Genomic DNA, 56,234 nt, shown 5'->3' on the forward strand with positions numbered 1-56,234 from the left:
GGTGCAGCGGGACCTGAGCTCCGTCGGCGGCGCGTCGGACGGCTGGGTGTCCGACGGCGTGATCCAGGAGATCGACATCGAGACCGGCGAGGTCCTGTTCGACTGGCGCAGCCTCGACCACGTCGACCTGACCGAGTCGCAGCTCCCCGTGGAGGGCCAGGGCACGAAGGACCATCCCTACGACTACATCCACCTGAACTCGATCGGGCTGGACGACGACGGTGACCTGCTCGTCTCGGCGCGCAACACGTGGGCGATCTACAAGATCGCGAAGTCCGACGGCTCCCTGCGGTGGACACTCGGCGGGAAGAACACCGACTTCCGCCTCGGCAAGGGCGTCGAGTTCGCCTGGCAGCACGACGCGCGCAGGCAGCCCGACGGCACGCTGTCGCTGTTCGACAACGCCTCGTCGCCCCCGCAGGCCAACCGTTCGCGCGGCTTGGTCCTCGAACTCGACGAGGACGCGATGACCGCGACCGTCGACCGCGAGTACGTGCACCCCGCGGGGCTGCTCTGCGACAACCAGGGCAACCTGCAGCTGCTCGACGACGGGCGCGCGATCGTCGGCTGGGGATGTCAGCCCTACACCTCGGAGTTCGACGCCGACGGTGAGTGGCTCACCGACTGGCGGTCCCCGGAGTTCGTGCAGTCCTACCGGGCCTACCTGGGCGACTGGGTCGGCAGGCCGGACGACAAGCCGGCGCTGGCGGTGCGGAAGAACGCGGCCCGCGGGGTGCTGGTCTACGCGAGCTGGAACGGCGCGACCGAGGTGCGTCGCTGGCGGGTCCTGGCGGGTCAGCGTGCCGATGACCTGTCGGAGGAGGTCACGGTGCCGCGGGGCGGGTTCGAGACGGCGATCTCGTGCGACGCGGCGGGTCCGTTCTTCGCCGTCGCGGCGCTGGACAAGCACGGCAACGAGCTCGGCAGGTCCGAACCGATCCGCGGCCGCTGAGCGGAGACAGAAAACGCCCCCAAGGGCACTTTGGTTGCGTTCAGTGCAACCAAGGTGCCCCTGGGGGCGTGTGGCGGGGCGGCCTACTTGCCGAGCCGCTCCACGACGTACTCGATGCACTTCGTCAGCGCGGTGACGTCGTCCGGCTCGATCGCCGGGAACATGCCGACCCGCAGCTGGTTGCGGCCCAGCTTGCGGTACGGCTCGGTGTCGAGGATGCCGTTGGCGCGCAGCACCTTCGCGATGGCGGCCGCGTCGATGTCGTCGTCGAAGTCGACCGTGCCGACGACCTGCGAACGCAGCGACGGGTCCGTCACGTACGGCCTGGTGTACGAGGTCTGCTCGGCCCACTCGTAGAGGCGGCTGGAGGAGTCCTTCGTCCGCGCGGTCGTCCAGTCGAGGCCACCGCCTGCGTTCATCCAGTCGATCTGGTCGGCCAGCGTCAGCAGCGTCGCGACGGCGGGCGTGTTGTAGGTCTGGTCCTTGCGGGAGTTGTCCAGCGCCGTCGGCAGCGACAGGAACTCCGGAACCCACCGGTCGCCCGCGCCGAGCTCCTCGACGCGCTGCACCGCCTTGGGCGACATGAGCGCGATCCACAGGCCACCGTCGGAGGCGAAGCACTTCTGCGGCGCGAAGTAGTAGACGTCGAAGTCCTCGGCCTTCACCGGCAGGCCGCCCGCGCCGGAGGTGGCGTCGATCGCCACGAGCGCGTCGTCGCTGCCCGCCGGGCGATGCACGGGCACCGCGACACCGGTCGAGGTCTCGTTGTGCGCCCAGCCCACCAGGTCGCAGCCCGCCTGGTACGAGATCTCCGGGGCACTACCCGGCTCGCCCTCGACGATGACGGACTTGTCCAGGAACGGGGCCTTGTCCGTGACCTTCGCGAACTTCGACGAGAACTCGCCGTAGGTGAAGTGCTGCGCCCGCTCGCGTACCAGGCCGAACGCGGCCGCGTCCCAGAAGGCCGTCGTACCGCCGTTGCCGAGTACCACCTCGTAGCCGTCGGGCAGGCCGAACAGGTCTGTCAGGCCGGAGCGGACGCGGCCCACGAGGGACTTCACCGGCTTCTGGCGGTGCGACGTGCCGAGCACGTTCGCGCCCTCCTCGGCGAGGTTGGCCAGCTGCTGCGGCCGAACCTTGGAGGGGCCGCACCCGAATCGGCCGTCGGAGGGCTTGAGTTCTGCAGGGATCGTCAAGTCAGCGGCTTCGGTCATGTCGGCAGTGTTTCACGCTCGCCAACCCTCGGGGTCCACTCCGCCGGGTACCGGGGCGTTCGGATCGTAGGGAGTGCGGGTGAAAACAAAGGTCGCAAGGTCGAGGTACGTCGGTGTGCCGTCGCTCACTCGCCCCACGGTGAGGGTTTCTCCGGCGTAGTAGCCGTCAAGTCCGAGCCACCGGTCGTCACCGATCGGACGGAAGCGGGAGGCCCGCCCCGCGCCGTCGGCGGGCGTCAGGTTCAACCAGCCGTCCGGAAGCGCGTACAGGTGATACGGCTTCGGGCCCCAGTGCCACAGGCCGGTGAGTTCCAGCAGCCGCGGCTCGACCGGCGACGGCGTCCACTCGGCGGGCAGCGGGGGCTCGTGGTCGTCGGCGATGGAGATCAGGTCGGCGGTCAGGCCCGCGATGCCGACGCCCGACGTCGTGTTGGCGAACGTGACCGCGCCCGTCTGGGTCGCCGGGTCGATCAGCGTGCAGGCGAGGAACCCCGGCATCGACCCGGTGTGCCCGGCCAGGCGCTTGCCGCCGGCCTGGATGAGCTGGAAACCCAGGCCGTAACCCGCCGTCCAGGGGCCACCGGAGTCGTCGACCGTGGCCGCCTCGCGCATCTCGGCGACGGTGCCCGGGTCGAGTACGTCGCCGGTGCGGCCGCCGGTGAACGCCGTCCAGCGCGCGAGGTCGTCGAGCGTCGACCACAGCTGACCGGCGGGTGCCATCGCGCCCGCGTCGTGGGCCGGTTCGGGAAGCAGGACGTCGGCGAACGGGTGAACGGCGTAGCCCGTGGCTGCGGTGAGGCCGTGCTCACCGGGCATGGGCGCGGTGTGGCGCATGCCGAGCGGTTCGAGGATCTCGGCGCGCACCACGTCGAGCCAGTCGGCGCCGCGGACGGCGGTGACGAGCCTGCCCAGGACGCCGTACCCGACGTTGGAGTAGTGGAACCGGCGGCCGGGGCGGTGTTTCGTCTCGTCGGGCGTCAGGCTCGCCGACAGGTCGGTCCAGCCGCCGCCGGGGCTGCGCTCCCACCATGCGCCCGGCGACTCCGACGTCAGCCCGCTCGTGTGCGACAGCAGCTGGGCGATCGTCGAGCCGCCGAACGTCGTGCCCGGCACGTGCTTGTCCAGCGGGTCGCCGAGGTCGAGCAGGCCCTCGTCGCGCAGGCGCAGCACCGCCGCCGCGACGATCGACTTGGTGATGGAGCCGATGCGGTACTGGGTCGTCCGGTCCGGGCGGGCGCCGTCGACCGTGCCGCGCGCTCCCCACCACGTGATCTCGCCGTCGCGCACGACCGCGGCCGCCAGGGACGGCGCGCGGCCTGCGACCTGTTCGGTGGCGACACGACGGTTCAGGACGAGCTCGGTCGTAGGCAGCATGGCCGAGATCGTAGACAGCCCGAATTGCGGCTGGCGTGCGTACCGGCCGTGTCGCCCCCGGGGGGCACCTTGGTTGCATTGAGTGCCACCAAGGTGCCCCTTGGGGGGCTCCCGCCCGCAGGGCCCGCCACCACTCCTCGAGGGCAGGCCGGCGCGTGGCTGTGTTTAGCGTGCGTCACGAACCGCACCGGTCGGGGCGTGCCTGCGGGCTAGGGTGCCGGGCATGGCGACGCAACGGGTGCGGGTTGACGACGGGGTCGAGCTGGCGGTGCGGGTGCACGAGCCGTCGAGGGAGGCGGTGACCGCCGACGTACGGGTGCCGACCGTGGTGTGCGTGCACGGCTACCCCGACAACGCGTCGCTGTGGGACGGCGTCGTCGCCGAGTTGGCGGGCCGGTTCCGCGTCGTCACCTACGACGTCCGCGGCGCGGGCGCGTCGGATCGGCCGCGCAGCCGGGACGCCTATCTCCTCGACCGGCTCGCCGCCGACCTGGCCGCCGTCGTCGACGCCGTGAGCCCGGACGGCCCCGTGCACCTGCTCGCCCACGACTGGGGCGCGATCCAGACGTGGCACGCCGTCACGGGCGAGTGGCTGCGCAGCCGGATCTCGTCGTTCACGTCGATCTCCGGTCCGTGCCTGGACCACGCGGGGCACTGGTTCCGCGACAACCTCCGCAGGCCCTCGGCCTGGCGCGACCTCGCCCGGCAGGCCGCGCACTCGGCCTACATCGGCTTCTTCCAGCTCCCCGTGGTGCCCGAACTGGCGATCCGCAGCGGCGTGCTGGCACGCGTGCTGCGCCGCACCGACCCCGCCGAACCCGCCCCCGTGAAGGCCGACGCCGTCCACGGGCTGAACCTGTACCGGGCGAACATGCTGCGCAGGCTCGGCGGGCCGGGTGAGCGCCGGGCCGACGTGCCCGTGCAGGTGGTGGCCCCGACCGGGGACGCCTACGTGACGGCCCCGCTGCAGTCGGGTGTCGAACGGTGGGTCGACGACCTGCGGGTGCGCCGGATCTCGGGCGGTCACTGGGTCGCGCGCGCCGAGCCACGGCGCATCGCGCGGGCCGCCGCCGAACTGATCGACCACGTCGAGGGCGGCACGGAGGCGCGGTCGTTGCGCCGCAGCCGGGTCAACCCTCGGCCTGTCGGCCGGTTCGCGGGCCACCTCGTCCTGGTGACGGGCGCCGCCAACGGGATCGGCAGGGCCACGGCGCTGGCCTTCGCCGACGAGGGCGCCGACGTCGTGCTCGCCGATGTCGCGTCGACCACGGAGGTGGCGGGCGAGGTGCGGGCCCGCGGTCGCGAGGCGTTTCCCCGCTCCGTCGACGTCTCCGACGCGGAGGCGATGGCCGAGTTCGCCGCGTCGGTGGTGGCGGAGGTCGGCGTGCCGGACGTCGTGGTCAACAACGCGGGCGTGGGCGTCGCGGGGTCGGTGCTGGACACGTCGGTGGCCGACTGGGCGCACGTCGTCGACGTCAACCTCTGGGGCGTGATCCACGGGAGCAGGCTGTTCGGCGGGCGGCTGGCCGAGCGGGGCGAGGGCGGGCACGTTGTCAACGTCGCGTCGATGGCGGCGTGGTTGCCGAACGCGGTGCTGCCCGCGTACTCGACGACGAAGGCCGCTGTGCTGCACCTGACGGAGTGCCTGCGCGCGGAACTGGCCGCCCACGGTGTCGGGGTGAGCGCGGTGTGTCCCGGGGTCGTGCGGACGTCGATCGCCGCCACCGCGCGGTTCGCCGGGGCAGGCGAGGACGAGCAGGCGGGTCGTAGGGCGCGTTCGGACCGGCTGTTCGCGCGCCGGAACTTCGCGCCGGAGAAGGTGGCGGACGAGGTTCTCCGTGCGGTGGAACGGGACCGGCCGGTCGTGGCGCCGACCGCGGAGGCGAAGGTCACGAACGTGCTGTCGAGGTTCACCCCGGGACTGCTGCGGGCGGCGGCCCGGCGGTCATCGGCGTGACACACGGTGACGCGATGCGGACAGCGCAACGATGTCGCCCGTCCGAACCAGAACTATCGGACAAGCTGTGGCTGCTCGACGGCGATCTGCCGAAATCGGCCCCGAACGCGCCGGGCCTGTGATTACGATGCGTGCATCCGTGTCCGAGATTTTGCCCTGTAGGAGTGATCCATGAGCGGGTACGACGTCGATCCGGAGGAGCTGCGCAGTGCGGCACGCTCGATCGACACCGCGGTGGGGAAGGCGGACGACGTGAAACTCGAGGGCCTCGTCGGCAGTAAGGAGGCCTTCGGTCACGGCGGCGTCGCGACGGCCCTCACCGAGTTCTGCACGACGTGGCAGCTCGCGACGGGGCTGCTGCAGGAGAGCGGACGTGGAGCCGGACAGTCACTCGACGGCGCCGCCGGCACGTACGAGCAGGCCGACGAGCAGAACACGATGCGATCGGTACCCGGCCCCGGGCCGCAGGTACCGCCGATGTGACCGGAGCGGGCTGACATGGCTGAACTGGGGTCGACCGAGGACCCGAAGGAACTCATCCCCGGCAACGCGGAGACCATCAACGGGGCCGCGAACACGCTGCGGGAGCAGGCGAAGAAGTTCTCCGACGTGGCGTCCGACCTGGGCAACGTGCGGATCGACAACTGGTACGGCGCGGCGAGCAGCCGGTTCTGGGACACCTTCTCCGGCGAGAAGCCGAAGTGGGAGAAGGGCGAGGACGCGCTGAAGGCGGCCGCGAGCGCGCTGGATGCCCATGCGCAGAGCGTCTCGCACGCCCAGTCGCAGGCCGCACAGGCGATCGCCAAGTACAACGAGGGTCTGCAGGCCACCTCGACCGCCCAGCAGAGCTACATCGACGAGCACGGCGTCTCGCCCAACGCGCCCGGCGCGACCGAGACGTTCGACGACCCCGGCGAGGCCAAACGGCAGGCCGCCAGGGAGATGCTGGAGCGCGCCAGGGAGCAGCTCAAGACCGCGGGCGACGAGAACGCGAAGGCGATCAAGGAGAAGGGCGGCCACTCGCAGGATGCGCCGGGCTGGTTGACCGGCCCCGCGGACTTCGCCTCGAAGTCGCCGCAGATCAAGGGCAACGTCAACACCGACTCCATGGAGAAGACGCTCATGGAGCGGGCGCGCGAGGACGGCGGGCGCTGGAACGACCGCTTCGACCGGTACAACCAGTACGGCCACCAGTTCGACACGCCCGAACGGCGCGGCCCGAACGTCGACGTGACCGTCGCGCAGTCGAAGGCCTCCTACGACCTGTGGAAGGCGCAGGCGGCAGGGGCGACCGAGCTCGCGGGTGGCGGCACCGCGTCGGGATCGGCGAGCGCGAAACTCGGTGCGGACGCGAGCGCGGGCGTCGGTTTCACGCGCGACGGGCTGAAGGGCACCGCCAAGGCGTCGGTCGGTGCGACCGCGGAAGCCAAGGGGCAGATCAACTACGGTGTCGCGGAGGTCGGTGGCTCCGGCAAGGCGTTCGCGGGCGCGGAGGCGCAGGGGAACGTCGAGGTCGGTGCCGACGGGCTGAAGGCGGGCGCCAGCGCGTTCGCCGGTGCGCGCGCCGAAGGTGAGGTCCACGGCGACGTCGGCGGTGTCGGCGCCGGTGTGAAGGGCGAGGCGTGGGCAGGCGCCGGTGTCGAGGCCGACGTGCAGGTCGGCATGGACGACGGCAAGTTCGTCGTCGGCGGCGAGGTTGGTGCCGCACTCGGCGTGGGTGGCAAGCTGGGCGGCGAAATCACCATCGACCCGGGCAAGGTCACCGACACCGTCGGGCAGGCAAGCGACGCCATCGGGGACTTCGCAGGCGGAGCGGGCGACAAGGTCCGCGACATCGGCGGAGCACTCAACCCGTTCGACTAGCTCACCCGCCCAAACCCGCGGCCGCGCGCTGCGTGAGAAGGAGAACGAATGGCCACGCAACTTCCGGTGCCGCTGGAGCTCGACCTCCCGGAGGGCTGGACGTCGGCGCCGCCGGACGAGGTGGACGCACCCGGTGCGGCGTTCGTCGCCCTGCACCTGCCGTCGTCCGACGGCTTCACGGCCAACATCACCGTCTCCGGGAGTATGCGCACCGGTGACAACGTGCTGGAGGAGACGGCCGAGGAATCGCTCGAGCGGCTGACGAGCGCGACCGCGGGTACGGCGGAAATGCGGCAGCGGCAGGTGCTCGGGTCGGACGACGCGCCCGGCCTGATGCAGCTGGTCGACCTCACCACGACGATCGACAACCAGCCGCTGAAGCTGATCCAGTTCCAGGTGTACCTGCTGCTGCGGGACGTCTCCGACCCGGAGAAGCAGGTCGTCGTCGAGGTCATGCTCACCTGCAAGGAGTCGCAGTTCGACACCGTGCTGCCGGACTTCCAGACCTTCGTGTCCAACATCCGCCCGGCCTGACCACGCCCTGAGCCCGCGCGTTCTGCGCCCGCGCGGGCGAGGCGCTCTTCCGCGTATCCGGCGCCGGTGCGGGTCAGGGGACGGTCGGCCTGCCGAGGTCGGCGGGCAGCAGGCCGGCCACCTCGGTCAGGTACGCCAGTCCGGCATCCACATCGGACTTTCCGAACGGGCCCTTCTGCTCGTACCAGGTCAGCAGCAGGTCGCCCTCGAACCGCAAGGGGAGCCCGCGTGCGTGGACGGCCGCGCGCAGTGTCGGGTTCAGCACCGTCGCGGCGAAGTCCTCGTCACCGCGTGGCCGGACGTCCTTCTTGGTGGGCGTCACCTGAAGGGTCGGCACCTCGCGAGCGAGCCGCACGGTGAACACGCGGTAGTAGCGCGAGTACGTCTTCCGCTCGCCGACCGTCAAGGGCGTCGGCGTGTACAACAGGCACGTGAACTCGCGGCCCGCGACCACGCCGTGGAGCAGGTCCCGGGAGATCCTGTTGCGGGCTGTCTGCGAGAACGGAAAGCCGGTGAAGCGGTCGGCATAGCCGGTTTCCTCGGCCTGGTACGTCCAGCCGCGTTGCCGGGCCAGTTCGGCCAGCTCGGGGCCGGAGTCGTGACGGTACGAGTCGTCCCGCCTCCGGTTGCGCAGCATCAGGAAGACGGCCGAGGCCACGATCGCGGCGAGCACGATGCCGAACAGGATCGGCGCGAGAACATCCATGCCGGCTCCAACATCTCGGTAGGGGACACCGCGCACCTTGCCATCCGCCGCGGTCGGTGGATACGCCCCGCGCCGTACATCGCACCCGCGGGCGCCCGATCGGGGTGGAATGCCCGAATGTCGGTGTCGGAGTGGGCCACGCCGCACGCGTGTTAAGGGTGCGTTTCCGACGGGGTTCCGACGGCGGTCGCGGTGGTAGACACATCTCATGCATCTGAGTCCCCAGGAGCGAGACAAGTTGCTCGTTCACGTCGCGGCCGACGTTGCCCGCCGACGGCTCGAACGCGGGGTGCGGCTCAACCACCCCGAGTCGGTCGCGCTCATCACCGACCACGTGATCGAAGGAGCGCGGGACGGCCGCACGGTCGCCGAGCTGATGTCGTCGGGCCGCGAGGTGCTCACCCGTGACCAGGTGCTCGACGGCGTTCCGGAGATGCTCGACTCGGTCCAGGTCGAGGCGACCTTCCCGGACGGGACGAAGCTCGTCACGGTCCACGACCCGATCGTCTAGGAGGTCCGCGGTGACACCAGGGGAGATCGTCCCGGCAGACGGTGCGGTGGAGCTGAACCCCGGCAGACCGCGCACGACCGTGCGCGTGCGCAACACGGGGGACCGGCCCGTTCAGGTCGGGTCGCATTTCGAGTTCTCGCAGGCCAACAGGGGCCTCGAGTTCGACCGCGGTGCCGCGGAGGGTAAGCGACTCGACGTCCCCGCGGGCACGGCCGTGCGGTTCGAGCCGGGCGTCGACAGGGAGGTCGACCTCGTGCCGCTGGCGGGCGCACGCGTGGTGCCGGGGCTGCAACGGAGGGACGCATGACGGAGCTGAGCCGGGAGCGGTACGCGGAACTGTTCGGCCCGACCGTCGGTGACCGCGTGCGCCTCGCCGACACCGATCTGCTGATCGAGGTCACCGAGGACCGGAGCATGGGCGCGTCCGGCTCGGGTGACGAGGTGATGTTCGGCGGCGGCAAGGTCATCCGTGAGTCGATGGGCCAGGCCGCGGTCACGCGGGCGGAAGGCGCGCCGGACCTCGTCGTCACGGGTGCGGTGATCCTCGACCACTGGGGCGTCGTCAAGGCGGACGTCGGGGTGCGGGACGGTCGGATCGTCGGCATCGGCAAGGCCGGCAACCCGGACACGATGGACGGTGTCGACCCGGCGCTCGTGATCGGACCGTCCACAGAGGTCATCGCGGGAAACGGGCGGATCCTCACGGCGGGCGGCATCGACTGCCACGTGCACTTCGTCTGCCCGCAGCTGACGGAGACGGCGCTGGCTTCCGGACTGACGACCCTCGTCGGCGGTGGCACCGGACCCGCGGAGGGCAGCAAGGCCACGACGGTCACGCCGGGCGCCTGGAATCTCGGCCGCATGCTGCAGGCGATGGACGACCAGCCCGTCAACGTGCTGTTGCTGGGCAAGGGCAACACCGTGCGCGGTGACGCGCTGCGGGAACAGCTCGCCGCGGGTGCGGGCGGGTTCAAACTGCACGAGGACTGGGGCACGACGCCTGCGGCGATCGACGCGTGCCTGACGGTCGCCGACGAGTCGGGCGTGCAGGTGGCCATCCACACGGACACGCTGAACGAGGCGGGGTTCGTAGAGTCGACGATCGACGCCATCGGCGGTCGTTCCATCAACGCGTACCACACCGAGGGCGCGGGCGGCGGTCACGCGCCGGACATCATCACGGTCGCGGGCCTGCCGAACGTGCTGCCGTCGTCGACCAATCCCACGCGGCCGCACACGGTGAACACCGTCGACGAACACCTCGACATGCTCATGGTGTGCCATCACCTCAACCCGTCGGTGCCCGAGGACCTGGCGTTCGCCGAGAGCCGCATCCGGCCCAGCACGATCGCCGCCGAGGACGTGCTCCACGACGTCGGCGCGATCTCGATGATCGGCTCCGACTCGCAGGCCATGGGACGGGTCGGCGAGGTCGTGATCCGTACCTGGCAGAGCGCGCACGTGATGAAACGCTCCCGCGGTGCCATGCCGGGCGACGACGCGGGACCCGGCGCGGACAACCTGCGGGCGCGTCGGTACGTCGCCAAGTACACGATCAACCCGGCGATCGCGCACGGACTGGATCGCGAGATCGGCTCGGTCGAGGTGGGCAAGCTCGCGGACCTCGTGCTGTGGGAGCCGAAGTTCTTCGGCGTCCGCCCGCACGTGGTGCTCAAGGGCGGGTTCATCGCGTGGGCGCAGATGGGCGATGCGAACGCGTCGATCCCGACGCCGCAGCCGCAGTACGCGCGCCCGATGTACGGCGCGTCCGGCGCGGTGGCGGCGGAGTCGAGCCTGCACTTCGTGTCGGCGTCGGCCGACCCCGATCTGGCCGACCGGTGGCGCCTGCGGAGCGATCTCGCGCGGATCTCCGACACCCGCCGGGTGACGAAGGCCGACATGGTGCTCAACGACGCGACGCCGGACATCGACGTCGATCCGGACAGCTTCGCGGTCAGGGTCGACGGGGAACTCGTCGAACCCGCACCGGTGGGCGAACTGCCCATGGCCCAGCGTTACTTCCTGTTCTGAGCGCGGTGTCGACGATGGACTCCTCCGTGACGGGCGCCGGTGCGGTGTCGCTGATCCTGGCCGATTCGCGGTTCCCCGGCGGTGGCCACGTGCACTCCGGCGGTCTCGAGGAAGCCGTCGAGCGCGGGCTCATCCGTGACTCGGCGGATCTGCGGCCGTTCCTGGCAGGCAGGTTGCGCGCGGCGGGCGAGCTCGCCGCGGTGTTCGCCGCGGCCGCCGCGCACGCGGCCGCGCGCGGAGTGACGCCGCGGCACTGGGCCGTGCTGGACGGCGAGCTCGACGCCCGCACGCCCTCGGCCGCGCAGCGGGAGGCCTCGCGCGCGCAGGGCCGCGGCACCGCGCGTGCGGCGAAGGCGGCGTGGCCGTCACCCGTGCTGCGTGAGCTGCTGGCCGAGACGCCGCGTCCGCACCACCCCGTGATCCTCGGCGCGATCACGGGACTGTCCGGCGGGCGGCCCGTCGACGCCGCTTCGGCTGCGGCCTACCTGGCCGTGAGCGGTCCCGCGAGCGCGGCCGTCCGCCTGCTCGGCCTCGACCCGCTCGCGGTGAACGGGATCGTCGCGAACCTGTCCCACGCGCTCGACGCCGTCGCCGCGCGTGGCGCAGCCGTCGCGGGCCACGACCCGCGCGACCTACCCGCACCCGGTGCCCCGGCGCTCGACCTGCTCGCCGAGGCCCACGTGCGGCATCACAAGGAAGAGGTGCGTCTCTTTGCCAGTTGACAGCGACCACGACCACGAACACCACGAGCACGACGGTCACGGCCATGGGCACGGCCACGTGCACCCGGTGAACTTCGACCCGACGGCCGCCGAGCCCGATCCGTTCGAGGCCGCGCCGGAGGCCGGGCGTGCCTACCGCATCGGCATCGGCGGGCCGGTGGGCAGCGGCAAGACCGCGCTGACGGCGGCGCTGTGCCGCGCGCTCGGCGGGGAACTGAACCTCGCCGTGGTCACCAACGACATCTACACCACAGAGGACGCCGACTTCCTCCGCAAGGCGGGTGTGCTCGACCCTTCGCGGATCGAGGCGGTCCAGACCGGTGCGTGTCCGCACACGGCGATCCGCGACGACATCACCGCCAACCTCGACGCGGTCGACGAACTCGAGGAGCGGTTCCCCGGCCTCGACCTGGTGATCATCGAGAGCGGCGGCGACAACCTCACCGCCGTGTTCAGCCGCGGGCTCGTCGACAGCCAGGTGTTCGTCGTCGACGTCGCGGGTGGGGACAAGGTTCCGCGCAAGGGCGGGCCCGGCGTGACGACGGCCGACCTGCTGGTGATCAACAAGGTGGACATCGCCCATCTCGTCGGCGCGGACATGGACGTGATGACCTCGGATGCGCACCGGATGCGCGGCGAACTTCCCGTGATCACGCAGTCGCTCGTGAACACGCCGGACGCCCCTGCGGTGTCCGACTGGGTGCGGTCGCTGCTGCCGGTTGGGGCGGCGTGACGAAGCCGGAGGCGGAGCGGTGCTGACGGCGGGGTGGCTGCCGATGACCGGGTGGCGGGGTCTTCGTCGTCACACCGATCGTGGTGCGCACCCGGTGCCCCGACATGACGGGAACGGACGCGTGGGGAACGGGTGCGAGGGGAACGACGGTCGCGTTGAGTGCGACCAAGGTGCCCTTGGGGGCGTGCGACGGATGACGGAGCGGCCGTGAAGGCGACGGCGGAGCTGGAGGCCGAGTTCGATCCCGCCACGGGGCGCACCGTGCTGCGGCGGCTGCGGTCGATGGCGCCGCTGACGTTGTTGCCGCAGCGCACCGCGGGCGACGTGGCCCTGGTCCACCTGGTGAACTCGGCGACCGCGCCGCTCGGCGGGGACGAGCTCGCGCTGCACGTACGGGTCGGCCCGGGGGCGCACCTGCGGCTGTCCGGCGTGGCGGCCACGCTCGCACTGCCCGGTCAACGCGGCGGGGTGAGCGCGATGGCCGTGCACGCCGAGGTGGCGGCGGACGGCCGGTTCGAGCATCTGCCGGAACCGACGGTCGTCACGGCTCGCGCCCGCCACCACGCGCTGTTGACCGCGGAACTCGACACCGGCGCGTCCCTGCGTACCCGTGAGGTGCTCGTGCTCGGCAGGGACGGCGAACGGCCCGGTGACCTCACGACGGCGATGCACGTCACCCGCGGTGAGACGGCGGTGCTGCGGCAGGAACTGACCATCGGCGACGCGCTGCTCGACGCCAGCCCGGCGTATCTCGCAGGACGGCGGGTACTCGGGACCGAGGTGCTCGTGGGCGGGGACGCCGACACCGTCGCACCCGCGTCGGGGCAGTGGTGGTCGCTGACGCCGTTGCCCACGGGCGGCGGGCTCGCGACGGTGCTGGCCGAGGACGCGGTCACCGCCGAACGGGAGCTTGCCGAAGCGGTGCGTCACGCCGGGTGACCGGCGGCACGCGCCGAGCCCGCGGCCGCTCGCGTGATCGTGTGGCCGTGGCGGTGGTCACCGGCCGGACGGTTTCGCGCGGGTGGCTCCAGGCCCTAACGTCACTTCTCTACGGTGCGGTTCGGTCACGTTCGGGGCACCTTCGAAGGACACGGTCTGCGTTCGCGGGAGGTTGGCATGGCGGAGCTGGACGACATCGGCGGTGCGGCGGTGCGGTTGCCGGACATGCGTGTCTCGTACGAGGCGGAGACGCTCGACGAGGACTCGCTCGCGCCGACCTGGCACGAACAACTGCAACGGTGGCTGGACGTCGCCGTCGACGCGGGGCTGCCGGAACCGAACGCGATGGTCCTCGCGACCGCCGACGCCGACGGGATGCCGTCGTCGCGGACGGTGCTGTGCAAGGGCCTGGACGAGCGCGGCATCGTGTTCTACACGAACTACACCTCGGCCAAGAGCCACGACCTGACGTCGACGCGCTTCGCCTCGGTGACGTTCCCCTGGTATCCGCTGCAGCGGCAGGTGACCGTGCGTGGCGAGGTGGAGAAGGTCAGCGCCGAGGAGACGGCGGCGTACTGGCGCGGCAGGCCGCGCGGTTCGCAGCTCGGGGCGTGGGCCTCGCCCCAGTCGACGCGTGTCGACAGCAGGGAGGCACTGGACAACCACCTGACGGCGGTCGAGCGGCGGTTCGCCGACGTCGACGAGATCCCCGTGCCGCCGCACTGGGGAGGCTGGCGCGTACGTCCGGTGAGTGCCGAGTTCTGGCAGGGCCGCAAGGACCGCCTCCACGACCGCCTGCGCTTCGTCCGCACCGACGACGACTGGCGCGTGCACCGCATCGCCCCCTGACGCCGTGGCGCCCTCGACGTTCGGAGTGAGGGGGAGGTTCGTCGCACTCAGTGCAACCAAAGTGCCCTTGGGGGCGTTTCGGCCGCCCCGAGTCGGTGGTTACGGTCCCTGGCAGGCGGGTTCGACCGGGAGGGTGAGCACTGATGGAAGCGCTGCCCGGGGTGATCGCGGTGATCGTGAGCCTGTTGGCGTGCGGCGTGGCGGTGTTCAAGTCGGCCCAATCGGCAGCAGGCGGCGGCCTGGAACCCAACACCGGAACCGGGATCCGCACCCGCGCGACACAGGCCTCGGTCGAGGCCTGGCGCGCGGGACACGAGGCGGCACTGCCCGCAGCGAGGACGGCGTTGCAGGTCGGCTACGTCGGGGCGGGGCTCGGCGCCCTCGGCCTGGTCGTGCTGCTCGCCACGGACCTGCCGATCCCGCTCGGGATGATCGTGCCCGGGATCTGCCAGGTCGTCCAGCTCGGCCACATCGGCTACGCGGTCTCGGCCGCCAACCGTGCCGCTCGCGCCGTCACGGCTTCCGCGTCCGGCTCGGCCACCGACTCCGCGACCGGCGACGACTGAACGGTCCGCCCGCGCCTGCCCGTGTCGTCGAATCGTGCCGGAGCGGGCTTCCCTCGGAGTGAGCGGCACCATCGGCCACAACTAGTTAGTTGTCGTACGCTAACGAGTTGTGAGTGACCGGACCGACGACAAGCCTCCGACGGCGAGGAAACGCCTCGGTTCGATCGTCATCGACAGGCGCCCGCTGAAGATCCCGGCGTTCCGCAGGCTGTGGGTGTCGTCGCTGGTCACCGCCATCGGCAGTCAGCTGACGGCCGTGGCCGTGCCGAAGCAGGTCTTCGACATCACCGGCTCGTCGGCCTACGTCGGACTGACCGGCGTGTTCGGCCTCGTCCCGCTGCTGATCTTCGGCATCTGGGGCGGCGCGATCGCCGACACCGTCGACCGCCGCAAACTCCTGCTCGTCACCAACACCGGCATTGCCGTGACGGCGTGCCTGCTGTGGGCGCAGGCCTACTTCGACGTCGGCTCCGTGTGGGTCGTGCTCAGCCTGCTCGCCGTCAACCAGGCGTTCTTCGCCGTCAACATGCCCACGCGCAACGCCGTCGTGGCGCGGCTCGTGCCGACGGAGCTGCTGCCGTCCGCGTCGGCGCTCACCGGCACGATGACCACGTTCGGTGCCGTGTTCGGTCCGCTCGCCGCGGGAGCGCTGTTGCCCATCGTCGGGTTGTCCACCCTGTACCTCGTCGACACGGTGGCGCTGTTCGTCGTCGTGTGGGCGGTGTGGCGACTGCCGGTGCTGCCGCCGCAGGACGGCCGGGTGCGCCGCGCGGGGCTGCGCGACATCACCGACGGCTTCCGCTACCTGGGGGCGCAGAAGATCCTGCTCGCCTCGTTCGTCGTCGACATCGTCGCGATGGTCGCCGGCATGCCGCGGGCGTTGTTCCCGGAGATGGCGGAGCGCACGTTCGGCGACCCGGCGGGCGGCGGTCTCGCGCTGGGCTGGCTGTACGCGGCGATCCCGCTCGGCGCGATGCTGTTGTCGCTCATGTCCGGCTGGGCGAGCCGGGTGAGCAGGCACGGCGTGGTGGTCGTCGTGGCGATCGCGGTGTGGGGCCTCGCCATCGCCGGGTTCGGCCTGTCGGAGGCGCTGTGGCTGTCGATCCTGTTCCTGGTGGTCGCCGGGGCGGCCGACATGGCGAGTTCGATCTTCCGCATGGCGATCCTGCAGACCGCGGCGACCGACGAGATGCGCGGCCGGACACAGGGCGTGTTCACGGTCGTCGTCGCGGGCGGGCCGCGCGTGGCCGACCTGACGCACGGCTGGGCCGCCGCGGGGGTGGGCACCGGGGCGGCGGCGACGGGCGGCGGCCTGCTGGTCCTCGTGGGACTGCTCGTCGCGGTGCTGTTGATTCCGGCGTTCTGGCGCTATCGTGCGCCTGTGACCAGCGGGAACGTATCGGACAATTCGTAACCTGATCGATACCTGCCGCGCGTGGTCCGAGGGACGTGCGGCACACTTTCCCGCATGGCGAACGTGGGCGTGACGGACGAGTCCTCGCCGACCGGGCAGCCCCCGCTGAAGCGGGTCCTCGGGTCGAAGCTGCTGCTGTTCTTCGTGGTCGGCGACATCGTCGGCACCGGCATCTACGCCCTCACCGGGCAGGTCGCCGGGCGCGTCGGCGGCGCACTGTGGCTGCCGTTCCTGCTGGCGTTCACCGTCGCCTTCATGACGGCGTTCTCGTACCTGGAGCTCGTGGGCAAGTACCCGCGGGCGGCCGGCGCGGCGCTGTACACCCACAAGGCGTTCAACGTCCGGATGCTGACGTTCCTAGTGGCCTTCGCGGTGATGTGCTCGGGCATCACGTCGGCGTCGTCGGCGGCCGTGGCCTTCGGCGACACGTACCTGGCCGAGTTCGTCGCCGCACCGATGCCGTGGATGGCCATTGCGTTCGTCGTGGTGCTCGCGCTGATCAACTTCCGCGGCGTGCGCGAATCGGTCACGACCAACGTCGTGCTCACGTGCATCGAGATCGCCGGGCTGTTGATCATCATCGGTGTCGGCGTGTGGGCGGTGTTGAACGGCAATGGCGAGGCGAGCAGGCTCACCGAGTTCAACACGCAGGACCAGACCATGCTCGTGGCGATCACGTCCGCGACGTCGCTGGCGTTCTTCTCCATGGTCGGCTTCGAGGACTCGGTGAACATGGCCGAGGAGACGAAGGACCCGGCGCGCGTGTTCCCGAAGGCGATGCTGTGGGGCATGGTCATCGCGGCGACGATCTACATCCTCGTGTCCGTGACGTCGTCGCTGCTGGTGCCCGCCGAGGGGCTCGAGGCGGCCGAGAGTGGCGCGTTGCTGAAGGTGATCGACATCGGCGCGCCCGGTATGCCGCGTGAGATCTTCTCGGCGATCGGCCTGTTCGCCGTCGTCAACTCGGCGCTGATCAACATGCTCATGGCCAGCCGGCTCGTGTACGGCATGGCGAACGAACGCATCATCCCGAAGGTGTTCGCCACGGTGCACCCGGCTCGCCGCAGCCCGTGGGTGGCGATCGTGTTCACGAGCGCCCTCGCGATCGCGTTGGTATCCACTGTGGACATCGACGTGCTCGGTGGCACGACGGCGCTGCTGTTGCTCGTGGTGTTCGCCGTCGTCAACGTGGCCGTGCTGGTGCTGCGTCGGGACCCGGTGTCGCACAAGCACTTCCGCGCGCCTTCGGTCGTCCCGGTGCTGGCCGCCGTGTTCTGCCTGTACCTGGCGAGTCCGCTGTCCGGCCGTCCGGCGCGCGACTACGTGGTCGCCGCGATCCTGCTGGCCGTCGGCCTCGTGCTGTGGGCCGTCAACCACTTCGTGATGCGCACACTGGCCACGGACCGGACTGCGGAGTAGTCGACGCAGCCACGCGTCAGTGTGCCGTCGAGGGGTGGTGGTCGGGCCGGTGGGCGGGAGCAGCGAAATGCTCCCCTCGCGGCAGCCGTCACGCGAAGGATCGGCGGTGGTGCGGCCCGCACCACGGTAGCCGACTACGGTGGCGGTCATGGCCAATCCGACCGGGGAACACTTCGAACTCCTGCGCGGTAACGCACGCGCCGTCATCACCGAGATCGGCGCGGGACTGCGATCGCTGACGATCGGCGGTGTGCCGTACGTCGAGACGTTCGCCGAGGACGAGACACCGCCGAAGGGTGCGGGCCAGGTTCTCGTGCCGTGGCCGAACCGCACCAAGGATGCGCGGTGGACGTTCGACGGCGAGGAGCAGGAGCTCGAGGTCACCGAGCCCGCTCGCGGCAACGCCATCCACGGCCTGGTGCGGCACCAGGAGTGGGAGCTGGTCGAGCACGCGGAGTCGTCGATCACGTTCGGCTGCGACATCGGCGCCGCGAAGGGCTGGCCGGTCCCGCTGCGCACGGGTGTCGTCTACGAGCTCGCGCCGCGCGGGCTGACCGTCACGCACACCGTGAGCAACGAGGGGGACAAGCCGGTCGGCTTCGGCGTCGGGACGCATCCGTACCTCCGCATCGGGGACGTGCCCACCGACGAGCTCACCCTGACGCTGCCCGCCACCCGCGTGCGGCCGTTCGACGACTCCGAGAATCCGCCGTTCGCCGAGGAACGCGACGTCGAGGGCACCGAGTACGACCTGCGCGGTGGGCGCATCGTCGGTGGACTGGACCTGGACACGGCGTTCACCGGGTTGGAACGCGGCGAGGACGGCCTGCACCACGTGTGGCTGAGCCACCACGACGGCGTGCTGGACATCTGGTCCGGACCGGACTTCGGCTGGGCGCAGGTCTTCACGCCGTCGGACTTCCCGGGACGCGGGCGGGCGATCGCGATCGAGCCGATGACGTGTCCCGCGGACGCGCTGAACTCGGGCACGGACCTCATCACACTCGAACCGGGCGAGACGTGGCGCGGTTCGTGGGGCATTCAGGTCGCAGATTCGTTAGCCTAACGAACTATGACTACCGCAATCACGAACGGATACGTGGTCCCCGTCGACGGCGACCCGGTCGACGGCGGCACCGTGCTGATGGACGGCGGCACGATCGTCGCCGTGGGAACCGACGTCGACGTGCCTGCCGACGCCGAGATCGTCGACGCCGCGGGGCAGTGGGTGCTGCCCGGCTTCATCGACGCGCACGCCCACCTCGGTGTGCACGAGGACGGCGAAGGCTGGTCCGGTGACGACACGAACGAGATGACCGACCCGAACGGCGCCCGTTTCCGCGCCCTCGACGGCATCGACCCGTACGAGCCCGGATTCGACGACGCGCTCACCGGTGGCGTCACGAGCGTCGTCATCAAGCCCGGCTCCGGCAACCCGATCGGCGGGCGCACCGTCGGCGTGAAGACGTGGGGCCGCACCATCCTCGACATGACGTTCGCCGAGGACGTCAGCGTCAAGAGCGCGCTGGGCGAGAACCCGAAGCGGGTGTACGGCGAGAAGAGTCAGACGCCCTCCACCAGGCTCGGCGTCGCCGCCACCCTGCGTGAGGCGTTCACCAAGGCGCGCAACTACGTCGCCCAGCGCGACCACGCGGCCGCCGAGGGCAAGCCGTTCGACGTCGACCTGACCATGGAGACGCTGGCCGCCGTCCTCGACGGCGAGCTGTACTGGGACCAGCACACCCACCGCGCCGACGACATCGTCACGGCCGTGCGGCTGGCCGAGGAGTTCGGCTACAAGCTGGTGGTCAACCACGGCACCGAAGGCCACCTGATCGCCGACTTCCTCGCCGAACACGACGTCCCGGTGATCCTCGGGCCGCTGTTCACCTCGCGCGCGAAGGTCGAGCTGCGGAACCGGTCGATGCGCGCCGCCGGGATCATGGCCCGCGCCGGCGTGAAGCTGGCGATCACGACCGACCACCCCGTGGTGCCGATCCACTTCCTCGTCTACCAGGCGGCACTGGCGGTCAAGGACGGTCTGGACCGCGAGACGGCGTTGCGTGCGCTGACGGTGCACCCGGCGGAGATGCTCGGCCTCGGCGACCGTATCGGTGCGCTCAAGCCCGGCATGGACGCCGACGTGGCCGTGTGGTCCGGCGACCCGCTCGACGTCATGAACCGTGCCCAGCGGGTGTTCGTCCGCGGCCGTGACGTGTACGCGTTCGACCAGTCGACGGGCGAAGGCGTGGTCGCCGACCGCCGCTACCGCGAATAACGCTCACCGGCGGCCGGTCGGCTGCAGGCGGCCGGCCGCCCGAGACCGTGTTGCGGATCCCGGGGACCGTGTTGCGCTCCGAGGGGCGCGTGTTGCGGTTTCCGGGGACCGTGTTGCGGATCCAGGAGTCCGTGTTGCGGATTCCGGGGCTTGCTGACGCACGCGCTGCGGGCCGATTGGATCGGCGGGCCCGATCTTCTGCTTACTCTGCGTCAACTGTCCCCGACCGGGGGCCTCGGCGACCAGTGGGCGCCGGATGCCGGTGGACGCGATCGCCTCACCGGTCCGGCTCTTCCGGACCCGCTCTTCGACGGGCCGGATGCGGCGCGGGCGGCCGTCCGGCGCATGGTCCGGGCCGGTGCGGACTGGATCAAGGTCGGCGCCTCCGGCTCGATGCGCGCCGTCGGTGCCGGCAGATCGATCGGACCGACACCGTCCGAATGCGACTCGATCGTGCTCCGCGGCCACATGTCGACCTGCTCGAGGAGATACGACTACTCGCCGAAGCCGGCCTCGGCGATGTCGGCGCGCTCAAGGCGGCGACCGTCGATGCTGCCCGACTGCTGCGGCTCGATCACGAGCGAGGCCGCATCGCTCCCGGCATGCGCGCCGATGTCGTACTGCTCGACGGCGAGGGTGTCGAGGTCGCGGAGCTTGCCTCGAGGATTCGCGGTGTCTGGCAGCGGGGCCGGCCCGTGTAAGTAGGAGGACGGCCCCGGTTCCGGCTCAGGCCCTCAACACGGTCCCCCGGAGACGCAACACGGGCACCGGAAACCGCAACACGGGCACCGGAAACCGCAACACGGGCTCCTGGGTACGCAACACGGGCCCCTGAAGGCGCAACACGGCGGTACGAACGCAGGACACGCGCGGGGTTACGTCTCCTTCAGGTGGCGGGCGATGACCATGCGCTGGATCTGGTTCGTGCCCTCGAAAATCTGCGGCACCTTGGCCTCGCGCATGTACCGCTCGACGGGGAAGTCGCGCGTGTAGCCTGCGCCGCCGAGGACCTGTACGGCGTCGGTCGTCACCTTCATCGCCGAATCGGTCGCGACGAGCTTGGCCACCGACGCCTGCCTCTGGAACGGCATGCCGCGGTCGCGGCGACGGGCGGCGTCGAGGTACATCGCGCGGGACGTCTCGACGGCAGCCGCCATGTCGGCGAGCAGGAACTCCAGCCCCTGGTTCTCGATGATGGGCTTGCCGAACTGCTGCCGGGTCTTGGCGTACGCCACCGCCTCGTCCAGTGCCGCCTGTGCCAGGCCGACCGAGCATGCCGCGATGCCGAGCCGGCCGGACGCGAGCGAGTCGAGCGCGATCTTCAGCCCCTCACCCTCGCCGCCGATCAGCCGCGCCGTGGGCACGCGCGTGTCGGAGAAGATCATCTGTGCCGTCGTCGACCCGGTCAGGCCCATCTTGCGCTCGGGTGCGGCCGCGTCGAGCCCGGGCGTCGAGGCGTCGACGAGCAGGCAGCTGACGCCCTTGCCGCCGTCGTCGGAGGTGCGGACCATCGTCGTGTAGAAGTCGGCCTGGCCGCCCGCGGTGATCCACGCCTTGGTGCCGTTGACGACGTAGTCGTCGCCGTCGCGCCGTGCCCGGGTGGACAGTGCCGCGGCGTCGGACCCGGCGTGGGTCTCGGACAGCGCGTAGGCGCCGAGCAGTTCGCCGCCGAGCATTGCGGGCAGCCATTCGTCACGCTGCTCGTCGGTGCCGTAGTAGGCCAGCGCGAAACAGGACATCGTGTGCACCGACAGTCCGACGCCGACCGACATCCACGCCGCCGCGATCTCCTCGAGCGCCTGCAGATACGTCTCGTACGGCACGTCGCCGCCGCCCCAGCGTTCGGAGTACGGCAGGCCGAGCAGGCCGGACTTGCCGAGCAGGCGGAACTGCTCCCTGGGGAAGCGCTCGGCCTCCTCGTGCTCGGCGGCGACGGGCGCCAGCTCGTCGCGGGCGATCTCGCGGGCCAGCGCGATCAGGTCGGCGGACTCGGTGTCGGGAAGGAGGCGTTCGGCGGGCATGGATGGCTCCTCGGCTGGCTGCGTTCGCCCCGAGGGGCACCTTGGGAGCGCTCGGCGCCACAAAAGTTCCCTTCGCGTCGGCCGCGGTGCGAGTACCGCGAGGGGAAGATTCGGGGCGTTCAACGCCCCCAAGGTGCCCTTGGGGGCAAAATTTAGTACTGAAAACAGTACTGAGGTGGCGTTCTCAGTACCATCCTAAGCTCGACGTATGCCTCAGAACCAGACCCGGCGGCGAACTCGCCCGGCCACTGCCCGTCAGCAGGCGTTGCTCGCCGAGGTGGAGGAGCTGTTCCTCGCCGACGGGTTCCTCGGGTACACCCTCGACGACCTGGCGGGACGCCTCCGCTGCTCGAAGTCGACGCTGTACGCGCTCGCCTCCAGCAAGGAGCAGCTCGCCGTCACGGTCGTCACCCACTTCTTCCGCGGGGCGGCCGAGCGCATCGAGGCGCGCCTGGCCGAGGCCCCGGATGCGCGCGCGAGGATCGAGGAGTACCTGGCGGGCGTCGCCGACGAGTTGGGCCGCGCGTCGGAGACATTCATCGCCGACGTCGACACGTTCGAACCCACCCGCGCGACCTACGAGTTCAACTCCCACGCGGCCGCCGACCGCATCCGCGCGTTCATCGCCGAGGGCATCGCCGACGGCCTGTTCCGCGACGTCCACGGTCCGCTGGTCGCCGAGTTCGCGGAGTTGCTGATCGAGCAGATCCAGAACGGCACCGTCCGCGCGCGCTCCGGATACTCGGACGCCGACGCCTTCGCCGCACTGTCCGATCTGCTGTTGGGAGGATTGCAGCGCGACGGTCGGCACGCCGGCGACGGCGGCCCCACGGGAGCAGGGGTGCGTGCCCGGGCGGCCGAGCGCGACGGCGACCCCGCGACGGCGACCGGCGACCACGGGTGATCAGGCAACGGCCGCGGGTGGCCGTGGCGACGAAGGGAGTGCGGCGATGATCGTGTCCGGCGGCGAGGCGCTGGTGGACCTGGTGCCCGCGGAGTCCGATCCGGACCTGCTGGTGCCGAGGCTCGGCGGCGGGCCGTACAACGTCGCGCTGGCCGCGGGCAGACTCGGTGTGCCGACGGCGTTGTTGTCACGCCTCTCGACGGACCGGTTCGGCGACGCGCTCGTCGCGAGGCTCGCCGCGTCCGGTGTGGACACCTCGATGCTCCAACGTGGCCCGGAACCGACGACGCTCGCCGTCGTCGCACTGGACGAGTCGGGCGCGGCCCGCTACAGCTTCTACACCGAGGGCACGGCCGACCGCCTCGTCGCCGACCCCGGACCGCTGCCTGCCGACACCAGGATTCTGTCGCTGGGCACGCTCGGCATGGTGCTGGAACCGGGCGTGAGCGCGTACGAGTCCGTGCTGCACCGCGAGGCCGCCCGCGGGGTGCTCACGGCGCTGGACCCGAACATCCGCGCCGACATGATCGACGACGGCGACGCGTACCGGGAGCGGTTCGCGTCGTGGTTGCCGAGCGTGCGGCTGCTGAAGGTGTCCGACGACGACGCCGAGTGGCTCACCGGTGGCGGATCCGCCGCATCGGCGGCGGAGACCTGGCTCGACGCCGGGGTCGACGCGGTCGTGCTGACGCGCGGCGGCGACGGCCTGTCGGTGTTCACGGCCGACGGTGAGGTCGCGCAGGTTCCGGCCGCAGACGTCCCGGTCGCGGACACGATCGGCGCGGGCGACACCGTGCAGGGGGCGCTGCTGGCGTGGCTTGCCGACCGCGGGGTGACGAATCTCGCCGCGATGACACCCGACGCCTGGAAGCAAGCGCTTGCGTACGCCTCGCGAGCGGCCGGTGTGACGGTGTCGCGCAACGGCGCCGAACCGCCTACCTCGAACGAGTTAACCGAGGGTCAAAACGCCAGCGTGTGAACCTTGTCGCAACGGGTCGCTGTGGGTAACGCCACGGCTGCGAAAAGGCCCTTATCTGGACTAGCGTAAGGGAGCATTCGTACCCCAGCGGGGCGGTGCGACGAGGCTGAAGGGCCTGTCGCGTACACGCGGTGACCAGCAGAACATGCGGTCGCCACCGGCCGGCCCGTGTGACCGTGAGAGGCATGTGCATGTCCGACGCGACTGCGGCGCAGTCCGAGGGCGAGAAGGCCGTGCTCCGCCTGCCCGATGGCGAGCACGACTTCAACGTTGTCCGCCCTGTTGACGGCGCCCCCGGCATCCAGCTCGGGAAGCTGCTGGCCCAGACCGGCTACATCACCTACGACCCGGGTTTCGTCAACACCGGGGCCGCGTCTTCCGCCATCACCTATATCGACGGTGAAGCGGGGATCCTGCGCTATCGGGGTTATCCCATCGAACAGCTGGCCGAACGCTCGACGTTCGTCGAGGTGTCTTACCTGCTGATTCACGGCGAGCTGCCGAACAAGCAGCAGCTGGAGGACTTCACCTCGAAGATCAACCGGCACACGCTGCTGCACGAGGACCTGAAGCGCTTCTTCGACGGTTTCCCGCGGGACGCGCACCCGATGCCGGTGCTCTCGAGTGCCGTCTCGGCTCTGTCGACCTTCTACCAGGACGCGCTCGACCCGTTCGACAAGTCCAACGTCGACCTGTCGACCGTCCGGCTGCTGGCGAAGGTCCCCACGATCGCCGCCTACGCCTACAAGAAGTCGATCGGCCAGCCGTTCCTGTACCCGGACAACTCGCTGGGTCTCGTGGAGAACTTCCTCCGCATGACGTTCGGCCTGCCCGCCGAGCCGTACGAGATCGACCCGGTGATGGCGAAGGCCCTCGACCAGCTGTTCATCCTGCACGCCGACCACGAGCAGAACTGCTCCACGTCGACCGTGCGGCTGGTGGGCTCGTCCGAGGCCAACCTGTTCGCCAGCATCTCGGCCGGTGTCATGGCGCTGTTCGGCCCGCTGCACGGCGGCGCGAACAGTGCCGTGCTCGACATGCTCGAGGGGATCAAGGCCGACGGCGGCAACGTCGACAAGTTCGTCGAGCGGGTCAAGAACAAGGAGCCCGGCGTCCGCCTGATGGGCTTCGGCCACCGGGTCTACAAGAACTACGACCCGCGCGCGAAGATCATCAAGAAGACGGCCGACGAGATCCTGTCGAAGATCGGCGGCAACGACGAGCTGCTCGACATCGCCAAGCGGCTCGAGGAGCGCGCGCTCTCGGACGACTACTTCATCGAGCGCAAGCTCTACCCGAACGTCGACTTCTACACGGGCCTCATCTACCGGGCCATGGGCTTCCCGACGCAGTTCTTCACGGTCCTGTTCGCCCTGGGCCGGCTGCCCGGTTGGATCGCGCACTGGCGCGAGATGATCGAGGACCCGGAGACCAAGATCGGCCGTCCGCGGCAGATCTACACGGGTGCGAAGGAGCGCGACTACAAGCCGCTCTCCGAGCGCTGAGTACGACAGCGCTGACTCGCGGTTCGCACACGAGGGCCGCCGCCGGTGAACCCGGACGGCGGCCCTCGTTGTGTCCGATGTCCCTTCCCGCGCGCCCCCAAGGGCACTTTGGTTGCATTCAGTGCGACGTTCCTTCCCCTCGCGGGCACGGCTGCCCTTGGGGGCACGCGGGGCACGGTCAGGTGAGGGTGCGGAGGCCTTCGGTGGTGCGGGCGACCAGCTCGGCGACGCGGGGGCGGGCGGCCTCGGCCTCGGCGGGTACCAGGCCGAGGCGGGTGCGCCGATGCAGCACGTCGTCGGCGTCGAGTGCGCCCTCGTGCCGCGCGGCCCACACGACTTCGGCGGCAGTGACGTCGGTGCCGTCGAAGACCGGCTCGGCGAGTTCCGGGTCGACCTCGCCGAGCGCGGCGACGCGCGGCGCTTCGGTGCCGTACTTGGCGATCAGCCGTGCCGGTGCGTCCACAGCGGACAACTGCTCGCGGCTCGCCGCCCCGAACAGCGGCAGTCTGCTCGTCCTCGACCGTCGCGCGGACAGACCCGTCGCCCGCACCGCCGCGTCGACGGCGTCCTCGGCCATCCTGCGGTAGGTGGTCAGCTTGCCGCCCACCACGGTGAGCACGCCGGTGTCCGGATCGGTGAGCACGGCGTGGTTGCGGGACAGATCGGCGGTGGCGCCGCCGGACTCCAGCAACGGCCGCAGTCCCGCGAAAGCTCCCAGTACGTCGGCGCGCGTGAGGTCGCGTTCGAGCACCGACGACGCGACGTCGAGCAGGAAATCCACATCGGACTGCGGCGCGGTCGGGACGTCCTCGGGCTCACCGTCGAGCGGTTCGTCGGTCAGGCCCAGGTACACGCGCCCGCCGGGTTGCGGGAGCAGGAACACGAAGCGGTTCAGCTCGCCGGGAACCGGCACCATCACGGATGCCTCGCCCAGCCCGGTCCGTTCGGCGTCGAGCACCAGGTGGGTGCCCCGCGACGGGCGCAGCCGCACCGACGGCGCCAGTGAACCGGCCCAGACACCCGTGGCGTTGACGACCTGCTTCGCCTGCAGTTCCACAGTGGACCCGGTGAGCCGGTCGCGGACGACCGCGCGGTCGGCCTGCAGCTCCGTCGCGGAGATGCGGGTGAGGATGCGCGCGCCGTGGCCGGCCGCGGTGCGGGCGATCGCGACGACGAGACGCGCGTCGTCGGTGAGGGCCCCGTCGAACGACAGCAGCCCGCCCCGGAGGCCGGCGCTCCGGAGGCCTGGGGCGAGCGCGAGCGCCTCGGCCGACGGCACGGTTCGCGGCCGGGGCAGCAGGGACGACGGCGTGCGGGCGGCGCGGCGCAGCGCGTCGCCGGCGTGCAGTCCGGCCCGGGTGAGCAGGTGTCCGGTCGTCGCGCCGTAGTCGGGGAACACCTGCGCCATCGGCCGGGTCAGGTGTGGCGCGGTGCGGGTCATCAGTACGTCGCGTTCGACCGCGCTCTCGTGGGCGAGGCCGAACTCACCGTGGGCCAGGTAGCGCAACCCGCCGTGCACGAGCTTGCTCGACCAGCGCGAGGTGCCGAACGCCAGGTCGTCGGCCTCCACGAGTGCGACCGACAGGCCGCGCGACGCCGCGTCGAGTGCGCAGCCCACACCGGTCACGCCGCCGCCGACGACGAGGATGTCCACCCGCCCGCCGGAGGCGAGTTCGTCGAGTTCCCGCGCGCGGCGGCGGGCTGTCAGCGAGGCCGTGATCATGGTGTGAGGGCTCCTTCGAGCAGGTGGGCGAGTTCGGTGAGCAGGGCGTCGGGCGGCACGCCGTCGTCGCCGGCGGTCGCGGGGCGGCGGGACAGCACGAACGACTGCAGCAGCAGCAACAGGGCACGGGACTGGGCGGCCGTGTCGCCGGGCCGCACCGAGCCGTCGGCGTGGCCCTCGGCGACGAACGCGCGCAGGCCCTCCTCGGCGAGGCGCTGCGTCGCGCCGAGGCGTTCGGTGACGTACGGCAGGAGCAGTTCGGCGTCCAGGTCCAGCACGGTGCGCAGCAGTGGATCGGTGCCGAGTCTCCCGACGCTCGCGACGGCGTGGTCGACGAGACGCGACCGCGCGGTGCCGCCTCCGGGAATCTCGTCGGCGACGCCGTGCAGCAGCGCGGTGAATTCCCTGGTCATGAGCGCTGCGAGGATGCTGCCGACGTCGGGGTGACGCCGGTAGACCGTCATCCGCGACACGCCCGCGGCCTGGGCGATGCCGGTGAGCGTGGTGCGCCGGACACCGTCGGCGAGGACGCATTCCTTCGCGGCGTCGAGCAGCGCGTCGTCGGAGACACGGCCACCGCCGCGGGTGTGACATTCCGGCTTCATGTGTCACACTCTAGTCGTGACCGACAGCATTGACCACCGCCTGCGCGGTGCCTGGACGCCCGACGGTGCCGACGCCGCCCACCTCACGGCCAAGGAGCTCCGCTGGTTGCGGAGCCGCATCGGCGACACCACGCCCAACGACCCGGTGGCGCCCGACTCCGCCATCGCGACGCCCGCGTCGCAGCTCCCGGAGAAGGCGCGGTCGGCGCTCACCGGCATCGTCGGAGCGGGCAACGTCCTCGAGGAGCCCCGCGAGCGGCTGGAACGCAGCGGCGGGCTGTCGTACCTGGACCTGCTCCGGCGCAGGCATCCCACCTCGGGCATCCCGACGCCCGACGCCGTCGTGCTGCCGGGGAGTCCGCTACAGGTGCAGCAGGTGCTCGACGTGTGCGTCGAGAACGACGTCGGCGTCGTGCCGTTCGGTGGCGGCACGTCCGTCGTCGGCGGTGTCACCGCGTTCAAGGGCGACAAGCAGGCCGTGATCGTGCTGGACCTCGAGCGGCTGAACCGCCTCGTGTCGGTCGACCCGATCTCACGCACCGCCGTGCTCCAGGCCGGTGTGCGGGCGCCGGACGCCGAGCGGATGCTGTCCGCGCACGGATTCACCCTCGGTCACGTCCCGCAGTCGTTCGAACGCGCCACCATCGGCGGGTTCGCGGCCACGCGTTCGGCCGGGCAGGCCTCGTCGGGCTACGGGCGTTTCGAGGACATGGTCACCGGGGTGCGGCTCGCGACACCGCGCGGTGAGTGGGAACTCGGTGTGGCGCCCGCCTCGGCCGCGGGCCCCGATCTGCGGCAGCTCGCGATCGGCAGCGAGGGCACGCTCGGCGTCATCACCGAGGTCGCGGTCCGCGTGCGGCCGCTGCCCGAGAACGAGCACTTCGAGGCGTTCGCCGTCGACGGCTGGGAACGCGGCAGCGGGCTCGTGCGGCAGTTGGCGCAACAGGGGCTGCTGGCCGACATCACCCGCCTGTCCGATGTGGACGAGACGCAGGTGCAGTTGCAGCTGGCGGGCACGTGGAAGACGAGCGTGCTGCGCCGCTACCTGGGCGCCCGCGGAGTCGACGAGCCGTGCCTGCTGGTGCTGAGCTGGCACGGCGACTCGGCGGACCGCCGCAAGAGTGCGATGCGCCTGCTGCGCTCCGGTGGCGCGATATGGCTCACGTCGGCGCCCTCGCGGGCGTGGCTGAGGGGACGGTTCGGCGGGCCGCGGCAGCGGGACGCACTGCTCGACGCGGGCGTGTGCGTGGAAACGCTCGAAACCGCGACGCACTGGTCCAAGCTCGGCACGCTCTACGACCGGGTCCGCACCGCGCTGCGCAGGGAGCTCGGCCACCCGCTGATCATGTGTCACGTGTCGCACGCGTACGAAACGGGCGCGTCGCTCTACTTCACGGTGCTGACGCCGCGCGATCCGCAGGACCCGATCGGTCAGTGGGAACGGGCGAAGGCCGCGGCCTGCGAGGCGATCTCCGCCGACCGGGTGGGGACGATCTCGCACCACCACGCCGTCGGCATGGACCACGCGCCGTACCTGACGGCGGAGATCGGGCAGCTCGGCGACGACGTCCTCGCCGCCGCGAAACGGGCCGTCGACCCGACCGGGATCCTCAACCCCGGCAAGCTCATCGGCTGACGGGCGCACCCTCCGGGACGACGGTCACGTCGAGTCCGTGCGTGCCGGCCGCCTCGCCGGTCAACCGGGCGGCGCCGTACTGGTCGAGGTCGGCCGTACGCACGGGGTCGCCGTGGACCAGCAGCGGCATGTTGCCGCCGTCGAGGCCGACGTAGGCGTACACCTCGTCCAGCGCGGACCCGTCCTCGAGCGTGATCCGTCCACTGTGGAGACGCGCCAGCTCGTAGGCCTTGCCCCGAGCCTCGCAGACGTCGAGCGCGTCGACCTGCTCCGGCGTCGCGAACCACACGGCGTGCCACTCCGTGACACCCGGTGCCGACGCGAGCGTCGCAGGCCGCTGGTCGTCCCTCGGGCGCAGCGCCGCCGCCCACACGGCCGCCAGGTCGCGGCATTCCGCGCGGGCGGCGATCACCGGTCCGGACAGGCCCAGCGTCTCCCGCAGCCACGTGATCTTCGAGGGGCACACGTTCGAGCCGTACGCCAGCACCGGGATGCGCTCCGGGTCCGCACGCGCCGCTGCGAGCACCTCGGCCGACAGTACGTACCCCGCGCCCTCGTGGTGGACGTACGACCGCGACGGCCGGGCACCCGGATACGGGTCCTCCGGGTAGTCGTCGTCGTGGAAGATCGGTTCTCCGGAAAACAGGATCGCTCAGCCCTCGATGATGTACGCGACGCCGCCGCTGCCGCTCGCGACCTCGCCGTCGGCGTCGTAGCGCTTGGTGCGCTGCCAGATCGTTTCGAACTGCTCCCGATCGTAGACCCGGCGCACCTCGTCGTTGGACGCCGAGGCGGGGTCGTTCGCGATCACGTCGCCGTCGTCGGTGAACCCGATGACCACCATGAGGTGTCCCGCCGTGCCGTAGCCCGCACCGTCGAGTTCGGACTCGAGGAACGACTGCGACGTGATCACCGGGATACCACGGGCGATGTAGCCCTCCAGTTCGGCGAGCGAATGCAGCCGCGTGATGTGGCCGTTCAGCCCGTACTGGGAGGCGTAGGCGGTGTTGAACGGCCAGTTGCCGGTGCCCTCGTACGCGTAGTCGTACGTGTGGCGCGCAGCGTGCGCGACGCTCTTGTCCGGGTAGTCGGCGGGCAACCACGACAACTGCTGGTCGGTCGGCTTCGCGCCCCAGTACTCGGCGACCATCGTCGTCGACGTCGGACTGCACCACGCCTGGCCGCCACCGCCGTACTCGGGGTAATTGCCGCGGTGGACGTTCTGCGCGTACGTGGGCACGTCCAGCTCGATGCCCGCGGCCTCGCCGGGCTCCGTCAACTGCGGCTCGAACCGGTCCGGCACGTCGGAGGTCATGGCGCCGGCCTGCGTGACGACCGGCGAGGCGCCGGAGCCCTCGGCGCGGTACAGGGTGACGCGCAGCCGGTAGCCGCGGAAGGCCACGCCGTCGGCCGCCGACAGCGTGTCCGTGTAGACGGCGGCGTGCTCGTCGGACTGCCCGGTGACGCTGGTGCGTTCGATGTCGCCGTCCCCGTAGGCCCACTTGCCGAGCGTGTACCAGGACGTCTCGGCGCCGCTCGCGGTACGTGCCTGTGCCTGCACCTTCAGCCACGTGCCCTGTGGCGTCCGTGCGTTCCAGGACGCGATCAGCTCCGTGGCGTCGAATCCCGGTTCGTGCAGCGGCGACGTCCAGGTGCCGTACTCGTAGCCGTTCTCGGTGCCCGCGGGCTCGCTGATGCGCAGGCCCTCGGCGCCGGGGCGGACACCGTCGCGTTCACCCGCGGCGAAGTCGCGGGCGCGGTTCCAGCGGTGGAAGTCGATGGCTTCGTCCTCGGAGGAAGGGGTCGTGGCCTGGGCCTGCGCACCGCCGAGCGGCAGGACGGGTGCCGATGCGGTGGCCGTGGGCTGCAGGATCACCGACGCGGTGAGAGCCGCCGTCAGCACCGTGGAAAGTCGTCCGCGCATGGCGCGTCATTGTTATCGCCGGACAGCGACGTGTAAACCGCGCCTGCGCCGTTCGGACCACGCCATGAGTCCCGCGTGTTCACCCTCCGTGCGCGCCCCGGCTCCCGAGGATGCCCCCAAGGGCACCTTGGTGGCGCTCAATGCGACCAAGGTGCCCTTGGGGGCGTGGTGGGGGCGGGCCGGGTGGGGGTCGCCTAGAAGTGGGTGATGTCGAGCTTGCCCTCGGCGTGGTCGGCGCGGATGCGCTTCTTGTCGAACTTGCCGACGCTCGTCTTCGGCACCTCGGGCACGAACGTCCAGTGCTCGGGCAGCTGCCACTTCGCCACCTTGCCGCCCAGGAATTCCCGCAGGTCGTCCGCGGTCACGGTGTGGCCCTCCTTGACGACGACGGCCACGAGCGGGCGCTCGTCCCACTTCTCGTCCGGCACGCCCACGACCGCGGCCTCGGCGACCGCCTCGTGCGCCATGACCTCGTTCTCCAGGTCCACGGACGAGATCCACTCGCCGCCCGACTTGATGACGTCCTTCGACCGGTCGGTCAGCGTCAGGTAGCCGTTCGGGGTGATCTTGCCGACGTCGCCGGTGCGCAGCCAGCCGTCACGGAACTTCTCCGGGTCGGAGTTCTTGTGGTACGAGCCCGCGATCCACGGGCCCGCCACCTCGAGCTCGCCGACGCTCTCGCCGTCCCACGGCACCTCGTTGCCGTCGTCGTCGATGAGCCGGGCCTGCACCGAGGCGGGGAACCGGCCCTGCGTGTAGCGGTAGCGCCACGCCTCGTCGCCGGACGTCCCGCGCGGCGGTCGGGCGACACTGCCCAGCGGCGACGTCTCGGTCATGCCCCAGGCGTGCAGCACCGGCACGCCGTAGCGCTCCTCGAACGCGTGCATCATCGACGGCGGCGCGGCCGAACCGCCCACGACGACCTCGCGCAGGTGTGAGATGTCCTGGGGATTGGCGTCGAGGTGCTGGAGCAGGCCCTGCCAGATCGTCGGCACGGCCGCGGCCTGCGTCGGCTTCTCGACCGCCATCATCTCGGCGATCGGCCCGGGCTGCAGGAACCGGTCGGGCATGACCATCGAGGCGCCGACCATGAACGCCGCGTACGGCACACCCCACGACATCGCGTGGAACTGCGGCACGATGACCAGGCTCGTGTCGGTGTCGGACATCCGCATGCTGTCGGACATGCACACCTGCATCGAGTGCAACCAGATCGAGCGGTGCGAGTAGGCCACGCCCTTGGGCTCACCCGTGGTGCCGGACGTGTAGCACATCGCGGCCGCCGAGCGCTCGTCGATCTCGGGCCAGTCGAACTCGGTGGGCTGGGCGGCGAGCAGCTGTTCGTAGTCGTGGACCTGCACGCCCTCGGGCGCCTCGACGGCCGCCGTGTCACCGCCCGAGACGACGACGTGACGCACCGTCTTCATCTGGGCGAGGGGCTTGTTCAGCAGCGGGACCAGCGTGCCGTCGACGATGATGACGTGGTCCTCGGCGTGGTCGGCGACGTACACCAGCTGCTCGGGGAACAGGCGGATGTTCAGGGTGTGCAGCACCGCGCCCATCGCGGGGATCGCCAGGTAGGCCTCGAGGTGCTCGGCGTTGTTCCACATGAACGTGCCGACGCGCTGGTCGTCGGTCACGCCGAGGCCGCGGAGGGCGCCCGCCAGCTGTGCGGCACGGTTGCCCACCTCGGCGTAGCTCCGTCGGCGCGTATCCGATCCGGTCCACGTGACCACTTCGCTCGTGCCGTGCAACTTGCTGCCGTGTTTCAACAGGGTCGCGATCGAAAGGGGGGCGTCCTGCATCGTGCTCAACATTGAGGCTCCCGTGGTTCTTGCGGTGAACTCGGATTCAGCGCGAGCCTATCCGTAAGCTGCGAGGTGCAGCAGGTGCTGCGCATAACAGTTGCGAGTAGCGCCTCGACCACGGCCGGGACGTTTCGGCCCGCATGCCTCGGACGGGGCATCATCGCGTGTCGATTTCGCAGAACAAGGGGTCTTGGCGTTTACTGGGCCCGTGGTAAGAGACGGCCTGGCCAGCGCTTGCTCGGGCAAGCACCTGGGGATCCGGGTTGTCGCCGCTGCACAAGCGGCACCCGAGAAGAAAGGAAAGGTACGTTGGCTCTGCCTACGTTGACTCCGGAACAGCGGCAGGAAGCCCTGGCCAAAGCGGCCGAGGCTCGCAAGGCGCGCTCGGAGCTGCTTGCGTCGATCAAGGACGGTTCGGAGAGCATCGAGAAGGTGCTGAACCGCGCCAAGGACGACAAGACGGTTGGGAAGACCAAGGTCACCCAGCTGCTGAAGGCTGTTCCCGGGCTCGGCGCCGTGAAGGTCGCCGCGCTCCTGGAGCAGGCGGGCATCGACCCTGACCGCCGGGCCGCAGGCCTCGGCGACCGTCAGCGCGAAGCTCTCATCAGCGCTCTCAAGTGACGCCGCGCGTCCGTGGGTGGCCCGCCGTGACGGTGTGCCACCCACGGACCGTCGCGCATTTTCCGGTCTGAATTTTCCGAACCGGTTCGTTTCCGGTTCGCGTATTCGTCGACGGTGTTTTCCATCTCGACGCTGAGGCCGCCGGTTCGAGGCCACCGGTTCGAGGCGGCCGAATGTCCCTTTCGCGTGCCCGGGGGTTCGCCTGCGTCGGGGTTAGCCTGCGTCGGCGAGGACGTCAGTGCACGAGCGAGTCGGTGTCGAGTCCCATCGCCCTGGCCAGGGTCGCGAACTTCGCCGACGTCTCGTCCAGCTCGGCCTGCGGGTCCGAGTCGGCGACGATCCCGCCTCCCGCGTACATCCGCAGTGACGTCGCGCCCGCGTCGGCGCAACGGATCGACACGGTCCACTCGCCGTCGCCGTCGGCGTCGACCCAGCCGGTCGCGCCTGCGTAGTAGTCGCGGTCGAACGGCTCCAGCTCGCCGATCAGCCGCCGCGCGGAGTCGACGGGCGTGCCGCAGATCGCGGGCGTCGGATGGAGCGCCGAGGCCAGGTGCAGTGCGGTGGTCGCGGGGTCGGCCAGCTGCCCGGTGATGCGGGTGCCGAGGTGCCACATCGCCGGGGTGCGTTCCAGCGAGGGTTCGGCGGGCACGTCGAGGTCGCGGCAGAACGGGCGAAGCGCCTCCGTGACGGCCTCGGTGAGGATCGCGTGCTCGAGCCGGTCCTTCTTCGAGGTGAGCAGCGCTTCAGCGTTCGCAGTGTCGGTGGTCGTGTCGGCAGAACGGGGCATGGATCCCGCGTACGGGTGCGCCACGACGCGGTCGCCGCGACGGGAGACGAGCAGTTCCGGGCTCGCGCCGAGCAGTGTGCGCCCGCCGGGCAGTTCCGCGCCGAACACGTAGCCGTGCCGGTGGTCGAGCACCAGGTTCCGCACGATCGACGCCACCGGCACCTCGTGGGTGAACTCCACGTCCAGCGCCCGCGCCAGCACCACCTTCCGCAGGTCTCGGACGGCCAGTTCGGTGACGGCCGTGCGCACCGCGTCGGTATGGCCCCGTGGCTCCGGCACGGGGCGCACCGCGGCCGGAGCGCCGATGCGTTCCCTGGTGAGTCGGCCGACGCCGGGGTGAGCCGGGCCCGCGGTGTGCGTCGCCTGCGGGACGACGAGCCGCGCGGGTGTGCCTGCCGGGGCGTCGTACGGCAGGACGCCTGCCGCGATGCCGCCGCCGCGGTCGGCGAGTGCCGTGGCCACCCGGCCCGCGAGCGCGTCCTCGTCGGTCCCGGTGATCTCGTCCTCGATGCCGCGGGCGAGGACCGTGCGCCGCGCGGTGGCGAACAGGAAGTCGCCGCGCCGGTACTGCTCGACCAGGCGCGCGGCGTCCATACCGTCAGTGTCCCAGTGCGGCCGGCTGCGGGCTCCACCAATGCTCTGTGACGTCCAGCTCGTCGCCGGTGAGGACAGCCACCGCGGCGTCGTAGCCGTCGCCGGGCTGCAGCGAAGCGAGCCTGGTCGTGGCGGGGTCCAGGGTGGGCGCCTCGGACGACACGAGACGTGTCCGCTCGCCGGGGGCCGACAGGGTGAGGCTCGTCAGCGGGATACGCAGACCTTTGCCGGTCGCCTTCATCAGGGCTTCCTTGCCGGTCCAGTAGCGGAAGAACGCACGCGTGCGGTCGTCGTCGGGCAGCTCGGCCACGGCGGTGCGTTCGGCCTCGGACAGGGCGTAGTCGAGGAGCCCGTCGTCGGCGCGGCGCGTCGTGGACTCGACGTCGAGTCCCAGTTCGGCGCCGTCGGTGAGGGCGAGGCCCACGCGGTCGCCGGAATGGGAGATCGACAGCCGGAGCCTGCTGCCGGGGATGCGCGGCGGGCCGTGTTGCTTGTCGCAGTCCTCGCAGGTCGCGTCGAACACGACGTCGGCCGCGGGGATACCGAGGCGCCTGCCGACCAGGGTCTTCGCGAGGACTCGCCCGGTGAGGAACCGCCGACGGTCTTCGGGTTTGCGGTACGCCGAGTACCGGTCCAGCTCGACGTCGGTCAGAAGCTCCCGGTCCTCGGCGGTGTCGTCCACCGGAACCGCCCACCAGACGGAACACGTGATCATGCCGATAAGACTAGCCGGGAGACGGTGGGTCTGTGAGCGGTTCGAGTGCGAGGGCGGCGCCGCGGGTGTGGGCAGCGTTCCCCCGTGTTGGTCGCCGGTGTCGCGGGAGCGGTTCGTCCGCCGGCTCCCTGCTGCATCCCGATCGTCTCCACGTGGACGGGACGTTTCTGCGCAGAGTTTGCTGTATCCGCAAGAATCTTTGCCGGATTCGTGAAGTGGGCGCAGTGTGGGAGGCGGAGGTGGTCGGACATGACACAGGAACGGACACAGGACACGGGCCGCTGGGACGTCGTGGTGATCGGCGGTGGTGCCGCGGGGCTCAACGCGGCGCTGATGTTGGCGCGTGCGCGGCGCAGCGTGCTCGTGCTGGACGCGGGAGAGCCGCGGAACGCCCCTGCGGACGCGGTGCACGGGCTGCTGGGCAGGGAGGGCACGCCACCCGCCGAGCTGCTCGAACGTGGTCGCGAGGAAGTGCGGGCCTACGGCGGGGAGATCGTGACGACGAGGGTCGACGACGTGTCGCGTGCCGAGGCGGGCGGGTTCACCGTCACCACGGCGGAGGGCCGGGCCGTCGCGGCGCGCCGCGTGCTCGTCACGACGGGACTCGTCGACGAACTGCCCGACGTCCCTGGCGTGCGGGAGCAGTGGGGCCACGGCGTCGTGCACTGCCCGTACTGCCACGGGTGGGAGGTGCGGGACCGCGCGATCGGGGTGCTCGCGGGCGGGCCGATGTCGGTGCACCAGGCGTTGCTGTTCCGGCAGTGGAGCGACGACGTCGTGTTCTTCGCCCGGGGGACGACCCTCTCCGGCGACGACCGGGAACGGCTCCTCGCGAGGGGCATCCGCATCGTCGAGGGTGAGGTCACCGCGGTGGACCTCGACGGCGACCGGATCACGGGCGTGCGGTCGGCGGACGGGTCGACGACGGCGCGGGACGTGGTCGTGGCCGGGCCGCGGATGACCGTGCGTGCCGGATTCCTGGCGGGCGTCGGGCTGTATCCGGGTGAGCACCCGTCGGGTGCCGGAGACCATCTGGCCGTCGACGGGCGCGGAGAGACCGACGTCGCCGGGATCTGGGCCGCGGGCAATGTCACGGATCCGTCGGCGCAGGTCGGGGGTGCCGCTGCGGCCGGTGCCTTCACGGCCGCACAGCTCAACGGTGACCTCGTGCAGGAGGAGACGCGGCTCGCGGTGGCCGCCTACCGGGAGCCGGCCGACGATCGGGCCGACACCACCGTCGCGACGGCCCGCTGAGGACCGGCAGGCGGGCGGTGGCCGGACTCGGTGCGGCAACGCCCCGGGCGCAGCTGCCTCCGGGGCGTTGCCGCACTGTGGCTGCACGGCGTGGATGACGTCACGGCGTGGACGACTCCACAGCGTCGATGATGCGTTCCACGGCGGTTCGCGGCCCGGTGCGGCGTCACCGTGGTGGTGTACGTGCCTTGTCGCAGGGCAGGAGTGCCGACGCCGGCGCACCTGCGACGTGGCGAGGCCCTGCCAGGGCCCCGGCGTCAGCGATCGGCCGTCAGGACCGACTGCCCTGCTTGATCGCGAGGGGGACGCCCGCGAGATCCTCCTCGTTGCAGAGGATCTTCAGGTTGTAGTACGGGTATCCGTCGCGATCGTCGTAATCGAGGTGGACGGCGATGACGTCGGCGGGTTCGCCGAGCCACTGCTGCGCCTTGCGGAGCCAGGCCGCGCCGCGCTCCAGAGCGGCGGGAAGGTCGTCGTCACGGAACTCGACGGGACGGTAGGGCACATCGTGGATGTGGTCCTGCGGATCGGTGGGCGTGGGAAGCCCGGGGGCGACGCCCTCGTCGTTGAGTTCCAGGTGGATAGTCTGTTCACTCACCCCACGAGCGTCCCCCAGTGGCGGCGTCGGGGCAAGCGCCACCCCCGTCGCGCTGGGCCGATGCCCCCTCAACGGGGTGGTCGAGGCGGTGCTCCGACGAGGCGCCGCGCGAGGTCGGCGTAGTGCTCGGCGAGGTCGTTTCTGCCCAGCTCGCCGCCGGGGGAGAACCACCGGGCGACGCCGTTGCACATGTCCAGCAGTGCCAGCCGGGTCGTGGCGGGGCGGGTGGTGGTGAACACACCCCTGCGCAGCCCGTCGTCCAGGGCGTCCGACCACAGCTGCTCGTAGGCATCGCGGATGCCGACGACGTCCCGGCGGGACGCGGGCGTGAGGGCGTCGACCTCGTTGTCCACCACACGCGTGCGCATCGGTTCGCGGGCGTGCCGGGTCACGTGCAGCGTCACGAGCCGGTCGAGTCGTTCGGCGGGGTCGTCGACGCCGTCGAGTTCGCGCAGTGCCGCGTCGAGCAGGCTCTGCAACGACGCGGCCATGATGTCGGCGAGCAGGCGTTCCTTCGTCGGCATGTAGTGGTACAGGCTCGCCGACGACAGGTTCGCGGCCTTGGCGAGGTCGCGGATGCCCGTGCCGTGGAATCCCTTCGTGGCGAACAGCCGCACCGCCGCGCGGTGCACGCGGTCGCGGGCCGGTGTGCCACCGCCGTTGCCCGTCACAGCCACGTGCCCGCCTTCCGGTCGTACGCTCCGGCGCGCTGGTCGCCCTCCCGCAACTTCCCCTTCGCGACGCGCTCCGACGGCGTCATCGGCAGTTCGTCCACAACGGACCAGAACCGCGGCACCTTGAACCGTGCGAGTTTCGCCTCGCAGAACTCCGCCAGTGCCTCGGGATCGACGTCCTCGGCGAGCACGACGTACGCCTTGACCTCCTCGCCGCGCAGCTCGTCGGCCACGGCGACGACCGCCGCACCCGTGACGGCGGGATGCAGCAGGAGGGCCCGTTCCACCTCGTCCGCGGCGATGTTCTCGCCGCTGCGGCGGATCATGTCCTTGGTGCGGCCGACGAAGAACACGCGTCCCGCCTCGTCCATGCGCGCGAGGTCGCCGGTGTGGAACCAGCCGCCGCGGAACGCCGTCGCGGTGGCCTCGGGGTCGTCGTGGTAGCGGTGCATCAGTCCGGTGCCCCGGATCAGCAGCTCTCCCTCGGCGCCCCGCGGCACCGGCGTGCCGTCGGAGTCGGCGACGATCACCTCGCGGTGCGCCGCGGGACGGCCGATGCAGCCGGTGCCGACCAACTCGTCGTGGTCTCGCGGGTACATGCGGATGTCGCCACCGGTCTCGGTCATGCCGAACGCCTCGTACCACGGCACGCCCCAGCGGGCCTCCAGCTCGGCGTGCAGCTCCGGCGGGACGGCCGAGGCCGTGATCGCGCGGACGCGGTGGTCGCGATCCGCCGGCGACTCGGGCATGCGCAGCAGCAGCGTCGGCATCAGGCCGAGGCAGTAGAACCACGTGACGTCGTGGTCGCGCACCTTCTGCCAGAACGTCGACGGGTGGAAGCGGTCCAGCACCACGAGTGTCGCGCCGGACCGCAGGCCCAACGCGACGTTCCACTGTGGATCGATGTAGTGGAACGGCTGCGCGGTGAGCATGACGTCGTCGGAGGAGACCGCGGGGAACTCCGTCGCCAGGTCGTCGGCGAGGGTCGTCCAGTAGCGGTGCGGCAGGACGCAGCCCTTCGGCGCACCGGTCGTGCCGGACGTGTACTGGATGTTGGTGGGCGTCTCCGGCGTGGGCGTGAACTCGGGAGCGGGACCGGTTGCGGTGAGCTCGTCGGTCGTCAGGACCTCCCGGAGTGCGGTGCCGGGTGCGACGGTGCGGAGCAGGTCGGCGAACTCGCCGGACGTCACCGCCAGCGTCGCGCCCGAGTGGGCGATCACGTGCCCGCCGTCGAGTTCGCGGTACCCGGTGTTGACGGGCACCATCGCCGCGCCGAGGCGGGCCAGCGCCAGCCACAGCAACGGGAACTCCGGCCGGTTGGGCAGCATCACGGCCACCCGGTCGCCCGCCGTGACCCCGCGCTCGGCCAGCGCGGCGGCGAGCTGCCGGGTGCGGCGGTCGACCTCGGCGAACGTGAGCGTCTCGCGGGCGCCTGCCGTGGTGTCGTCGAAGACCCACGCGGGCTCGTCGGGCCAGGTCTCGGCGGCCGTGGTGACGAGTTCGACGAGGTGTGTGCTCATCGCGACCGGAACTCCTCGGCGCTCTGCTGCACCTCGGGGGTGTGTTCGGTGAGCAGGGCGTGGGTGATCTCGAGTTCCAGCACGGTCTCGACCGCGGCGTCGATGCCGTGGTCCAGTACGCGCTTGGCGAGCGTCACCGAGCGGGCCGGTTTGCCCGCCAGCTCCGCGGCCAGTCCCGTGACGTGTGCGTCGAGCTCGTCGCGCGGCACGACCCGGTTGACCAGGCCCAGCTCGGCGGCCGCCGCGCCGTCGACCCGCTCGCCCAGCAGCATCAGCTCCTTGGCCTTCAGCGGTCCGACCAGCAGTGGGAGTAGCCGGGACGCCGCGCCCGTGACGCTCAGGCCCAGGCCTGCCTCCGGGAACGCGAAGACCGCGTCGTCGGCGGCCACCACGAGGTCGCAGCCCAGTGCGAACTCGGCGCCCGCCCCGATCGCGTAGCCGTGCACGGCCGCGATCACCGGTTGCGGCAGGCCGCGGAGCCTGCGCGTGACGTCCTGCAGGCGTTCCAGACGCGGGCGGGAATCGCCGTCGGGCGTGGGCTCCTTGAGGTCGTGCCCCGCGCAGAACGCCCGTCCGGCGCCGGTCAGCACGACGGCGCGGACGTCGGTGCGGGCGGCGACGTCGTCGAGCGCGGCGAGCAGGTCGTCGACGAGCTCGGCGGTGACGGCGTTGAGTCGCTCCGGCCGGTCGAGGCGGACGACGGCCACGCCGTCGGGGCCGGAGGTGTCGAGCTGGACGGTCGGCATGCCGCAACCCTAGCCGGCCGATCAATCGATCGATAGGCCCGAAGGGTGGCATCGCGGGTATGGCCTGTGCTGAACTGCACGCCATGCCGGTACGTGACGCGACACCCGACGACGTCGAGGACATTTGTCTGCTCATCGAGGAGCACGCCCGCTACGAGGGCAAGGACGACCTCGTGCTCGACCGCGGCGACATGGCCAAGCACCTGTTCGGGCCCGAACCGAAGGCCTGGGTGGTGATGGCCGAGGCCGAGCTCGGGACGGGCGAACGGGTGACGGCCGGTATGGCGCTGTGCGCGTGGACGTTGCCCAGCTGGGACGCCACACCCGGCGTGTTCCTCGACGACCTGTTCGTCAAGCCGGAGTTCCGCAGGTACGGGCTGGGCAGGGAAGTCATGGCCGAGCTGGGCAGGCGCACCGGTGGGCGCGTCGAATGGGACATGCAGGTCGGCAACGCCAAGGCCGAGGCGTTCTACGCCTCGCTCGGCGGCACGCCGGTCGAAGGCTGGGTCAAGTACCGCTGGCGCCCTGCCGATGAGTGAGACGCGGTCACCGGATCAGCCGCGGGGACGCCGTATCTTGGAGGTATGGAAGACGGCTCGAGTCGGCGTTCGTCCTCGATCGAGGACTACATGCGCGCGATCTACGGCCTCGCCGAGCGTGGCGAGGCGGTGACGAACACGTCCCTGGCGGGCAGGCTCGAGGTGAGCCCGTCGTCGGCGTCGGGCATGGTCACCAAGCTGGCCCAGCAGGGGCTCGTCGAGCACGTGCCGTACCGCGGCATCGAACTCACCACCGAGGGGTTGCAGCTCGCCAGGTCGGTGCTGCGCAGGCACCGGCTCATCGAGACCTACCTCGTCTCCGAACTGGGCTACACGTGGGACGAGGTGCACACCGAGGCCGACCTCCTCGAACACGTCATGTCGGAACGGCTCGTCGAGCGCATCGCGGCCAAGCTCGGCGACCCGGTGCGCGACCCGCACGGCGACCCGATCCCCGCGCCGGACGGCAGCGTCGAGGAGATGTCCACGGCCCTGCTCGACGAACTGCCCGCCGGTGCGGTCGGGGAGATCGCCCGCGTGTGGGACACCGATCCCGAGCTGCTGCGATTCCTCGCGGAACGGTCGATCACGATCGGCGACCGCGTGGAGGTGGTCGAGCGACAGCCGTTCGGCGGCCCGGTCGTCGTCAGGATCGGCCCACCACCCGACGCCGCCACCCACGCCCTCGGCACCACGATCGCGCAGGCCCTGTCGGTCACCGTCCGCTGACCGGCGCGTGTCCTGCGCCCACCCGTCGCCCGGCCACCGCCCCTCAACGACGCGCTGCCGCGCGATTGCGCTCATGCACATGGGTCGCCCGTAGCGCCCGCGTGTCACACGAAGTGGCCGACCGCTCCCACTGCGAGCAGCAGGAACACCGCGGGGAACGCGATGTTGTGCAGCACTCGTGCGCGGACGTGTACCGCGACGGCGATCACGAAGAATCCCACCAGTCCGACGGCGGCGGCCGTCCCGATCAGTGGAACGCCCGCGAACCCGAGCAGCAGCCCCACGACACCGGCACCCTCGACGACCGCGAGATGCGGGACCCACCGGGTGTCGAGGCCCACCTCGGTGCAGTTGTCGAGCACGAACCGCGCGCGCATCACCTTGGCCGCCACCTCGACGGCGTTCGCCACGGCGCAGCCGATCGCGGCGGCCAGCAATATGACGTCGAGCGCTCCGGTCATGGTCGTCTCCTTCGGGGTGGCCGGTGTGGTTCTCACCCCTTCGACGCCCGACAACCGCGGCGTGTGACAACCCGGGCGCGAGAGCGTTCGCGACCTCCGGGGTCGGTGTGCGGCGGGTGGCCCGTGCGGACCGACCTCGACGCGCGATGGGCGGTCATGGGAACGCTCATCGGAGCAAATCGGCCGGGCTCGGTCACTCTGCGGCGAGATCGGCACCGGCCATGGACTTGGCCTCCGAGAACGCTTGCACATTCCGCTGATAGCCCGCGGTCACGACGGCACCGTCGAGCAGCAGCATCCACCGGGCGGCGATGCGGTCGGCCGCACCGACGCCTGCTGCTGTCAACAGCTCCGCGACGTAGTCGCGCACAGCCGCCTTGTGTGCGGCCGCACGCATGTGGACCGGATCATCCGGGTCGGCGATCTCGGCCATGGTGTTGACGAACGCACATCCCCTGAAGCGCGTGAGTTCCGCGCGTTCGGCCACAGCGTCGAATACGGCCAGTGGGTCGCCTCCCAGCTCGGCGACGCGCGCCCGGAGCCAGGTGCGGTACTCCGAGTCGTAGTCGTCGAGCATCGCCGCAACCAGTTCGTCCTTGCCTGCGAAGTGCCGGTAGAACGACGCGCGCCCGACCCCGGATTCCTCGAGAAGACGATCGAGACCCACTGCCCGCACGCCCTCGGAGTAGAAGAGTTCTCTGGCTGCCGCCAGGAGCCGCTGTCGCGCTTTGACCGCCATACCTCGATCGTAGCGCCACTTGACCAGAAACGGAACCGATCGGTACCGTCCCGTAAACGGTACCGATCGGTCCCGTTTTCTGAGGAAGTGGGAGCGACTGTGGAAGAGATCGAACGACCGGCCACGCGTGGAGCACAGCGACTCCCCGTCGGAGTATTTGTGCTGGCGTTGGGGGTTTTCGTCATAGGCACCGGCGAGTTCGTCCTGGCCGGCTTGATTCCGCTGCTCGCCGCGGATTTCGGACTCGGTTACGGTGCCGCGGGTCAGGTGGTGACCGTCTTCGCTGTCACGTGTGCCCTCGCCGCTCCGACCATGACCACGGTGACCGCGAAATGGCCCCGCCAACGTGTGCTGGTGACGGCCGGGATCGTGTACCTGTTCGGTGCCGTGGCCACCGCTCTGGCACCGACCTTCGGATTGCTGCTGGCCGGCCAAGTCGTCGCGGCCGTGGGGACAGGCCTGTTCATCCCCAACGCATCGGTCACCGCCGCAGCTCTGGTCTCCAAGGATGTGGGCGGACGTGCGATCGCCGCAGTGATCACTGGTTTCACTCTCGCAGTCGCATTCGGGGCGCCGGGCGGTACCGCGATCGGCGCCTTGTACGGCTGGCGGGTCACGATGTGGCTGGCCGCCGGTGTTGCCGTACTCGGTGTCATCGGCGTCGCCCTGTTCATCCCGCGATCCACAGGCGTCGCCGACACTGGTGGCTTTCGGCAGCGGTTGGAACCGCTACGCGACCGCCGCGTGGTAGCACTGCTGGCCACCACCTTGGTCGCCTTCACAGCCGTCTACATCCCGTACACCTACATCGGTGCGATCTTCTCGCCGGCAACCGGTGGTGACGGAGTGCGACTCGGGCTGCTCATGACCGCGCTCGGCGTCGCCGGTGCCATAGGCAATCTCGTGGCGGGCCGTCTGGTCGATCGTTACGGCGGCTCCTCGGTGGTGCTGTTCGCGTTGCTGTGGCTGATCCTCAGCTTCGCCGTCATCGCTTTCACCCACACCACGTACGGGTGGTCGCTCACCGCGATCGGCTTCTACGGCATCGCGGCATTCGCGATCACGACTCCGCAGCAACATCGCCTCATCGCCCGCGATCCAGCCGGCGCCTCAGTGGTGCTGTCGTTGAACCAGGCCGTCCTCTATCTCGCCATCGGTGTATCGGGAGTCGTCGGTGCTGCCGGCATCGAGGTGGTCGGGGCCGGTAGTGTGGTCTGGATCGCCGCGGCTCTCGCGGTTGTCGCCATCGCCCTCTCGATGTTGGGGACGCCGTGGAATCCGCGTCGGGACACACCTCCGGTGAGTCCCGACGCGGACACGTCGACAGCGGAATCACTGCGCTCAAGCTCTGGCCAAGTCCGCTCCTGACTGCCGGCGACCGCGGACTCCGGACCGATGTGTGACAACCGCGTGCGCGAGGTAACTACGATCGTCCGACCGTCGGTGCCACCTCGGCGAACCGGCGGCGGACGTCGGCCTCGGTCAGGCCGAAGTCGGCGAGGGAGTACCGGTGCGCGGGCCGGGTGGCACCGGTGGTGCTCGCCGAGTGCAGTCGGCGCATCGACTCGCGCGCCTCGTCGGTCAGCGGCAGGCCGAAGTGGTCGTACACGTGCTCGACGGTGCCGATCGGGTCGGCGGCGAAGGCGTCGTAGTCGACGTCGACGAATCGCGCCTGGTCGTGCCGGGCTCGGGCCTCCGTGAACGTCTCCAACCCTCGGGCCCACAGTTCGAGCTGGTCGTGGCCGACGCGGTCGCCGGTGAACGTCTCCGACCAGCCCGCGCTCGCCTGCGCGTTGAGACTGCACACCGAGGCGATCGCGGTCTCGGGTGCGCGGTGCGTCTGGATCACGAGCGCGTCCGGATACACGTTCAGCAGCTCGTCGAGCGCGAACAGGTGGCTCGGGTTCTTCAACACCCACCGGCGGCCGGCATCGGGCAGGCCGATCAGCTGGAGGTTGCTCCGGTGCCGCCGGTAGGCCGCCGTCCAGTCCTGTTCGGACAGCCACTCCGAGTACGACGGCACGTGCGCCAGGCACTCGTACGACACCGAACGAAGCGACTGCCGGAGCAGCTGCCAGCATTCCTCGACCTGATCGGCCGACATCGCGTGCACGCCCATGAACTCGGGGTTGTCGACGTGGTACTGCTCGTAGCCTGCCTGGATCCGCTGGAACACCGGATCGTCGTGCCAGCTCTCCCGCGGTGGCCGGGGCTGCGGCACCTCGGTCAGCCACACCTCGAGTCCCTGGCTCGCCGGGTCGGCGGTCAGCAACCGATGCAGCGCCGTCGTTCCCGTGCGTGGCAGACCGGTGACGAAGATCGGCCGTTCGACGGCGACGTCGGCGTACTCGGGGTGCCGTTTCCACGCCGCCTCGCTGAGCAGCCGGGCCATCAGCGCACCACGGAGGAAGGCCCGTTTCACCCTGCGCCCCAACGGGGTCAGCGAAGACTCCCGCTCGTAGGAGTCGAGCAGCACGGCCAGTCCGTCGGTGTAGTCGTCGGTGCCGAAGTCGTCGAGCCCGGTGATGCGGCTCGCGGACTCGTGCAGCTCGTCGATCGTGGCGACCATGGCACCGCCTTCCTCAGTGGTGGAACTCGCCTGCGTTGACGTCGAGGCACTGACCCGTGATCGCCCGCGCCATAGGGGACGCGAGGAACACGACCGCGTCGGCGATCTCGTCGGGTTCGGGCAGCCTGCGCAGGTCCGTCGTCGCGGCCGTCTCGTCGTAGACCTGTTGCGGGTCGACGCCGCGTTCGCCCGCGAGGTAGGCGAAGTACGCCTGCAGCATGTCGGCCCAGATGTAGCCCGGTGCCACCGAGTTCACGCGCACGCCCGTCGGTCCGAGTTCCGAGGCGAGGCTCTGCGACACCGACAGCAGCGCCGATTTCGCCATCTTGTACGCGCCGTACAGCTGCCGGGAATGGCGCAGCACCGCGGAGTTGATCATCACGACGGCGCCGTCCGGTGCGAGTTGCGGGGCGACGAGCCGGGTGAGTCGCAGCGCCGCGAACACGTTGACGTCGAGGCCCGCGCGGAGCTTGTCGATCCGCACGTCGGTCAGATCCGTCATCGGCGGCATCGTGAAGGCGTTGTTGACCAGGGCGTCGACGCGGCCGAACTCGGCGACCGTCACGTCGACGATGCGGGCGCACGCCTCGTCGTCGGTGATGTCGGCGGGCACGGTGAGCGCGCGCCTGCCGAGTCCGCGCACCTCGGCCGCCAGCTTCCCGAGCCGCTCCTCGTCCCGTGCGACGAGGACGACGTCGGCACCCGCGTGCGCGCTGCGCATCGCGATCGCCCTGCCCAGCCCGGGACCGGCGCCCGAGACCACGACGACCTTGCCGCTGAGGATCGTCATCCGAGCATCCTCGTGGCGAACTCCGCCTGCCTGCGGGCGATCCGGGCCGACCACTGCTCCGGCGTGACCCTCGCCTGCTCGCGGAACGGCAGCCGGGCCGGCAGCTCGTCGACGTCGACCACCTCGGCCGTGGGCCCGTCGGCGGCGCCGAGGTCGCGGGAGAGCCGTTGCCAGCGCAGCTGCACGTACCCGCGGTCGTGGCCCAGGCGTTCCAGCCAGTTGGCGACACCGGGGTCTCGCTCACTGATGACGAAGCGGAACCGGCCGTCGGGGTCCACAGTGGCCTGATCGGCGGTGAGGCTCGTCTGGTGGTTGACGTAGTCGAGGGAGATGTACCACATGCTGCCGAGTTGGATGCCCTGATACGGCGCGTCCGACTTCGGCACCGTCACGATCATCGCCTTGTCGTCGGGAAGGTCGTAGTGCCCGACGGACGAGAACTGCGTCGCGAGCCCGCCCGGCGTGCGTCGCGGTTCGGTGAGCGTGTTCACCGGCAGCTTGAGGTAGAACCACTCGGGGAAGGCGAGGAACGTCCGCAACCTGCCGAGCAGCATCTTGCCCGCGACGCCGTAGCGTTTGGCCATCGTGTCGCGGTCGAGCGGCGGCGGGGCGGTGCCCGCCGTGTCGTCACGGTGGATGCGGATCGTGCCGCGGCGCTCGGCCCAGTCGCTGTAGACCTCACGGACGACGAGCATCGCCGCGCCCTCGGGGAGGACGAAGTAGCCGCGGCCGGCCTTGCTTCGGTTCGGGCCGAAGCGGATCTCGAACGTCCCGTCGGGCGCGACGTCGAGCTCGCGGTCGTCGAACGCCGTGAGGCTGTCCGGCACCTCCACGGGCGTGTAGTCACCGGCGAGGACCTGGAAGCTGAGGTCCGTGGTGGTGCCGCGGGTGCCGGTGACGACGTACTCGGCGTCGTCGCGGATGTAGGAGTGGAAGTACAGCGCGTCCGGGTTGTCGAGGCCCATCTTCGTGTACGGACCGGTCGACTGGACGAAGAACGGATGGTCACGCTGATAGGCGCGGGCCAGGTGCAGGCACGCCTGGATGCCGCCCGCGAGGTAGTCGTATCCCTCGACGAGATCCGCTTCGCTGCGGACGTGGGGCGCGTCGGCGATGACCTTCTCGGCTTCGGCGATGGCGTCGGCCAGCGGCTGCGTGATCACGCCCACACGATAGAACGTGTTCTACATCCGGTCAACGAAACGAACGTCGTGCTCACGCCGTCTCGGCCCACAGGTTGGCCGTCAGTCGCAGGCTGGGGACGTCGGTGGTCGACATCGACATCTCGTAGAGGCGCAGGTAGCCGGTGTGGGCGATCCGCCACACGCCGTCGTCACCGCGCCGGTAGCGGTCCCGGTAGAACGCGGCACCCTTGATCAGCACGTCGTGCTCCGGCGCGATCACCGTGTCCTCGAACGACCAGGTGCCCGTCGCGGTGTCGCCGTCGATGTCGATCTCCGGCTGACCCGCGGAATGCGTCGTGATGATGGTGCCGCCGAGGTTCATGCGCAGGAAGTCGAGGATCGCGTCGCGGCCGGTGAAGCTCAGTGCCTCGCCGAGTGCGGGGCTGCCGTAGTCGGCCGTGGCGTCGGCGGTGAGCACGTCGGCGAGCTCGTCCCAGCGCTTGAGGTCGACGCAGCGGAGGTAGCGGTACTTGGTCTGCTTGATCTGTTCCAGGGTGGCGAGGTCCATGTCGTTCAGCTTCGCGGCTCACCGTCCCCATGGCAAGAACATGTTCTTGTTTCGACCCCGGTGGCGATCGCGGCGGTGGGCTTGCTTTGCTGGGTGAATGACCACAGACGCAGAACTCGCCGGGCAGCTGGCGGTCGAAGCCGGGAAATTGCTGCTCGACGTGCGTGCCGACGGCGCGGACCTCGAGCCGAAGGAGCTCGGCAAACGCGGCGACACGCGCGCGAACGCGCTGCTGCTCGAACGGCTCGCCGCCGCCCGTCCCGGGGACGCCGTGCTGTCGGAGGAGTCGGCCGACAGCAGCGACCGGTTGTCGGCCGACCGGGTGTGGATCATCGACCCGCTCGACGGCACGCGTGAGTTCTCCCAGTCAGGCCGCGACGACTGGGCCGTGCACGTCGCGCTGTGGCAGCGGGGCAAGGGCATTACCGACGCCGCGGTGGCCCAGCCGGATCGGGACACGGTCTACGTGACCGGAGACGTGACCCTGGCGCCGCGTGCGGGCCGGGGCCGGATTCTCGTGAGTGCGAGCAGGCCGCCGGAGTTCGCCGCCGGTGTCGCCGCCGACCTCGGGGCCGAACTGGTCCCGATGGGGTCGGCCGGTGCCAAGGCGATGGCCGTGCTGCGCGGCGAGGCGGACGCGTACCTGCACGCGGGCGGCCAGTGGGAATGGGACTCCGCCGCGCCCGCGGGTGTCGTCCAGGCGGCCGGGCTGTTCGCGTCCCGTGTGGACGGTTCGCCGCTCGAATACAACGCGCCGCACCCGTACCTGCCGGACCTGGTCGTGTGCAGGCCCGAACTGGCCGACGACATCCTCGCCTCGATCGCCAAGCACTCCTGAGGCTGACCGGCGACGCCCCCAGGGGCACCATGGTTGTGCTCAATGCAACCAAGGTGCCCCTGGGGGCTTTTCGAGGACGCGCTCAGCCGGCGAGGGCGGCCAGGACCTGTTCGCCGTACTTGTTCAGCTTGTTCTCGCCGACGCCATTGACCCGGCCCAGTTCGTCCAGAGTGGACGGATGGTCGACGGCGATCTGCCGCAACGTCGCGTCGTGGAAGATGATGTAGGCGGGCACGCCCTGTTCCTTCGCGGTGGACCCGCGCCAGTCGCGGAGCCGGTCGAACGCGGGCTTCGCCTCGTCCGGCAGATCCGCGGGCTGGGCGCCGCGCGTGGTCTTCTCCCGCGTGGCGGTGCGTTTCGGCTCGCGGCGCAGCCGCACCGTCCTGCCCTGGTACAGCACCTCGTCGCTGGCGGGCGTCGCGACGAGCGTGCCGTACTCACCCTCGACGGCCAGCAGGCCCGTCGCCAGCAGCTGCCGGATCACGCCGCGCCACTCGTTGTCGCCCAGGTCGGAGCCGACGCCGAACACGCTCAGCTCGTCGTGCCGGTGCTGCGTGATCTTCGTGGTCGTCTTGCCGCGCAGGATGTCGATGATCTGCCCGGCGCCGAACTTCTGGTTCCGTTCGCGTTTGAGCCGCACGACGGCCGACAGCAGCTTCTGCGCGGCGACCGTGCCGTCCCACGACTCCGGCGGCGTGAGGCACGTGTCGCAGTTGCCGCACGGCTCGCCGTCCTGGCCGAAGTAGGCCAGCAGCTGCACCCTGCGGCATTCGACCGTCTCGCACAGCGCGAGCATCGCATCGAGGTGCGTGGCCAGTTTGCGCCGGTGCGCCTGGTCGCCCTCGGACGATTCGATCAGTTTGCGCTGCTGCATCACGTCCTGCAGCCCGTAGGCGAGCCACGCGGTCGACGGCAGGCCGTCGCGGCCCGCGCGGCCCGTTTCCTGGTAGTAGCCCTCGACGGACTTCGGCAGGTCCAGATGAGCCACGAACCGTACGTCCGGCTTGTCGATGCCCATGCCGAACGCGATCGTCGCGACGACGATCAGCCCGTCCTCGCGCAGGAACCGCGCCTGGTGCCGTTCGCGCGTCGCCGCGTCGAGCCCCGCGTGGTACGGCACGGCGTCGATGCCGTTGCGCACCAGGAAATCCGCCGTCTCCTCGACGGACTTGCGCGAGAGGCAGTACACGATGCCCGCGTCGCCGTCGTGTTCGGTGCGCAGCAGGTCGAGCAGTTGCTTGCGCGGGTCGTTCTTCGGCGCGATGCGGTACTGGATGTTCGGCCGGTCGAAACTCGCGACGTGGTGCAGCGCGTCGTCCAGGCCCAGCCGCGTCGAGATCTCCGCGTGCGTGGCCTTCGTGGCCGTGGCCGTCAGCGCGATGCGGGGGACGTCGGGCCACTGCTCGTGGAGGCCGGACAGCGCCAGGTAGTCCGGGCGGAAGTCGTGCCCCCACTGCGACACGCAGTGCGCCTCGTCGATCGCGAACAGCGCCAGCGGCGCCCGGTCGAGCAGTCGGCGTGTCGACTCGAGGTTGAGCCGCTCCGGCGCGAGGTAGAGCAGGTCGAGCTCGCCCGCGAGGAGTTCGGACTCGGTGAGCCGCCGCTCGTCGGGATCCTGCGTCGAGTTGAGGAACCCGGCGCGTACGCCGAGTGCCCGCAGCGCGTCGACCTGGTCCTGCATCAGCGCGATGAGCGGGGAGATGACGACACCCGTGCCGTCACGGGCCAGCGCGGGGATCTGATAGCACAGCGACTTGCCGCCACCGGTCGGCATGAGCACGAGCGCGTCGCCGCCCGCGGTGACGTGGTCGACGATCTTCTGCTGGCCGGGGCGGAACTCGTCGTAGCCGAACACCCGGTTCAGCACGTCGAGCGGGTCGCGGGAAGTCACCCGCGCGATCCTACGACCCGCTCGGCGACACGGCGCTCCCGACACGGCGTCGCCGACGGGAGGTGCCGCCTCCGAGGCCGACCCCCGTGCCGTTCACTCCAGCCGTGCGATCGGGGTGCCCTGTTTGACGACGTCACCCTCGCCGACCAGCAGCCGCACGACGCCCGCGGCCGGAGCGGGGACCTCGACATCCACCTTGTCGACGGCCACCTCGGCCAGCAGGTCACCCTCGGAGACCCGCTCGCCGTCGGACGCGAACCAGGTGGCGAGCACGCCCTCGGCATCCGGATCGGACTGCGACACCGTGGGGAACGGCACGTCCTGGCGCGACGTGGTCACCGCTCACCTCCCCATGACGCCGAACACGGCGGTGCGGATCCGCTCGCTGGTCGGCAGCACGGCGTCCTCGAGCCCGCGGGCGTACGGGATCGGCACGTCGGGTACGGCCACGCGCACCGGCGGGGCCGACAACATGCCGGGATCGTGTTCGGCCACCCTGGCGATGATCTCGCCGGACACGCCGAACGACCGGTAGTCCTCGTCGACCACGAGCAGCCTGCCCGTGCGGCCGACGGACTCGAGGATCGTGTCGGTGTCGAGCGGTACGAGACTGCGCAGGTCGACGACCTCGCAGTCGATGTCGTCGCCCGCCAGTTCGTCGGCGACGTCGAGTGCGTGGTGCACCGACAGCGACAGCGTGGCGATCGTGACGTCCGTACCGGGCCGCGCGATCGCGGCCTTGCCGATCGGCACCTCGTGGTCCTCCTCGGGAACCGGGCCGACCGAACGCGGGTTCTTCGCCATCCACGGCAGGCCCATGATGCCCTTGTGGAACATGTAGACGACCGGGTTGTCGTCGCGGATCGCCGACGTCATCAGCCCCTTGGCGTCGGCAGGGTTGCTCGGCGCCACGACCTTCATGCCCGGCAGGTGCGCGAACGTCCCCCACAGGCACTGCGAGTGCTGCGCACCGTCGGAGTAGCCGCCGCCGACCGCGGTGGTCAGGACCATCGGCACGCGCACGTTGCCACCGGACTCGTAGTGGATCTTCGCCATGTGGTTGTAGATCTGGTCCATGCAGACGCCGAAGAAGTCGACGAACATCAACTCGGCGATCGGCCGCATGCCCTCGACGGCGGCACCGATCGCGGCGCCGATGAACGCGCTCTCGGAGATCGGGGTGTCGACGACCCGCTGCGGGCCGAACCGGTCGAGCAGACCGGTCGTCGAGCTGAAGATCCCGCCGTAGGCTCCGACGTCCTCGCCCATGACGAACACGTCCCGGTCGCGCTCCATCTCCGCGGCGACGGCCTCCACCATCGCCTTCGACGTGCTGAGCTTGCGGGTGGTCGTCGACGCCGAGGCGTGGGAGGCGTCGGCGGCACCGGTGAGCGACATTGCTCCTCCTCGAGATCCGGTTCGTGGTGAGTGGGTGACCGCGCGGTCCACGCCCCGGGCGAGGGCGCGGCGAGCGGTGGCGGTCCGGGCGTGCGCCTCAGGCGAACACGAGGTCGCGAGCCTCCTTCGGGTCCGGCAGCGGGCTGCGCCGGGCGAACGTGATCGCGTCCTCGACCCGCTCGCTCGCGTCGGCGGCGACGGATTTCACCGCCGCCTCGTCGAGTAGGCCCTCGTCGCGCAGCTTCTGCTCGTAGGTGGGCAGCGGGTCGCGACCGGGCACGCCGTCGAGGTCGTGCCGATAGGCCTGCGGATCACCTTCGAAGTGGCCCCAGAGCCGCAGGGTGTGCACCTCGAGCAGGCTCGGTCCGTCGCCCGCGCGTGCCCGTGCCACCGCCTCCGACGCCGCGTGATGCACAGCCTCGACCGAGTTGTCCTCGACGCGGGTGCCCGGGATGCCGTACCCGGCGGCGCGGTCGGCGTTGGAGGTGACGCACGTCGAGGCGCTGCGGGGAACCGAGATGCCCCACTCGTTGTCCTCGATCACGAACACGACCGGCAGTTTCCACAATGCGGCGAGGTTCAGCGACTCGTGGAACGCGCCCTGGTTGGCGGCACCCTCGCCGGTGACCGCCACGGCCACGGCATCGGTGCCGCGCCGTTGGAACGCCATCGCCTGGCCCAGTGCGGGTGGGTACCCCTCGGCGATGATGCCCGAGCACGAGAAGTGCACGTCGGGGTCGAACAGGTGCATGTGGCCGCCGCGACCCTTGCCGAGCCCGTCCACCCGTCCGAAGATCTCCGCGGTCATGCGGTGCATGTCCACACCATGGGCGATCGCGAAATGGTGCGGCCGGTGCGTGGCCGTCACGGCGTCCGAGGACGTCAGGTGGGCGCAGACACCCGCGGCCACGGGTTCCTGCCCGGCCGACAGGTGCATCTCACCGGGGATCGCTCCGGCGCCGATGTCGAACACCGGCTTCTTGTCGGCGTGGTACTCGCGCAGGATCGCTTCTTCGTAGGTGCGGATCAGCATCATCGTGCGGTACAGGTCCAGCCTCGTTGCCGTGTCCATGCCCGTCCTCCGCAGTCGTCTTCGTCGGCGCAGGGTCGTTCGTCGGCGCAGTGTTGTTCGTTGCCGCAGTGTTGTTCGTTGCCGCAGTGTTCGTTGCCGCAGTCGTCTTCGTCGGCGCGGTGTCGTCGACGGTGACTGGGGCTCGTCAGCAACTCTTCTCGCCTGCGCGGACCTCGGGCAACGGTCCCGATTTCAGATGCTGATACGGCGGCCGCCTACCGGGTGACGGCGTCGGCCGCCGCGGCACGGCTGACCCGGTGGGCGGCGCGTTGCATCACCCGCGCGGCCGCTCGCGTGGCGCGGTACCGCCGGGCGGGCAGCGACACGGCCACGGCGCCGAGCACGCCGGGCCCGTGGACGACGCCGCCGAGACACGCCGTGCCGAGGAGGTACTCCTGTCGGTCGTCGAACACCTCGCCACCGGACGACAGCGAGTGTTCGAGCGTGCGGGCGTCGGTGATCGTGTTCGGGGTGAGGTCGGCCAGGCGGTGTCTGGCGAGATAGTCGGCGCGCTCGTCGCGCGTGAGCGTGGCGAGGATGCACTTGCCGAACGCCGTGGCGTGGCCCGCTTCGTGGGCGCCCACCCACAGGTCGGCCGGCGGTGTGCGCGGGCCGTCGACGATGTCGACCAGTTCGATCTCGCCGTCGGTGTAGAGCGCGAGGTAGGCCGCGCCGTGGAGTTCGTCCCGCAATGCCCGCAGGATCGGACGGACGTGGGTGAGCAGCCGCTGCGAGACGTGTTCCGGTGCTGCGGGGCGGAGCCGCTCGCCGAGAACGTAACCGTCCTCCAGTTTGCGCAGGTAGCCCTCGTGGACGAGGGTCCGCAGCAGGTGGTAAGCGGTCGGCAGCGGCACCCCGACGGTGCGAGCCAGGTGTTTCGCCGTGACGGGTCTGCTGCTCGCGCCGACGGCGTCGAGCAGGTGCAGGGCGCGCTGCACCGAACCGATGAGCGTGGGCCCGTTCGACACGAGTGCCACCTCCGCCACGTCGTCGTAGCCGCCGGCCGTATCGAGCACCGAGGTGTCCAGGATCTCCCGAGCTCGGTGTGGGCGGCAAGTTCGACCGCGGGCTGCGGAGCCGTACTCCGCTCAGATGCCGCTTTCGCGCAGGTGCGGCGTTTGGCGGCGAGCATGTCCGTGCCGGGTGATGATCGCCCCGGAATCCGCAACACGGTCCCCGGAATGCGCAACACGATCCCCTGGACCCGCAACACGGTCCCCGGAGAACGCAACACGGGCTGACACGTGCGGCCGGCGAGCATTCGCCCGCCGGCCGCACGTGCGTCGAGGTCAGGGTCTCGTCAGGCGGTGGCCTTGGCGGCCAGCGTGGTGACGACCTTGGTGAGCTGCTCGGCGACCTCGGCGTCGGAGTACGGGTGCGTCTCGGCGAAGCGCGTGGCCGAACCCGGGATGTCGAGCGTGACGTCGTCGACGACAGTGCCGCCGGCGATGCTCACGGCCTTCCTGGTCTCGTCGTGCGCCCACACTCCGCCGTACTGGCCGAGCGCGGTGCCGATGACGGCCACCGGCTTGCCGATCATGGCGCCGGCCTGCCAGGGACGCGACAGCCAGTCGATCGCGTTCTTCAGCACCGCGGGAATGGTGCCGTTGTACTCGGGCGAGACGTACAGGAACGCGTTCGCGCGCTCGGCCGCCGCGCGCAGCCTGGCCGCGGCGGGAGGCAGCGTCGCGTCGGTGTCGATGTCCTCGTTGTAGAACGGCAGGTCGCCGAGGCCGTCGGCGACCGTCACCGTGACGTCGGCCGGTGCGAGCTTCGCCGCGGCCTCCGCGAGCTGCCGGTTGTGCGAGCCGGCGCGCAGGCTGCCGACCAGGGTCAGGATCTCGACGGACATGGGGTGGGGCCTCCCGACGGCGTGGGGACGTACTGACGGGTAGGGATCATGACATCGAGCTCTCCGCGTAACCGGACCAGGGTCCACCTGTAGTGGTGTAGGCAACCCGCCATGCGTCCCGTACATGCCACGGCGAGGTCGGGGAACCGCTATCGTCGGTGGGCGTGCCACAGCGACGCGTGCTTCCGTTGACGCCGATCGGCGAGGAACCGCGGCTGCGCGCCGACGCCGTGCGGAACCGGGCCCGGCTGCTGGCCGCCGCCGCGCGACTCGCCGACGAACACGGCGTCGAACACCTGACCATGGACGCCGTCGCCAGCGCCGCCGAGGTCGGCAAGGGCACGGTGTTTCGCAGGTTCGGCGACCGCGTCGGTCTGCTGCAGGCTCTGCTCGACCACGTCGAGGCGCGATTCCAGGCCGGCTTCCTCGAAGGCGAACCGCCCCTGGGGCCGGGCGCGACCGCGCGTGAACGCCTCGACGCCTTCGGGCCCGCGGCACTGCGGCACGACGCCGCGCATCGCGAGCTGTACCTCGCCGCGGAGGGCAAACCCGAACGGCGGTATCTCACGCCGTCCCTTCGGGTGCGGCACACGCATCTGGCGATGTTGCTCCGCGCCGCCGGGGTTCAGGCCACGGGCGGCGACCCCGAACTGCTCGCCCACACGCTGCTGAGTTTCGTCGACTCGGCCCTCACCGCGCACCTCACGTCTCAGCGCGGACTGCCCCTCGAACGGCTCGAGGCGGGGTGGGCCGACCTCGTCGACCGCCTCGTCGGCTGACCGGGACGGGCCGTGTTGCGGCCCCCGAACCCGCAACACGAGCCCCCGAACCCGCAACACGGGCACCCGAACCCGCAACACGGGCACCCGAACCCGCAACACGGGCACCCGAACCCGCAACACGGGCACCCGGATCCGCAACACGGGCACCCGGATCCGCAACACGGGCACCCGGATCCGCAACACGGGCACCCGGATCCGCAACACGG

56 protein-coding genes (1 of these 56 running past the window's edge) are annotated in these 56,234 nt (G+C 70.7%); 29 read left to right on the forward strand and 27 right to left on the reverse strand.

Annotated features, from left to right (window positions below):
* Positions 1–952 carry the 3' portion of an arylsulfotransferase family protein gene (locus LY13_RS03820; protein WP_253826713.1) on the forward strand. The gene continues 587 nt to the left of window position 1, outside the view, so 952 of the gene's 1,539 nt are visible here — the last part of the coding sequence; its start codon lies off the left edge, out of view; the stop codon is at positions 950–952.
* Between the two features lie 83 nt (positions 953–1,035).
* Here LY13_RS03820 and serC read toward each other — a convergent pair whose 3' ends face one another.
* Together serC and LY13_RS03830 are read right to left on the reverse strand one after the other, a co-directional pair.
* On the reverse strand, positions 1,036–2,166 hold the full coding sequence (gene serC, locus LY13_RS03825) for a phosphoserine transaminase (protein WP_253826714.1): 1,131 nt from the start codon (positions 2,164–2,166) through the stop codon (positions 1,036–1,038).
* Positions 2,167–2,178: 12 nt separating this feature from the next.
* The gene (locus LY13_RS03830) at positions 2,179–3,540 is read right to left on the reverse strand and encodes a serine hydrolase domain-containing protein (protein ID WP_253826715.1); all 1,362 of its coding nucleotides are present in this window, start codon (positions 3,538–3,540) and stop codon (positions 2,179–2,181) included.
* A 223-nt stretch (positions 3,541–3,763) separates the two neighbouring features.
* On the opposite strand from LY13_RS03830, the gene LY13_RS03835 reads away from it, so the two are divergent.
* The 4 genes from LY13_RS03835 (at position 3,764) to LY13_RS03850 (ending at position 7,894) form a co-directional block, all read left to right on the forward strand.
* On the forward strand, positions 3,764–5,497 hold the full coding sequence (locus LY13_RS03835; protein WP_253826716.1) for an SDR family oxidoreductase: 1,734 nt from the start codon (positions 3,764–3,766) through the stop codon (positions 5,495–5,497).
* A 171-nt stretch (positions 5,498–5,668) separates the two neighbouring features.
* Positions 5,669–5,980, forward strand: coding sequence for a WXG100 family type VII secretion target (locus LY13_RS03840; RefSeq protein WP_253826717.1), 312 nt, complete (start codon positions 5,669–5,671; stop codon positions 5,978–5,980).
* Between the two features lie 15 nt (positions 5,981–5,995).
* A complete protein-coding gene (locus tag LY13_RS03845) occupies positions 5,996–7,360 on the forward strand; it encodes a putative T7SS-secreted protein (protein WP_253826718.1) in 1,365 nt (454 codons plus the stop codon).
* Positions 7,361–7,408: 48 nt separating this feature from the next.
* A complete protein-coding gene (locus LY13_RS03850) occupies positions 7,409–7,894 on the forward strand; it encodes a hypothetical protein (RefSeq protein WP_253826719.1) in 486 nt (161 codons plus the stop codon).
* A 73-nt stretch (positions 7,895–7,967) separates the two neighbouring features.
* Here the strand turns inward: LY13_RS03850 and LY13_RS03855 are convergent, their stop codons facing one another.
* Entirely contained in the window at positions 7,968–8,600 is a 633-nt protein-coding gene (locus LY13_RS03855) for a hypothetical protein (protein ID WP_253826720.1), read from the reverse strand.
* Positions 8,601–8,808: 208 nt separating this feature from the next.
* Here LY13_RS03855 and LY13_RS03860 point away from each other — a divergent pair, with 208 nt between their 5' ends.
* From LY13_RS03860 to LY13_RS03920, 13 genes are all read left to right on the forward strand, one after another.
* Complete coding sequence (locus LY13_RS03860; RefSeq protein WP_253826721.1) at positions 8,809–9,111, forward strand: urease subunit gamma; 303 nt, start codon at positions 8,809–8,811, stop codon at positions 9,109–9,111.
* A 10-nt stretch (positions 9,112–9,121) separates the two neighbouring features.
* Complete coding sequence (locus LY13_RS03865) at positions 9,122–9,418, forward strand: urease subunit beta (protein ID WP_253826722.1); 297 nt, start codon at positions 9,122–9,124, stop codon at positions 9,416–9,418.
* Positions 9,415–11,142 carry an urease subunit alpha gene (locus LY13_RS03870; RefSeq protein ID WP_253826723.1) on the forward strand — a complete coding sequence of 576 codons (1,728 nt, stop codon included), beginning with the start codon at positions 9,415–9,417 and terminating at the stop codon, positions 11,140–11,142. The genes LY13_RS03865 and LY13_RS03870 overlap by 4 nt, the downstream gene beginning before the upstream one ends.
* A 14-nt stretch (positions 11,143–11,156) precedes the next feature.
* Positions 11,157–11,864 (forward strand): urease accessory protein UreF, encoded by a 708-nt coding sequence (locus LY13_RS03875; protein ID WP_253826724.1) that lies wholly within the window; start codon positions 11,157–11,159, stop codon positions 11,862–11,864.
* Positions 11,865–11,922: 58 nt separating this feature from the next.
* Complete coding sequence (gene ureG / locus LY13_RS03880; protein ID WP_253826803.1) at positions 11,923–12,597, forward strand: urease accessory protein UreG; 675 nt, start codon at positions 11,923–11,925, stop codon at positions 12,595–12,597.
* A 207-nt stretch (positions 12,598–12,804) separates the two neighbouring features.
* Complete coding sequence (locus LY13_RS03885) at positions 12,805–13,536, forward strand: urease accessory protein UreD (RefSeq protein ID WP_253826725.1); 732 nt, start codon at positions 12,805–12,807, stop codon at positions 13,534–13,536.
* Positions 13,537–13,713: 177 nt separating this feature from the next.
* A complete protein-coding gene (pdxH, locus tag LY13_RS03890; RefSeq protein WP_253826726.1) occupies positions 13,714–14,385 on the forward strand; it encodes a pyridoxamine 5'-phosphate oxidase in 672 nt (223 codons plus the stop codon).
* 143 nt (positions 14,386–14,528) lie between these two features.
* Entirely contained in the window at positions 14,529–14,951 is a 423-nt protein-coding gene (locus LY13_RS03895; protein ID WP_253826727.1) for an SdpI family protein, read from the forward strand.
* Between the two features lie 109 nt (positions 14,952–15,060).
* On the forward strand, positions 15,061–16,365 hold the full coding sequence (locus LY13_RS03900; protein ID WP_253826728.1) for an MFS transporter: 1,305 nt from the start codon (positions 15,061–15,063) through the stop codon (positions 16,363–16,365).
* Positions 16,366–16,419: 54 nt separating this feature from the next.
* Positions 16,420–17,784 (forward strand): APC family permease, encoded by a 1,365-nt coding sequence (locus LY13_RS03905; protein ID WP_253826729.1) that lies wholly within the window; start codon positions 16,420–16,422, stop codon positions 17,782–17,784.
* A 148-nt stretch (positions 17,785–17,932) separates the two neighbouring features.
* Positions 17,933–18,850 (forward strand): aldose 1-epimerase family protein, encoded by a 918-nt coding sequence (locus tag LY13_RS03910; RefSeq protein WP_253826730.1) that lies wholly within the window; start codon positions 17,933–17,935, stop codon positions 18,848–18,850.
* A gap of 6 nt (positions 18,851–18,856) precedes the next feature.
* Entirely contained in the window at positions 18,857–20,062 is a 1,206-nt protein-coding gene (locus LY13_RS03915) for an amidohydrolase (protein ID WP_253826731.1), read from the forward strand.
* Between the two features lie 440 nt (positions 20,063–20,502).
* The gene (locus LY13_RS03920) at positions 20,503–20,763 is read left to right on the forward strand and encodes an amidohydrolase family protein (RefSeq protein ID WP_253826732.1); all 261 of its coding nucleotides are present in this window, start codon (positions 20,503–20,505) and stop codon (positions 20,761–20,763) included.
* A gap of 174 nt (positions 20,764–20,937) precedes the next feature.
* On the opposite strand, the gene LY13_RS03925 is transcribed toward LY13_RS03920, so the two are convergent.
* Complete coding sequence (locus LY13_RS03925; RefSeq protein WP_253826733.1) at positions 20,938–22,083, reverse strand: acyl-CoA dehydrogenase family protein; 1,146 nt, start codon at positions 22,081–22,083, stop codon at positions 20,938–20,940.
* Between the two features lie 208 nt (positions 22,084–22,291).
* On the opposite strand from LY13_RS03925, the gene LY13_RS03930 reads away from it, so the two are divergent.
* From LY13_RS03930 to LY13_RS03940, 3 genes are all read left to right on the forward strand, one after another.
* Complete coding sequence (locus tag LY13_RS03930; RefSeq protein ID WP_253826734.1) at positions 22,292–22,987, forward strand: TetR/AcrR family transcriptional regulator; 696 nt, start codon at positions 22,292–22,294, stop codon at positions 22,985–22,987.
* A gap of 46 nt (positions 22,988–23,033) precedes the next feature.
* A complete protein-coding gene (locus LY13_RS03935; protein WP_253826735.1) occupies positions 23,034–23,966 on the forward strand; it encodes a carbohydrate kinase family protein in 933 nt (310 codons plus the stop codon).
* Positions 23,967–24,157: 191 nt separating this feature from the next.
* Positions 24,158–25,471, forward strand: coding sequence for a citrate synthase (locus LY13_RS03940; RefSeq protein WP_253826736.1), 1,314 nt, complete (start codon positions 24,158–24,160; stop codon positions 25,469–25,471).
* 178 nt (positions 25,472–25,649) lie between these two features.
* Here the strand turns inward: LY13_RS03940 and LY13_RS03945 are convergent, their stop codons facing one another.
* Together LY13_RS03945 and LY13_RS03950 are read right to left on the reverse strand one after the other, a co-directional pair.
* A complete protein-coding gene (locus tag LY13_RS03945; RefSeq protein WP_253826737.1) occupies positions 25,650–27,194 on the reverse strand; it encodes a glycerol-3-phosphate dehydrogenase/oxidase in 1,545 nt (514 codons plus the stop codon).
* The gene (locus LY13_RS03950; RefSeq protein ID WP_253826738.1) at positions 27,191–27,799 is read right to left on the reverse strand and encodes a TetR/AcrR family transcriptional regulator; all 609 of its coding nucleotides are present in this window, start codon (positions 27,797–27,799) and stop codon (positions 27,191–27,193) included. The genes LY13_RS03945 and LY13_RS03950 overlap by 4 nt, the downstream gene beginning before the upstream one ends.
* A 16-nt stretch (positions 27,800–27,815) precedes the next feature.
* On the opposite strand from LY13_RS03950, the gene LY13_RS03955 reads away from it, so the two are divergent.
* Entirely contained in the window at positions 27,816–29,435 is a 1,620-nt protein-coding gene (locus tag LY13_RS03955; protein WP_253826739.1) for an FAD-binding oxidoreductase, read from the forward strand.
* Here the strand turns inward: LY13_RS03955 and LY13_RS03960 are convergent.
* From LY13_RS03960 to LY13_RS03970, 3 genes are all read right to left on the reverse strand, one after another.
* The gene (locus tag LY13_RS03960; protein ID WP_253826740.1) at positions 29,425–29,961 is read right to left on the reverse strand and encodes a gamma-glutamylcyclotransferase; all 537 of its coding nucleotides are present in this window, start codon (positions 29,959–29,961) and stop codon (positions 29,425–29,427) included. The genes LY13_RS03955 and LY13_RS03960 overlap by 11 nt on opposite strands.
* 126 nt (positions 29,962–30,087) lie before the next feature.
* Positions 30,088–31,359 (reverse strand): C39 family peptidase, encoded by a 1,272-nt coding sequence (locus LY13_RS03965; protein ID WP_253826741.1) that lies wholly within the window; start codon positions 31,357–31,359, stop codon positions 30,088–30,090.
* Between the two features lie 194 nt (positions 31,360–31,553).
* Complete coding sequence (locus tag LY13_RS03970; RefSeq protein WP_253826742.1) at positions 31,554–33,176, reverse strand: long-chain fatty acid--CoA ligase; 1,623 nt, start codon at positions 33,174–33,176, stop codon at positions 31,554–31,556.
* Positions 33,177–33,476: 300 nt separating this feature from the next.
* Between LY13_RS03970 and mihF the strand changes: the two genes are divergently transcribed.
* Complete coding sequence (gene mihF, locus LY13_RS03975; RefSeq protein ID WP_183649502.1) at positions 33,477–33,788, forward strand: integration host factor, actinobacterial type; 312 nt, start codon at positions 33,477–33,479, stop codon at positions 33,786–33,788.
* Between the two features lie 235 nt (positions 33,789–34,023).
* Here mihF and LY13_RS03980 read toward each other — a convergent pair whose 3' ends face one another.
* Entirely contained in the window at positions 34,024–35,169 is a 1,146-nt protein-coding gene (locus LY13_RS03980; RefSeq protein WP_253826743.1) for an isochorismate synthase, read from the reverse strand.
* A 4-nt stretch (positions 35,170–35,173) separates the two neighbouring features.
* Positions 35,174–35,884, reverse strand: a complete 711-nt coding sequence (locus LY13_RS03985) for a 4'-phosphopantetheinyl transferase family protein (RefSeq protein ID WP_253826744.1) — start codon at positions 35,882–35,884, stop codon at positions 35,174–35,176.
* Between the two features lie 249 nt (positions 35,885–36,133).
* On the opposite strand from LY13_RS03985, the gene LY13_RS03990 reads away from it, so the two are divergent.
* Complete coding sequence (locus tag LY13_RS03990) at positions 36,134–37,138, forward strand: NAD(P)/FAD-dependent oxidoreductase (protein ID WP_253826745.1); 1,005 nt, start codon at positions 36,134–36,136, stop codon at positions 37,136–37,138.
* 271 nt (positions 37,139–37,409) lie between these two features.
* Here the strand turns inward: LY13_RS03990 and LY13_RS03995 are convergent, their stop codons facing one another.
* The 4 genes from LY13_RS03995 to LY13_RS04010 all read right to left on the reverse strand — a co-directional run bounded on the left by LY13_RS03995 (position 37,410) and on the right by LY13_RS04010 (position 40,676).
* Positions 37,410–37,736, reverse strand: a complete 327-nt coding sequence (locus LY13_RS03995; RefSeq protein ID WP_253826746.1) for a hypothetical protein — start codon at positions 37,734–37,736, stop codon at positions 37,410–37,412.
* A gap of 68 nt (positions 37,737–37,804) precedes the next feature.
* Positions 37,805–38,413: a TetR/AcrR family transcriptional regulator gene (locus tag LY13_RS04000; RefSeq protein ID WP_253826747.1), complete on the reverse strand. Its 609-nt coding sequence runs from the start codon at positions 38,411–38,413 to the stop codon at positions 37,805–37,807.
* Positions 38,404–39,930 (reverse strand): AMP-binding protein, encoded by a 1,527-nt coding sequence (locus LY13_RS04005; RefSeq protein ID WP_253826748.1) that lies wholly within the window; start codon positions 39,928–39,930, stop codon positions 38,404–38,406. The genes LY13_RS04000 and LY13_RS04005 overlap by 10 nt, the downstream gene beginning before the upstream one ends.
* The gene (locus LY13_RS04010; RefSeq protein WP_253826749.1) at positions 39,927–40,676 is read right to left on the reverse strand and encodes an enoyl-CoA hydratase/isomerase family protein; all 750 of its coding nucleotides are present in this window, start codon (positions 40,674–40,676) and stop codon (positions 39,927–39,929) included. Before LY13_RS04010 ends, LY13_RS04005 begins: the two co-directional genes overlap by 4 nt.
* Before the next feature lie 83 nt (positions 40,677–40,759).
* Between LY13_RS04010 and LY13_RS04015 the strand changes: the two genes are divergently transcribed.
* The gene (locus LY13_RS04015; RefSeq protein ID WP_253826804.1) at positions 40,760–41,215 is read left to right on the forward strand and encodes a GNAT family N-acetyltransferase; all 456 of its coding nucleotides are present in this window, start codon (positions 40,760–40,762) and stop codon (positions 41,213–41,215) included.
* Positions 41,216–41,260: 45 nt separating this feature from the next.
* Positions 41,261–41,944 (forward strand): metal-dependent transcriptional regulator, encoded by a 684-nt coding sequence (locus tag LY13_RS04020; RefSeq protein ID WP_253826750.1) that lies wholly within the window; start codon positions 41,261–41,263, stop codon positions 41,942–41,944.
* A gap of 104 nt (positions 41,945–42,048) precedes the next feature.
* Here the strand turns inward: LY13_RS04020 and LY13_RS04025 are convergent, their stop codons facing one another.
* Together LY13_RS04025 and LY13_RS04030 are read right to left on the reverse strand one after the other, a co-directional pair.
* On the reverse strand, positions 42,049–42,405 hold the full coding sequence (locus LY13_RS04025) for a DoxX family protein (RefSeq protein ID WP_253826751.1): 357 nt from the start codon (positions 42,403–42,405) through the stop codon (positions 42,049–42,051).
* Between the two features lie 193 nt (positions 42,406–42,598).
* Positions 42,599–43,144: a TetR/AcrR family transcriptional regulator gene (locus tag LY13_RS04030; RefSeq protein ID WP_253826752.1), complete on the reverse strand. Its 546-nt coding sequence runs from the start codon at positions 43,142–43,144 to the stop codon at positions 42,599–42,601.
* Positions 43,145–43,243: 99 nt separating this feature from the next.
* Here LY13_RS04030 and LY13_RS04035 point away from each other — a divergent pair, with 99 nt between their 5' ends.
* On the forward strand, positions 43,244–44,512 hold the full coding sequence (locus LY13_RS04035) for an MFS transporter (protein WP_253826753.1): 1,269 nt from the start codon (positions 43,244–43,246) through the stop codon (positions 44,510–44,512).
* Positions 44,513–44,567: 55 nt separating this feature from the next.
* Here the strand turns inward: LY13_RS04035 and LY13_RS04040 are convergent, their stop codons facing one another.
* The 4 genes from LY13_RS04040 to LY13_RS04055 are packed head-to-tail and all read right to left on the reverse strand — an operon-like array spanning position 44,568 to position 48,195.
* The gene (locus LY13_RS04040) at positions 44,568–45,713 is read right to left on the reverse strand and encodes a sulfotransferase family protein (protein WP_253826754.1); all 1,146 of its coding nucleotides are present in this window, start codon (positions 45,711–45,713) and stop codon (positions 44,568–44,570) included.
* Between the two features lie 13 nt (positions 45,714–45,726).
* A complete protein-coding gene (locus LY13_RS04045; protein ID WP_253826755.1) occupies positions 45,727–46,503 on the reverse strand; it encodes an SDR family oxidoreductase in 777 nt (258 codons plus the stop codon).
* On the reverse strand, positions 46,500–47,666 hold the full coding sequence (locus tag LY13_RS04050) for a hypothetical protein (RefSeq protein WP_253826756.1): 1,167 nt from the start codon (positions 47,664–47,666) through the stop codon (positions 46,500–46,502). The genes LY13_RS04045 and LY13_RS04050 overlap by 4 nt, the downstream gene beginning before the upstream one ends.
* 52 nt (positions 47,667–47,718) lie before the next feature.
* Positions 47,719–48,195 carry a nuclear transport factor 2 family protein gene (locus tag LY13_RS04055; RefSeq protein ID WP_253826757.1) on the reverse strand — a complete coding sequence of 159 codons (477 nt, stop codon included), beginning with the start codon at positions 48,193–48,195 and terminating at the stop codon, positions 47,719–47,721.
* Positions 48,196–48,292: 97 nt separating this feature from the next.
* Between LY13_RS04055 and LY13_RS04060 the strand changes: the two genes are divergently transcribed.
* The gene (locus LY13_RS04060; RefSeq protein WP_253826758.1) at positions 48,293–49,033 is read left to right on the forward strand and encodes a 3'(2'),5'-bisphosphate nucleotidase CysQ; all 741 of its coding nucleotides are present in this window, start codon (positions 48,293–48,295) and stop codon (positions 49,031–49,033) included.
* Between the two features lie 82 nt (positions 49,034–49,115).
* Here the strand turns inward: LY13_RS04060 and recQ are convergent, their stop codons facing one another.
* The 6 genes from recQ to LY13_RS04090 all read right to left on the reverse strand — a co-directional run bounded on the left by recQ (position 49,116) and on the right by LY13_RS04090 (position 55,246).
* The gene (gene recQ, locus LY13_RS04065; protein WP_253826759.1) at positions 49,116–50,924 is read right to left on the reverse strand and encodes a DNA helicase RecQ; all 1,809 of its coding nucleotides are present in this window, start codon (positions 50,922–50,924) and stop codon (positions 49,116–49,118) included.
* 93 nt (positions 50,925–51,017) lie between these two features.
* Complete coding sequence (locus tag LY13_RS04070; RefSeq protein WP_253826760.1) at positions 51,018–51,263, reverse strand: biotin/lipoyl-containing protein; 246 nt, start codon at positions 51,261–51,263, stop codon at positions 51,018–51,020.
* Between the two features lie 3 nt (positions 51,264–51,266).
* Positions 51,267–52,322, reverse strand: a complete 1,056-nt coding sequence (locus tag LY13_RS04075) for an alpha-ketoacid dehydrogenase subunit beta (protein WP_253826761.1) — start codon at positions 52,320–52,322, stop codon at positions 51,267–51,269.
* A gap of 97 nt (positions 52,323–52,419) precedes the next feature.
* Positions 52,420–53,394 (reverse strand): thiamine pyrophosphate-dependent dehydrogenase E1 component subunit alpha, encoded by a 975-nt coding sequence (locus tag LY13_RS04080; protein WP_253826762.1) that lies wholly within the window; start codon positions 53,392–53,394, stop codon positions 52,420–52,422.
* Positions 53,395–53,609: 215 nt separating this feature from the next.
* Positions 53,610–54,410, reverse strand: coding sequence for an IclR family transcriptional regulator (locus LY13_RS04085; RefSeq protein WP_253826763.1), 801 nt, complete (start codon positions 54,408–54,410; stop codon positions 53,610–53,612).
* Between the two features lie 284 nt (positions 54,411–54,694).
* Complete coding sequence (locus LY13_RS04090; RefSeq protein WP_253826764.1) at positions 54,695–55,246, reverse strand: NAD(P)H-dependent oxidoreductase; 552 nt, start codon at positions 55,244–55,246, stop codon at positions 54,695–54,697.
* Positions 55,247–55,410: 164 nt separating this feature from the next.
* Between LY13_RS04090 and LY13_RS04095 the strand changes: the two genes are divergently transcribed.
* Positions 55,411–56,025, forward strand: a complete 615-nt coding sequence (locus LY13_RS04095; RefSeq protein WP_253826765.1) for a TetR/AcrR family transcriptional regulator — start codon at positions 55,411–55,413, stop codon at positions 56,023–56,025.
* Positions 56,026–56,234: the final 209 nt, after the last annotated feature.

This window comes from Prauserella aidingensis (genome assembly GCF_024171865.1).
GTDB lineage: Bacteria > Actinomycetota > Actinomycetes > Mycobacteriales > Pseudonocardiaceae > Prauserella > Prauserella aidingensis.

Excerpts from the sequence above, each read along its gene's own strand:
- LY13_RS04005 (WP_253826748.1), bottom strand. The coding sequence starts at position 39,930 with ATGAGCACACACCTCGTCGAACTCGTCACCACGGCCGCCGAGACCTGG.
- LY13_RS04060 (WP_253826758.1), top strand. The coding sequence starts at position 48,293 with ATGACCACAGACGCAGAACTCGCCGGGCAGCTGGCGGTCGAAGCCGGG.
- LY13_RS04010 (WP_253826749.1), bottom strand. The coding sequence starts at position 40,676 with ATGCCGACCGTCCAGCTCGACACCTCCGGCCCCGACGGCGTGGCCGTC.
- serC (WP_253826714.1), bottom strand. The coding sequence starts at position 2,166 with ATGACCGAAGCCGCTGACTTGACGATCCCTGCAGAACTCAAGCCCTCC.
- LY13_RS03920 (WP_253826732.1), top strand. The coding sequence starts at position 20,503 with ATGCGACTCGATCGTGCTCCGCGGCCACATGTCGACCTGCTCGAGGAG.
- LY13_RS04090 (WP_253826764.1), bottom strand. The coding sequence starts at position 55,246 with ATGTCCGTCGAGATCCTGACCCTGGTCGGCAGCCTGCGCGCCGGCTCG.
- LY13_RS03855 (WP_253826720.1), bottom strand. The coding sequence starts at position 8,600 with ATGGATGTTCTCGCGCCGATCCTGTTCGGCATCGTGCTCGCCGCGATC.
- LY13_RS04030 (WP_253826752.1), bottom strand. The coding sequence starts at position 43,144 with ATGGCGGTCAAAGCGCGACAGCGGCTCCTGGCGGCAGCCAGAGAACTC.
- LY13_RS03860 (WP_253826721.1), top strand. The coding sequence starts at position 8,809 with ATGCATCTGAGTCCCCAGGAGCGAGACAAGTTGCTCGTTCACGTCGCG.
- LY13_RS03925 (WP_253826733.1), bottom strand. The coding sequence starts at position 22,083 with ATGCCCGCCGAACGCCTCCTTCCCGACACCGAGTCCGCCGACCTGATC.
- LY13_RS03930 (WP_253826734.1), top strand. The coding sequence starts at position 22,292 with ATGCCTCAGAACCAGACCCGGCGGCGAACTCGCCCGGCCACTGCCCGT.
- LY13_RS03835 (WP_253826716.1), top strand. The coding sequence starts at position 3,764 with ATGGCGACGCAACGGGTGCGGGTTGACGACGGGGTCGAGCTGGCGGTG.
- LY13_RS04080 (WP_253826762.1), bottom strand. The coding sequence starts at position 53,394 with ATGGACACGGCAACGAGGCTGGACCTGTACCGCACGATGATGCTGATC.
- LY13_RS03945 (WP_253826737.1), bottom strand. The coding sequence starts at position 27,194 with ATGATCACGGCCTCGCTGACAGCCCGCCGCCGCGCGCGGGAACTCGAC.
- LY13_RS03870 (WP_253826723.1), top strand. The coding sequence starts at position 9,415 with ATGACGGAGCTGAGCCGGGAGCGGTACGCGGAACTGTTCGGCCCGACC.
- LY13_RS03990 (WP_253826745.1), top strand. The coding sequence starts at position 36,134 with ATGACACAGGAACGGACACAGGACACGGGCCGCTGGGACGTCGTGGTG.
- LY13_RS04075 (WP_253826761.1), bottom strand. The coding sequence starts at position 52,322 with ATGTCGCTCACCGGTGCCGCCGACGCCTCCCACGCCTCGGCGTCGACG.
- LY13_RS03915 (WP_253826731.1), top strand. The coding sequence starts at position 18,857 with ATGACTACCGCAATCACGAACGGATACGTGGTCCCCGTCGACGGCGAC.
- LY13_RS04055 (WP_253826757.1), bottom strand. The coding sequence starts at position 48,195 with ATGGACCTCGCCACCCTGGAACAGATCAAGCAGACCAAGTACCGCTAC.
- LY13_RS03985 (WP_253826744.1), bottom strand. The coding sequence starts at position 35,884 with ATGATCACGTGTTCCGTCTGGTGGGCGGTTCCGGTGGACGACACCGCC.
- LY13_RS04045 (WP_253826755.1), bottom strand. The coding sequence starts at position 46,503 with ATGACGATCCTCAGCGGCAAGGTCGTCGTGGTCTCGGGCGCCGGTCCC.
- LY13_RS03875 (WP_253826724.1), top strand. The coding sequence starts at position 11,157 with ATGGACTCCTCCGTGACGGGCGCCGGTGCGGTGTCGCTGATCCTGGCC.
- LY13_RS03895 (WP_253826727.1), top strand. The coding sequence starts at position 14,529 with ATGGAAGCGCTGCCCGGGGTGATCGCGGTGATCGTGAGCCTGTTGGCG.
- LY13_RS03950 (WP_253826738.1), bottom strand. The coding sequence starts at position 27,799 with ATGAAGCCGGAATGTCACACCCGCGGCGGTGGCCGTGTCTCCGACGAC.
- LY13_RS04020 (WP_253826750.1), top strand. The coding sequence starts at position 41,261 with ATGGAAGACGGCTCGAGTCGGCGTTCGTCCTCGATCGAGGACTACATG.
- LY13_RS03935 (WP_253826735.1), top strand. The coding sequence starts at position 23,034 with ATGATCGTGTCCGGCGGCGAGGCGCTGGTGGACCTGGTGCCCGCGGAG.
- LY13_RS03905 (WP_253826729.1), top strand. The coding sequence starts at position 16,420 with ATGGCGAACGTGGGCGTGACGGACGAGTCCTCGCCGACCGGGCAGCCC.
- LY13_RS03845 (WP_253826718.1), top strand. The coding sequence starts at position 5,996 with ATGGCTGAACTGGGGTCGACCGAGGACCCGAAGGAACTCATCCCCGGC.
- LY13_RS03965 (WP_253826741.1), bottom strand. The coding sequence starts at position 31,359 with ATGCGCGGACGACTTTCCACGGTGCTGACGGCGGCTCTCACCGCGTCG.
- LY13_RS04015 (WP_253826804.1), top strand. The coding sequence starts at position 40,760 with ATGCCGGTACGTGACGCGACACCCGACGACGTCGAGGACATTTGTCTG.
- LY13_RS03970 (WP_253826742.1), bottom strand. The coding sequence starts at position 33,176 with ATGTTGAGCACGATGCAGGACGCCCCCCTTTCGATCGCGACCCTGTTG.
- LY13_RS03850 (WP_253826719.1), top strand. The coding sequence starts at position 7,409 with ATGGCCACGCAACTTCCGGTGCCGCTGGAGCTCGACCTCCCGGAGGGC.
- LY13_RS03910 (WP_253826730.1), top strand. The coding sequence starts at position 17,933 with ATGGCCAATCCGACCGGGGAACACTTCGAACTCCTGCGCGGTAACGCA.
- LY13_RS03980 (WP_253826743.1), bottom strand. The coding sequence starts at position 35,169 with ATGGACGCCGCGCGCCTGGTCGAGCAGTACCGGCGCGGCGACTTCCTG.
- LY13_RS03840 (WP_253826717.1), top strand. The coding sequence starts at position 5,669 with ATGAGCGGGTACGACGTCGATCCGGAGGAGCTGCGCAGTGCGGCACGC.
- LY13_RS04040 (WP_253826754.1), bottom strand. The coding sequence starts at position 45,713 with ATGGTCGCCACGATCGACGAGCTGCACGAGTCCGCGAGCCGCATCACC.
- LY13_RS04025 (WP_253826751.1), bottom strand. The coding sequence starts at position 42,405 with ATGACCGGAGCGCTCGACGTCATATTGCTGGCCGCCGCGATCGGCTGC.
- LY13_RS03940 (WP_253826736.1), top strand. The coding sequence starts at position 24,158 with ATGTCCGACGCGACTGCGGCGCAGTCCGAGGGCGAGAAGGCCGTGCTC.
- LY13_RS03830 (WP_253826715.1), bottom strand. The coding sequence starts at position 3,540 with ATGCTGCCTACGACCGAGCTCGTCCTGAACCGTCGTGTCGCCACCGAA.
- pdxH (WP_253826726.1), top strand. The coding sequence starts at position 13,714 with ATGGCGGAGCTGGACGACATCGGCGGTGCGGCGGTGCGGTTGCCGGAC.